The organism is Pyrococcus woesei (genome assembly GCF_050496105.1).
GTDB classification, from domain to species: Archaea; Methanobacteriota_B; Thermococci; order Thermococcales; family Thermococcaceae; genus Pyrococcus; species Pyrococcus furiosus.
This window is the reverse complement of sequence record NZ_CP179867.1, coordinates 722,790-778,762: the sequence shown is the minus strand read 5'-3', so window position 1 is coordinate 778,762 and position 55,973 is coordinate 722,790. Positions and strand designations below refer to the sequence as shown.

General features: G+C 40.6%; 58 protein-coding genes, 1 tRNA gene, 4 pseudogenes and 1 CRISPR repeat array (1 of these 64 only partly in view). Of the genes and pseudogenes, 33 read left to right on the top strand and 30 right to left on the bottom strand.

The window, feature by feature from the left end; translation table 11 throughout:
- Nucleotides 1-101: 101 nt before the first annotated feature.
- Nucleotides 102-563, top strand: coding sequence for a hypothetical protein (locus tag ACMFNG_RS04340; protein ID WP_011011386.1), 462 nt, complete (start codon nt 102-104; stop codon nt 561-563).
- A 4-nt stretch (nt 564-567) separates the two neighbouring features.
- On the opposite strand, the gene alaS is transcribed toward ACMFNG_RS04340, so the two are convergent.
- The 3 genes from alaS to ACMFNG_RS04325 all read right to left on the bottom strand — a co-directional run bounded on the left by alaS (nt 568) and on the right by ACMFNG_RS04325 (nt 4,845).
- Nucleotides 568-3,312 carry an alanine--tRNA ligase gene (gene alaS / locus ACMFNG_RS04335; RefSeq protein WP_014835098.1) on the bottom strand — a complete coding sequence of 915 codons (2,745 nt, stop codon included), beginning with the start codon at nt 3,310-3,312 and terminating at the stop codon, nt 568-570.
- 45 nt (nt 3,313-3,357) lie between these two features.
- Nucleotides 3,358-3,624 carry a hypothetical protein gene (locus ACMFNG_RS04330; protein ID WP_011011384.1) on the bottom strand — a complete coding sequence of 89 codons (267 nt, stop codon included), beginning with the start codon at nt 3,622-3,624 and terminating at the stop codon, nt 3,358-3,360.
- Between the two features lie 93 nt (nt 3,625-3,717).
- Nucleotides 3,718-4,845, bottom strand: coding sequence for a cation:proton antiporter (locus tag ACMFNG_RS04325; RefSeq protein WP_014835097.1), 1,128 nt, complete (start codon nt 4,843-4,845; stop codon nt 3,718-3,720).
- A 92-nt stretch (nt 4,846-4,937) separates the two neighbouring features.
- On the opposite strand from ACMFNG_RS04325, the gene rimI reads away from it, so the two are divergent.
- A complete protein-coding gene (gene rimI, locus ACMFNG_RS04320; RefSeq protein WP_011011382.1) occupies nt 4,938-5,450 on the top strand; it encodes a ribosomal protein S18-alanine N-acetyltransferase in 513 nt (170 codons plus the stop codon).
- Nucleotides 5,447-5,959 carry a tRNA-intron lyase gene (gene endA, locus ACMFNG_RS04315; RefSeq protein WP_011011381.1) on the top strand — a complete coding sequence of 171 codons (513 nt, stop codon included), beginning with the start codon at nt 5,447-5,449 and terminating at the stop codon, nt 5,957-5,959. Before rimI ends, endA begins: the two co-directional genes overlap by 4 nt.
- A 713-nt stretch (nt 5,960-6,672) precedes the next feature.
- Here the strand turns inward: endA and ACMFNG_RS04310 are convergent.
- A complete protein-coding gene (locus ACMFNG_RS04310; RefSeq protein ID WP_011011380.1) occupies nt 6,673-7,860 on the bottom strand; it encodes a glycine C-acetyltransferase in 1,188 nt (395 codons plus the stop codon).
- Between the two features lie 103 nt (nt 7,861-7,963).
- On the opposite strand from ACMFNG_RS04310, the gene hisS reads away from it, so the two are divergent.
- Complete coding sequence (gene hisS, locus ACMFNG_RS04305; protein WP_011011379.1) at nt 7,964-9,262, top strand: histidine--tRNA ligase; 1,299 nt, start codon at nt 7,964-7,966, stop codon at nt 9,260-9,262.
- 69 nt (nt 9,263-9,331) lie between these two features.
- Here the strand turns inward: hisS and ACMFNG_RS04300 are convergent, their stop codons facing one another.
- Nucleotides 9,332-9,850 (bottom strand): GbsR/MarR family transcriptional regulator, encoded by a 519-nt coding sequence (locus tag ACMFNG_RS04300; RefSeq protein WP_011011378.1) that lies wholly within the window; start codon nt 9,848-9,850, stop codon nt 9,332-9,334.
- Nucleotides 9,851-9,923: 73 nt separating this feature from the next.
- Here ACMFNG_RS04300 and ACMFNG_RS04295 point away from each other — a divergent pair, with 73 nt between their 5' ends.
- A complete protein-coding gene (locus tag ACMFNG_RS04295) occupies nt 9,924-12,170 on the top strand; it encodes a hydrophobe/amphiphile efflux-3 (HAE3) family transporter (RefSeq protein ID WP_011011377.1) in 2,247 nt (748 codons plus the stop codon).
- Nucleotides 12,157-14,928: a COG1361 S-layer family protein gene (locus ACMFNG_RS04290; RefSeq protein ID WP_011011376.1), complete on the top strand. Its 2,772-nt coding sequence runs from the start codon at nt 12,157-12,159 to the stop codon at nt 14,926-14,928. The genes ACMFNG_RS04295 and ACMFNG_RS04290 overlap by 14 nt, the downstream gene beginning before the upstream one ends.
- On the opposite strand, the gene ACMFNG_RS04285 is transcribed toward ACMFNG_RS04290, so the two are convergent.
- Together ACMFNG_RS04285 and ACMFNG_RS04280 are read right to left on the bottom strand one after the other, a co-directional pair.
- Nucleotides 14,920-16,050 carry a DUF373 family protein gene (locus tag ACMFNG_RS04285; RefSeq protein ID WP_011011375.1) on the bottom strand — a complete coding sequence of 377 codons (1,131 nt, stop codon included), beginning with the start codon at nt 16,048-16,050 and terminating at the stop codon, nt 14,920-14,922. The two genes, ACMFNG_RS04290 and ACMFNG_RS04285, sit on opposite strands and share 9 nt — an antisense overlap.
- Complete coding sequence (locus ACMFNG_RS04280) at nt 16,047-16,349, bottom strand: MTH1187 family thiamine-binding protein (RefSeq protein WP_011011374.1); 303 nt, start codon at nt 16,347-16,349, stop codon at nt 16,047-16,049. Before ACMFNG_RS04280 ends, ACMFNG_RS04285 begins: the two co-directional genes overlap by 4 nt.
- Before the next feature lie 71 nt (nt 16,350-16,420).
- On the opposite strand from ACMFNG_RS04280, the gene ACMFNG_RS04275 reads away from it, so the two are divergent.
- The 7 genes from ACMFNG_RS04275 (at nt 16,421) to ACMFNG_RS04245 (ending at nt 19,639) form a co-directional block, all read left to right on the top strand.
- On the top strand, nt 16,421-17,266 hold the full coding sequence (locus ACMFNG_RS04275) for a deoxyribonuclease IV (protein ID WP_011011373.1): 846 nt from the start codon (nt 16,421-16,423) through the stop codon (nt 17,264-17,266).
- Between the two features lie 69 nt (nt 17,267-17,335).
- A complete protein-coding gene (locus ACMFNG_RS04270) occupies nt 17,336-17,872 on the top strand; it encodes an inorganic diphosphatase (protein ID WP_011011372.1) in 537 nt (178 codons plus the stop codon).
- Nucleotides 17,873-17,910: 38 nt separating this feature from the next.
- A complete protein-coding gene (locus ACMFNG_RS04265) occupies nt 17,911-18,480 on the top strand; it encodes a DNA-directed RNA polymerase (protein WP_011011371.1) in 570 nt (189 codons plus the stop codon).
- Nucleotides 18,477-18,662: a transcription elongation factor subunit Spt4 gene (gene spt4, locus ACMFNG_RS04260; protein ID WP_011011370.1), complete on the top strand. Its 186-nt coding sequence runs from the start codon at nt 18,477-18,479 to the stop codon at nt 18,660-18,662. Before ACMFNG_RS04265 ends, spt4 begins: the two co-directional genes overlap by 4 nt.
- Nucleotides 18,662-19,195, top strand: a complete 534-nt coding sequence (locus ACMFNG_RS04255) for a GTP-dependent dephospho-CoA kinase (protein ID WP_011011369.1) — start codon at nt 18,662-18,664, stop codon at nt 19,193-19,195. Before spt4 ends, ACMFNG_RS04255 begins: the two co-directional genes overlap by 1 nt.
- The gene (locus ACMFNG_RS04250) at nt 19,185-19,484 is read left to right on the top strand and encodes a 30S ribosomal protein S24e (protein WP_011011368.1); all 300 of its coding nucleotides are present in this window, start codon (nt 19,185-19,187) and stop codon (nt 19,482-19,484) included. The genes ACMFNG_RS04255 and ACMFNG_RS04250 overlap by 11 nt, the downstream gene beginning before the upstream one ends.
- Nucleotides 19,485-19,486: 2 nt before the next feature.
- Complete coding sequence (locus ACMFNG_RS04245) at nt 19,487-19,639, top strand: 30S ribosomal protein S27ae (protein WP_011011367.1); 153 nt, start codon at nt 19,487-19,489, stop codon at nt 19,637-19,639.
- Between the two features lie 283 nt (nt 19,640-19,922).
- Nucleotides 19,923-21,508: direct repeats of the CRISPR family, unit length 30 nt; unit sequence CTTTCAATTCTTTTGTAGTCTTATTGGAAC.
- A 474-nt stretch (nt 21,509-21,982) separates the two neighbouring features.
- On the opposite strand, the gene ACMFNG_RS04240 is transcribed toward ACMFNG_RS04245, so the two are convergent.
- From ACMFNG_RS04240 to ACMFNG_RS04225, 4 genes are all read right to left on the bottom strand, one after another.
- Nucleotides 21,983-23,179: a class I SAM-dependent rRNA methyltransferase gene (locus tag ACMFNG_RS04240; protein ID WP_011011366.1), complete on the bottom strand. Its 1,197-nt coding sequence runs from the start codon at nt 23,177-23,179 to the stop codon at nt 21,983-21,985.
- 355 nt (nt 23,180-23,534) lie between these two features.
- Nucleotides 23,535-23,987, bottom strand: coding sequence for an Lrp/AsnC family transcriptional regulator (locus ACMFNG_RS04235; RefSeq protein WP_014835095.1), 453 nt, complete (start codon nt 23,985-23,987; stop codon nt 23,535-23,537).
- 31 nt (nt 23,988-24,018) lie between these two features.
- Nucleotides 24,019-24,576: an XTP/dITP diphosphatase gene (locus ACMFNG_RS04230; RefSeq protein ID WP_011011364.1), complete on the bottom strand. Its 558-nt coding sequence runs from the start codon at nt 24,574-24,576 to the stop codon at nt 24,019-24,021.
- An 11-nt stretch (nt 24,577-24,587) separates the two neighbouring features.
- Nucleotides 24,588-25,076, bottom strand: coding sequence for an adenosine-specific kinase (locus tag ACMFNG_RS04225; protein ID WP_011011363.1), 489 nt, complete (start codon nt 25,074-25,076; stop codon nt 24,588-24,590).
- 153 nt (nt 25,077-25,229) lie between these two features.
- On the opposite strand from ACMFNG_RS04225, the gene ACMFNG_RS04220 reads away from it, so the two are divergent.
- Nucleotides 25,230-26,159 (top strand): Lrp/AsnC family transcriptional regulator, encoded by a 930-nt coding sequence (locus tag ACMFNG_RS04220; RefSeq protein WP_014835094.1) that lies wholly within the window; start codon nt 25,230-25,232, stop codon nt 26,157-26,159.
- On the opposite strand, the gene ACMFNG_RS04215 is transcribed toward ACMFNG_RS04220, so the two are convergent.
- Nucleotides 26,152-26,463: a DUF5748 family protein gene (locus ACMFNG_RS04215; protein WP_011011361.1), complete on the bottom strand. Its 312-nt coding sequence runs from the start codon at nt 26,461-26,463 to the stop codon at nt 26,152-26,154. The genes ACMFNG_RS04220 and ACMFNG_RS04215 overlap by 8 nt on opposite strands.
- Before the next feature lie 408 nt (nt 26,464-26,871).
- Nucleotides 26,872-27,078, bottom strand: a complete 207-nt coding sequence (locus ACMFNG_RS04210) for a hypothetical protein (RefSeq protein ID WP_014835092.1) — start codon at nt 27,076-27,078, stop codon at nt 26,872-26,874.
- Nucleotides 27,079-27,311: 233 nt separating this feature from the next.
- Between ACMFNG_RS04210 and ACMFNG_RS04205 the strand changes: the two genes are divergently transcribed.
- The 3 genes and pseudogenes from ACMFNG_RS04205 to ACMFNG_RS04195 all read left to right on the top strand — a co-directional run bounded on the left by ACMFNG_RS04205 (nt 27,312) and on the right by ACMFNG_RS04195 (nt 30,436).
- Entirely contained in the window at nt 27,312-28,505 is a 1,194-nt protein-coding gene (locus ACMFNG_RS04205) for an ATP-binding protein (protein WP_014835091.1), read from the top strand.
- A gap of 63 nt (nt 28,506-28,568) precedes the next feature.
- Nucleotides 28,569-29,148, top strand: a pseudogene (locus tag ACMFNG_RS04200) (DDE-type integrase/transposase/recombinase); the annotation flags it as partial.
- 130 nt (nt 29,149-29,278) lie between these two features.
- A complete protein-coding gene (locus tag ACMFNG_RS04195; protein ID WP_011011356.1) occupies nt 29,279-30,436 on the top strand; it encodes a tryptophan--tRNA ligase in 1,158 nt (385 codons plus the stop codon).
- Nucleotides 30,437-30,504: 68 nt separating this feature from the next.
- On the opposite strand, the gene ACMFNG_RS04190 is transcribed toward ACMFNG_RS04195, so the two are convergent.
- Both ACMFNG_RS04190 and ACMFNG_RS04185 read right to left on the bottom strand, forming a co-directional pair.
- Nucleotides 30,505-31,347, bottom strand: a complete 843-nt coding sequence (locus tag ACMFNG_RS04190; protein ID WP_011011355.1) for an SDH family Clp fold serine proteinase — start codon at nt 31,345-31,347, stop codon at nt 30,505-30,507.
- Between the two features lie 49 nt (nt 31,348-31,396).
- Nucleotides 31,397-31,926: pseudogene (locus ACMFNG_RS04185) on the bottom strand (IS6 family transposase).
- A gap of 159 nt (nt 31,927-32,085) precedes the next feature.
- Between ACMFNG_RS04185 and ACMFNG_RS04180 the strand changes: the two are divergent.
- The 6 genes from ACMFNG_RS04180 to ACMFNG_RS04155 are packed head-to-tail and all read left to right on the top strand — an operon-like array spanning nt 32,086 to nt 36,680.
- Nucleotides 32,086-32,346, top strand: coding sequence for a UPF0147 family protein (locus ACMFNG_RS04180; protein WP_014835090.1), 261 nt, complete (start codon nt 32,086-32,088; stop codon nt 32,344-32,346).
- Nucleotides 32,347-32,397: 51 nt separating this feature from the next.
- Nucleotides 32,398-32,751 carry an ASCH domain-containing protein gene (locus tag ACMFNG_RS04175; protein WP_014835089.1) on the top strand — a complete coding sequence of 118 codons (354 nt, stop codon included), beginning with the start codon at nt 32,398-32,400 and terminating at the stop codon, nt 32,749-32,751.
- Nucleotides 32,748-33,443: a DUF1614 domain-containing protein gene (locus ACMFNG_RS04170; RefSeq protein WP_011011352.1), complete on the top strand. Its 696-nt coding sequence runs from the start codon at nt 32,748-32,750 to the stop codon at nt 33,441-33,443. Before ACMFNG_RS04175 ends, ACMFNG_RS04170 begins: the two co-directional genes overlap by 4 nt.
- Before the next feature lie 12 nt (nt 33,444-33,455).
- Nucleotides 33,456-34,295 carry a ribose-phosphate diphosphokinase gene (locus ACMFNG_RS04165; protein ID WP_011011351.1) on the top strand — a complete coding sequence of 280 codons (840 nt, stop codon included), beginning with the start codon at nt 33,456-33,458 and terminating at the stop codon, nt 34,293-34,295.
- A 52-nt stretch (nt 34,296-34,347) separates the two neighbouring features.
- Nucleotides 34,348-35,610, top strand: a complete 1,263-nt coding sequence (glmU, locus tag ACMFNG_RS04160) for a bifunctional sugar-1-phosphate nucleotidylyltransferase/acetyltransferase (protein ID WP_011011350.1) — start codon at nt 34,348-34,350, stop codon at nt 35,608-35,610.
- Nucleotides 35,607-36,680, top strand: a complete 1,074-nt coding sequence (locus ACMFNG_RS04155) for a DUF835 domain-containing protein (protein WP_430515218.1) — start codon at nt 35,607-35,609, stop codon at nt 36,678-36,680. Before glmU ends, ACMFNG_RS04155 begins: the two co-directional genes overlap by 4 nt.
- Here the strand turns inward: ACMFNG_RS04155 and ACMFNG_RS04150 are convergent.
- Genes ACMFNG_RS04150 through ACMFNG_RS04135 form a run of 4 tightly spaced genes read right to left on the bottom strand, consistent with a single transcriptional unit; the run spans nt 36,666 to nt 39,578 of the window.
- Nucleotides 36,666-38,063: an acetate--CoA ligase family protein gene (locus ACMFNG_RS04150; RefSeq protein ID WP_011011348.1), complete on the bottom strand. Its 1,398-nt coding sequence runs from the start codon at nt 38,061-38,063 to the stop codon at nt 36,666-36,668. The genes ACMFNG_RS04155 and ACMFNG_RS04150 overlap by 15 nt on opposite strands.
- 59 nt (nt 38,064-38,122) lie before the next feature.
- Nucleotides 38,123-38,686, bottom strand: coding sequence for a winged helix-turn-helix domain-containing protein (locus ACMFNG_RS04145; RefSeq protein WP_011011347.1), 564 nt, complete (start codon nt 38,684-38,686; stop codon nt 38,123-38,125).
- Nucleotides 38,686-38,991, bottom strand: coding sequence for a DUF211 domain-containing protein (locus ACMFNG_RS04140; protein WP_011011346.1), 306 nt, complete (start codon nt 38,989-38,991; stop codon nt 38,686-38,688). Before ACMFNG_RS04140 ends, ACMFNG_RS04145 begins: the two co-directional genes overlap by 1 nt.
- A gap of 8 nt (nt 38,992-38,999) precedes the next feature.
- On the bottom strand, nt 39,000-39,578 hold the full coding sequence (locus ACMFNG_RS04135) for a winged helix-turn-helix domain-containing protein (RefSeq protein ID WP_288072356.1): 579 nt from the start codon (nt 39,576-39,578) through the stop codon (nt 39,000-39,002).
- Between the two features lie 69 nt (nt 39,579-39,647).
- Here ACMFNG_RS04135 and ACMFNG_RS04130 point away from each other — a divergent pair, with 69 nt between their 5' ends.
- A complete protein-coding gene (locus ACMFNG_RS04130; RefSeq protein ID WP_223208993.1) occupies nt 39,648-41,288 on the top strand; it encodes an ArnT family glycosyltransferase in 1,641 nt (546 codons plus the stop codon).
- A gap of 454 nt (nt 41,289-41,742) precedes the next feature.
- On the opposite strand, the gene ACMFNG_RS04125 is transcribed toward ACMFNG_RS04130, so the two are convergent.
- Together ACMFNG_RS04125 and ACMFNG_RS04120 are read right to left on the bottom strand one after the other, a co-directional pair.
- Nucleotides 41,743-41,819, bottom strand: a tRNA-Arg gene (locus tag ACMFNG_RS04125).
- A gap of 28 nt (nt 41,820-41,847) precedes the next feature.
- Entirely contained in the window at nt 41,848-42,330 is a 483-nt protein-coding gene (locus ACMFNG_RS04120; RefSeq protein WP_014835087.1) for a GNAT family N-acetyltransferase, read from the bottom strand.
- A 49-nt stretch (nt 42,331-42,379) separates the two neighbouring features.
- On the opposite strand from ACMFNG_RS04120, the gene ACMFNG_RS04115 reads away from it, so the two are divergent.
- Nucleotides 42,380-42,994, top strand: coding sequence for an HD domain-containing protein (locus tag ACMFNG_RS04115; RefSeq protein ID WP_011011338.1), 615 nt, complete (start codon nt 42,380-42,382; stop codon nt 42,992-42,994).
- On the opposite strand, the gene ACMFNG_RS04110 is transcribed toward ACMFNG_RS04115, so the two are convergent.
- The 5 genes from ACMFNG_RS04110 to hxlAB all read right to left on the bottom strand — a co-directional run bounded on the left by ACMFNG_RS04110 (nt 42,987) and on the right by hxlAB (nt 46,591).
- Entirely contained in the window at nt 42,987-43,775 is a 789-nt protein-coding gene (locus tag ACMFNG_RS04110; protein WP_011011337.1) for a glutamate cyclase domain-containing protein, read from the bottom strand. The genes ACMFNG_RS04115 and ACMFNG_RS04110 overlap by 8 nt on opposite strands.
- On the bottom strand, nt 43,772-43,954 hold the full coding sequence (locus ACMFNG_RS04105; RefSeq protein ID WP_011011336.1) for a hypothetical protein: 183 nt from the start codon (nt 43,952-43,954) through the stop codon (nt 43,772-43,774). Before ACMFNG_RS04105 ends, ACMFNG_RS04110 begins: the two co-directional genes overlap by 4 nt.
- Nucleotides 43,938-44,597 (bottom strand): TIGR02253 family HAD-type hydrolase, encoded by a 660-nt coding sequence (locus ACMFNG_RS04100; RefSeq protein WP_011011335.1) that lies wholly within the window; start codon nt 44,595-44,597, stop codon nt 43,938-43,940. The genes ACMFNG_RS04105 and ACMFNG_RS04100 overlap by 17 nt, the downstream gene beginning before the upstream one ends.
- Complete coding sequence (locus ACMFNG_RS04095; protein WP_011011334.1) at nt 44,591-45,280, bottom strand: hypothetical protein; 690 nt, start codon at nt 45,278-45,280, stop codon at nt 44,591-44,593. The genes ACMFNG_RS04100 and ACMFNG_RS04095 overlap by 7 nt, the downstream gene beginning before the upstream one ends.
- Before the next feature lie 90 nt (nt 45,281-45,370).
- Nucleotides 45,371-46,591, bottom strand: a complete 1,221-nt coding sequence (hxlAB, locus tag ACMFNG_RS04090; RefSeq protein WP_014835086.1) for a bifunctional 3-hexulose-6-phosphate synthase/6-phospho-3-hexuloisomerase — start codon at nt 46,589-46,591, stop codon at nt 45,371-45,373.
- A 77-nt stretch (nt 46,592-46,668) separates the two neighbouring features.
- On the opposite strand from hxlAB, the gene ACMFNG_RS04085 reads away from it, so the two are divergent.
- The gene (locus ACMFNG_RS04085; protein WP_011011332.1) at nt 46,669-47,124 is read left to right on the top strand and encodes a 6-pyruvoyl trahydropterin synthase family protein; all 456 of its coding nucleotides are present in this window, start codon (nt 46,669-46,671) and stop codon (nt 47,122-47,124) included.
- Here ACMFNG_RS04085 and ACMFNG_RS04080 read toward each other — a convergent pair.
- Complete coding sequence (locus ACMFNG_RS04080) at nt 47,099-47,290, bottom strand: 30S ribosomal protein S27e (protein WP_011011331.1); 192 nt, start codon at nt 47,288-47,290, stop codon at nt 47,099-47,101. The two genes, ACMFNG_RS04085 and ACMFNG_RS04080, sit on opposite strands and share 26 nt — an antisense overlap.
- 4 nt (nt 47,291-47,294) lie before the next feature.
- On the bottom strand, nt 47,295-47,579 hold the full coding sequence (locus ACMFNG_RS04075; RefSeq protein WP_011011330.1) for a 50S ribosomal protein L44e: 285 nt from the start codon (nt 47,577-47,579) through the stop codon (nt 47,295-47,297).
- Between the two features lie 125 nt (nt 47,580-47,704).
- On the opposite strand from ACMFNG_RS04075, the gene ACMFNG_RS04070 reads away from it, so the two are divergent.
- From ACMFNG_RS04070 to ACMFNG_RS04060, 3 genes are read left to right on the top strand one after another with little or no spacing between them, the layout of a single operon-like run.
- Entirely contained in the window at nt 47,705-48,277 is a 573-nt protein-coding gene (locus ACMFNG_RS04070; protein ID WP_011011329.1) for a Maf family nucleotide pyrophosphatase, read from the top strand.
- Between the two features lie 34 nt (nt 48,278-48,311).
- Entirely contained in the window at nt 48,312-49,604 is a 1,293-nt protein-coding gene (gene eno, locus ACMFNG_RS04065) for a phosphopyruvate hydratase (protein ID WP_011011328.1), read from the top strand.
- Between the two features lie 37 nt (nt 49,605-49,641).
- A complete protein-coding gene (locus ACMFNG_RS04060; protein ID WP_011011327.1) occupies nt 49,642-50,382 on the top strand; it encodes a n-type ATP pyrophosphatase in 741 nt (246 codons plus the stop codon).
- Here ACMFNG_RS04060 and ACMFNG_RS04055 read toward each other — a convergent pair.
- Nucleotides 50,379-51,191, bottom strand: coding sequence for an MBL fold metallo-hydrolase (locus tag ACMFNG_RS04055; protein WP_011011326.1), 813 nt, complete (start codon nt 51,189-51,191; stop codon nt 50,379-50,381). The genes ACMFNG_RS04060 and ACMFNG_RS04055 overlap by 4 nt on opposite strands.
- A gap of 100 nt (nt 51,192-51,291) precedes the next feature.
- Between ACMFNG_RS04055 and ACMFNG_RS04050 the strand changes: the two genes are divergently transcribed.
- On the top strand, nt 51,292-53,619 hold the full coding sequence (locus ACMFNG_RS04050) for a DNA polymerase (protein ID WP_011011325.1): 2,328 nt from the start codon (nt 51,292-51,294) through the stop codon (nt 53,617-53,619).
- On the opposite strand, the gene ACMFNG_RS04045 is transcribed toward ACMFNG_RS04050, so the two are convergent.
- A complete protein-coding gene (locus tag ACMFNG_RS04045) occupies nt 53,606-54,220 on the bottom strand; it encodes an METTL5 family protein (protein ID WP_011011324.1) in 615 nt (204 codons plus the stop codon). The genes ACMFNG_RS04050 and ACMFNG_RS04045 overlap by 14 nt on opposite strands.
- A gap of 143 nt (nt 54,221-54,363) precedes the next feature.
- Here ACMFNG_RS04045 and ACMFNG_RS04040 point away from each other — a divergent pair.
- From ACMFNG_RS04040 to ACMFNG_RS04030, 3 genes and pseudogenes are all read left to right on the top strand, one after another.
- Nucleotides 54,364-55,185: pseudogene (locus ACMFNG_RS04040) on the top strand (radical SAM protein); the annotation flags it as partial.
- A gap of 73 nt (nt 55,186-55,258) precedes the next feature.
- On the top strand, nt 55,259-55,960 hold the full coding sequence (locus tag ACMFNG_RS04035) for an IS6-like element ISPfu1 family transposase (RefSeq protein ID WP_011011522.1): 702 nt from the start codon (nt 55,259-55,261) through the stop codon (nt 55,958-55,960).
- Nucleotides 55,954-55,973, top strand: a pseudogene (locus tag ACMFNG_RS04030) (radical SAM protein) (its annotated part continues 784 nt past the right edge of the window); the annotation flags it as partial. The gene ACMFNG_RS04035 and the pseudogene ACMFNG_RS04030, both read left to right, overlap by 7 nt.

The following is a 55,973-nucleotide window of genomic DNA, read 5'->3' as shown; positions in this document are numbered from 1 at the left end:
CATTAATCACTAAGAGTGATACTTCCTTATATATTTAATGGCTCAAAAATAACTAAGGCTTTTTATATAGGAAAATCCAAATCTCATTACAGGGTGTTAGCATGGACAAGAAAATAACAGCTGTAGCAATAATTTTTATAGTCCTTCTAGTGCTTGCCATGAGAACGGCAAAAATGCCTCCTGCAACCATTAATGAAAAAGAATCAAGTGAGATATTCTATAAGGAAAACAGGACAGTTACAATAGTTGAAAAAGACGGTTGGGGGTTATTTACGCTAAAAGTGGAAAAAATTGTCTCAGATTTCAACTTCGAAATAGAATTTCCAGAGGGCACAAATTATCTCATAAAGGTAAATGGAAAGGATTACAAGGGTACTTCAAAATTTGAAACAAAGTTATCAGAGGATGCTGAAATTATAGTTCAGTTCCAACTGCCCCAGGAAGTAGTGGAGAAAATATACAGAGAGAAAAGCACCGAGTATTATATAAAAATAAAGATGAACAAGCTCCCATTCTGGAGATCAGAATATGAAATATTTCTGATTCCAAAAGAAGGAGAGTAGAAAGCTATAGAGAGCCCTTAACTTTTTCTATTGCCTCTTTTGCTTTTTCTATGTCTCTTATCTTACCTTGAGCTAGTTCTTTTCTTCCTCCGCCTCCTCCACCAGCTACTGAAGTTATTAGCTTTGCAAACTCCCCTGCAGTATATGGGAGTTTATCTCCAACGGCCACAACAAAGTGACCCTCCTTATTCACAAGGACAACAACCCTGTTCTCTTTCCTCAGCTTATTTGCTGCCTCACGCAGATCATCCATAGAACCTTCAACAATTTCCCCAATGAACTCAATTTCCCCTACTTTCTCCACTTTACTTTCGAGCTCGTAAACTAAAAGCTTTGCCAGCTCCTTTCTTAGCTTTTCTACTTCTTTTCTAGCCTCTTTCCATTCATTGAAGAATCTTTCTGCAGTTTCAGGCAACTTTTCTGGAGGAACTCTCAATATTTGGCTTGTTCTCTTTATTATTTCTCTTTCTTTCTGCCACTCTCTTACAGCAGCCTCTCCACATGCGAAGATTATCCTCTCAACTCCATCCTGGATTCTCTCAGTTCTCAGTATCTTTATTGGGCCTATAAGTCCAGTTGATGGAAGGTGAGTCCCACCACAAGCTTGAACATCCCAGTCTTCAATGTTGAGAATTCTAATTATTCTTCCTGGGACAACTCCACCTTGATAAAGACGGAATCCGTATTTTTGCTCCGCTTCAGTTCTTGGCAACCATTCCCATCTAACTCTTCTGTTCTCCATTACAACCCTATTGGCTAGTCTTTCTATCTCTTTAATCTCTTCATCACTTATACGCTTGTAGTGGGTTATGTCAAGCCTAGCCCAGTCCGTGCTCAACTGGCTACCTGCTTGCCACACGTGCTTTCCTAGAACCCTAACCAAAGCTCCCATAAGAACGTGGGTTCCAGTGTGGTGTCTCATGTGCTGAATTCTTCTCTCCCAGTCAATCCTTCCATGAACTATAGTACCTTCCTTAAACAGTTCTGGCCTCTCAACTTTGTGAAGGATGACTTTTCCAACCTTTTGAACGTTAGTTACCTTGACTTCCTCTCCATCAACAACTAAAATACCAGTATCATATGGCTGTCCACCGCCTTCGGGATAGAATGCGGTTTGATCTAAAACCACCCAGTCCTCTATTACCTTGAGAACCTTTGCATCAAACTCCTTCATGAAGGGATCTTCATAGTAGAGTGTCCTTGTGTCGGGCAAGTCCTTAACAAGCTCAAAGTCCACAACTTCCTCTTCCTTCTCTTCAACTTGCTTTTCTGCCTCTTTGGCAACTAAGCTGTAGAAGTTATCTGGAATGTGGACTTTAACTCCTTCCTTCTCGGCAATTTCCTTAACGATCTCTGGCGTTAGGCCATGGCTTTCATAGAAGGTTATTAGTTTCTCCAAAGGTATCTCGTTGGCCCCCTTCTTTTTTAACTTTGCAATTTCCCTCTTAACTAAATCGCTACCTCTCCTAAGGGTTTCAGCATACTTCTTCTCCTCTAACTCTATCATTTCAAGAATTATGTCCTCCATTTCCTTGAACTCTGGGAAGGTTGGAGAAAGCTCTTTTATGTGCATTGCAACAATTTCTGCAAGGGGAACTTCAAGACCAAGCTCGCGAAGGTGTCTTATACTCTTCCTAATGAGCAACCTCGCAAGATATCCAGCTTTTACATTGGAGGGAACTACACCATCTGCAAGCATGAAGGTTAATGCCTTTGTGTGATCCGCTATTGCATAAATGAGCTCATAAGGCCTAATTAGTCTTTCAAGCTCCTCAACGCTAATTCCAACCCTCTTTGCCACTTGCTCTCTGAGATATCTCAAATCACCCATGTCCTCTATGTCAAACATTCCAGCCAAGCGTGAGTTTTCCATGAGAATTCTTTCGTCTATTTTCTCAACTCCAGCCATTCTCTTTAAGGGTTCAATTACATAGCCGAGAACGGCATCGTAGGCTGTAGGTGTGCCTTGACTCATCCACACGAGTCTTTCCAATCCATAGCCAGTGTCAACGACCTTTGTCTCCATTGGAACGTATTTTTCGCCCTTAATTATCACCACTTGAGAAGGATCAGCATTTGCTGGAGCCTTCTTATACTGCATGAAAACTAAGGTTGCAACTTCAAGCCCCTTGTAGAGAACTTCAAATGCAGGCCCGGCATTACCTCCTCCTGCCCAAGGATTCTCCTTGAATGTTATGTCCTCTGGTTTCATCTTAAGCTCCTTTGTGAAGAACTCAAAGGCCAACTCTACGGTTTCATCAATCCAGTAAATGTGCTTTCCTGGGTAGTTAAAGGCATGATGAGCCATCATCTCGAATATCGTGAAGTGTCTTCCCGTTATTCCCACGTTATCTATATCGGTAAACCTTATTGAAGGCTGACTTATTGTGAGTGGATTTGCTGGGGGATCAGCTTCACCACTTATCACCCAGGGCTGGAAATCCATTATCGATGCTCCTACCAAAAGCACATCATCCCTCCACCTGGGTAGCACTGGATAGCGCTTTACCCTTCCGTGGGGGTATACCTCATGCTTCTCAAAGAAGCTAAGAAACTTCTCACGCATCTCGTCCAAAGTGTACTTCTTTGGAATTCCTGGCTTCCCGATGAATTGATATTCATCACATGGAGGATCGCCACAAGTCTCTCTATCTGGATCTAATGTCCAAAATGGCTTTCCACAGACCTTACAAGTTTTCCTAATCCATCCTTCTTCTTCAAACATTCTTGTCTTCATGACAAATTCCATTTCTCATCCCTAGAAATCAAAAGGCCAGAAAGTTTAAATGTTTTCTCAATCTTCCTCGAATTCATCTTCATTTATTATTATGAAGGGTATCTTCATTTTCCTCAAGAGGTCTATTAACTGATTGTACCTTTTCTCCAACTTCTCAAGCTTGTACCTAAGGTTTCTATTTTCTATGGCTAAACTAGTTACCTCCTCGCTTTTTATTCTAAGCTGGGCCTTCAGCTCAAATATCTGTTCTTCCAACTCCACTATTGACCTTTCAAGCCTTTCAATCTCCTCGAGGTATTTCTTACAAATTCTCTTCCTTATCACAGCATCAGCCCCGCGAACAGGTCATCATTAAATCAGTGGGCTCCAGATTCATCATTCAACTTTACTATTTTCCCATTTGGAATATATATTTTTTCATGTCTTCATATAGACAACTTTCAAGAGTGGAGGAGTTATTAAAGTGGTTACAAAAACCATCACAACTATCACCGTCAAGCTAGCCAGATCCATAACTCCAGCAGAAATTGCAATGCTCAACATTGCCAGCTCAACACCCATCCTGGGTATCATCCCAACTCCAATTTTAAGAGAGGATCTCCAGTTGAATCCACTTAGTTTAGCTCCAATGCCACACCCCACTATCTTGCTAACTATGGCCATTAAAGTGTAGAGAATGGCAAAACTGCTAACGTGGAGGAGATGATGAGCCTTCATCTTCATCCCAACTTCCACGAAGAAAACAGGTATGAAGAGAGAATAACCCAAAATGTTGACATGATCTAGTATCACCTTTTTCTGGGACGTCTGGCCTATGGCCAAACCCACTAGATAAGCTCCCAAGATTGAAGCCAAGTTTAAGTGCTCCGCAAGATAGGAAAATAAAACCAGAAAAACAATTGCAAAAGCAGTCTCAACCTCTGGAAGATCAATAATCCTCAATCGCCTAAAGAAGGTTTCGGCAAGCCTGGGGCCAAAGTAAAGGAAGAAGAAAATGAGGGCAGATACGGACACTAGAACTTCCATCACCTTAAGGTACTCGATTGAGACTCTTCTAGCTATTGATATTGCAAATGTAAGAACTATTATTCCCAGGATATCATCCACAACAGCAGCCGCTAAGATTGTTGTTCCCTCTATGGTGTTGAGCTTTCTCATCTCCATGAGAACCTTTACCGTTATGCTCACGCTTGTGGGAGTCATCAATGCCCCGTAGATTATTGCCCTCTCAAAAGATGTAAATGGGAGGGCAACGAGAAAGCCAAAGAGAAATGCCACAACAACTCCAAAAACTGCTACAATAACACTCCTCTTTCCTACTTTTTTGAATTCTTCAAGTTCACTCTCCAATCCAGCAATAAAAAGAAGGAGAAGAACACCCAGGTTAGCAAATTCCGAGATTACTGGGTTTGTTTCAATAAATAAGCCAAGTAAAAGACCTCCAAATATTTGACCTAAAACTGCAGGCTGGCCTAACCTTTCAAAGATGTAACCCATTATTTTAGCTACCGCAAGCATGAGTGAAAGCAATAATAGTACTTCCAAGCACACTCGCCTAGGTTAAGTTCTATCTTTCCAGGTTTAAGCTTTTACCTCAGATTTAAAAACACAAACGTAAAATAAAGTTCATGGAAGAGATGGAAACTGAAGAGATAGAAGCACCAAAGAAGAAAGTTCCTTTAGCTATGGTAACAATTAGACCAGCAAAGCTATTTGACATTCCATACATTATGAGAATAGAGCAGATGTCGTTTAAAGAGGCTTACCCCCGCGGTCTATTTTTAACGTTTTTAGAAGCTAACCCCGATACTTTTTTGGTTGCCGAGTATAATGGAAAAATTGTGGGGTATGTAATGGGTTACCTAAGGCCAGACATGGAAGGGCACATCATGAGCATCGCAGTTCACCCAGATTATAGGGGAAATGGAATAGGGAAAGCCCTAATGATTGCTGTTATAAAAAAGTTGTTCGAGAAGGGAGCAAGGTGGATCGGGTTGGAGGTCAGGGTAAGCAACTACAGAGCCATAAATCTCTACAAAAAGCTTGGGTTTAAGATTGTTAAGAGAATAATAAGTTATTACTCGGATGGAGAGGATGCTTACTATATGATTCTAAGGCCAGAAGACTTTGAAAGGGTGATTCTTTCATGAAAACAGTTATAGAGTTCTACCTTAGTGGGGACAGAGTGTATAGTGAGAGGGAGAAGGCGATAAACCAGCTTCACATAAATAGGGGATACGGGGAACTAAAGGGAAAAAGATTGTTCCTCTCCCTAATAGAGGCCGCATATTTATTGGAAAAGGGGTGGATAAAGGTTTTAGATGGAGAAAGAGAACTCTCCTTTTATGACGTAGTCTCCCTGGGAAAAAAGAAAGATGAGGATTTTGATGTAAAGTATTTGGTTTATAAGGATCTTCGAGATCGAGGCTACATAGTAAAATCCGCCCTAAAATTTGGTTCTCATTATAGGGTTTACAGAAAAGGGGCAGAGCACTCTGATTGGCTCGTTTGGGTTGTGAGAGAAAGCCAAAAGCTTTCTCCAAACGATATTACAGCTAGAGCAAGGGTAGCTCATGGTGTGAGAAAAACAATGGTTCTAGCCGTTGTCGATGAAGATGGAGATGTGGTCTATTACAAAGTGGAGTGGACTAAGTTCTAGCTTGCTCTTCTACGTATTTCTAATCCCAATACGACTACGTTCTACTTAAACCTTCTAAAGCAACTTCACCAGTTCAAGTTCTAATGCCCTTTTCACACGATTACGTTCTACTGAAACAGAAGTTAAGGTATTTGAGAACAAGAAGTCCGACGATGTTTAGGGAGTTGCTGTATGCTTTCCACACGATTACGTTCTACTGAAACTTTGGCTTTTTTTCTTTAGATTCTCTAGTGGAGTAATTTCTGACCTCCTATTTAAGACTTTCTCTGAAAACCCGTAACACTGCACTCCATTTATAAACCCAACACAAAAATAGAAAAGGAATGAAAAAAGGTTAACACGTCAGAATAAACCCCAAAACCCTAGAAGACAAAATCCCAACAATCGAAAACACTCTCACCAAATTTAAATTCTCAAATCTAATTAAAAACAAAAACAAACACAAAATAGGAGAGTCTAACCATTCAAACCCCAAGCAAAACTTTTTATTAACCGATTAAAGCCCCCACAAACCCCTCACACAAAATGCATACAAACGACAAAAAATTACCACTAAAAGGGTAAACAAAAAAACAAAAAACCACACAAAAAACACAAAAACACTTCAACAACCCATAACCCCTCAAAACTAAAAAACAAAGACGAACGAGCCGTTAAAACAAAAAAGAAGGGGAAATAAGTCAACTTTTATCAGAGCGTGTTACCTACTAAACTCACTTCAGGAAGCCAGTCTTCCTTCCAAGATCCTCGAATGCATCAATCACTAACTTGAGGTCTTCCTTAGTGTGGGCTGCTGAGGGCTCAAGCCTTATTCTAGCTGTTCCCAGGGGGACTGTTGGATAAACTATTGCCTGGGCAAAGATGTTGTACTCCTCGAATAATCTCCTTGAGAATTCCTGGGCAAGTTTCTCATCGTATAACATTACTGGGGTAATTGGGTGCTTTGTGTTTCCTAAATCATAGCCAAGGTCCCTAAGTCCCTTCTGGAGGAAGTGGGTGTTGTCCCACAACTTCTTAACCAAATCGTCACTCTTCTGGAGTATCTCAACTGCAGCTATTGCTGCAGCGACGTCGGGTGGATTTGGAGCACTTGAGAATAGGAATGGCCTAGCCCTCTGCTTGAGGTATTCAATTGCCTCCTCTGGACCAGCTACATAACCTCCTATAACACCAAAGGCCTTACTTAGTGTACCCATCTCAAAGTCAACTTTATCGTGTAGGTTGAAGTGGTCTACAATTCCCCTTCCGTGGCTTCCCAGGACACCCTCACCGTGGGCATCGTCAACGTAAACTATTGCATCGTACTGCTCAGCGAGCTCGACTATCTCTGGAAGCGGAGCTAGGTCACCGTCCATTGAGAATACTCCATCTGTAACAATGATTTTCTTCTTCTTGTCCTTGTTCTCCTCTAACTTCTTCTTAAGGTCCTCCATATCCAAGTGTTTGTAAATAACCTTAGGAGCTCCACTCAGTCTCATTCCATCTATAATACTTGCGTGGTTTAGCTCTTCACTTAAGAATACACCGTCCTCACCCTTTCTTAGGAGGGCACTTATAGCTCCAAGGTTAGCGTTGTAACCGCTCTGGAAGAGTATTGCTGCCTCTCTCTTCTTGAACTTAGCCAATTTTTCTTCAAGCTCCACGTGGAGATCCATAGTTCCAGCTATGGTTCTAACGGCACCAGCACCAACTCCATAGTCGAGTATGGCTCTTATGGCAGCCTCTTTAATCTTGGGGTGTGCAGCTAAGCCTAGGTAGTTGTTAGAACACATGTTCAGAACTTTCTTTCCATTCACAATAACCCAGGGGCCCTGGGCACTTTGAAGAACTCTAATTGTCACGTAAAGCCCCTTCTTCTTAAGTTCCTCAAGTTCTTCCCTAATCCAATCAAGCTTTCCCATAGAAACCACCATGTAAATACAAAATTTTACAAGTATAAAACTTTTTGGCCAAACCGAAAAGCATTTATTAAAGCTTTCGAGCGTAAAGGAATGGGAGAGAACAATGATTGAAAGAGTAAAGGGAACAAGAGACTTTTTGCCAGAGGAGATGGTCAAAAGAAGATGGGTTTTTGAGAGAATACGAGAAAGATTTGAAACTTATGGCTTTAAAGAGGTTTTAACTCCAACCATGGAATATACAAAGCTCTTTGAGCTTAGAAGTGGAGAAGAAGTTGTTAAACAGCTCTACGCGTTCAAAGACAAGGGAGGAAGAGATGTCTCACTAAGGCCCGACATGACGTCAAGCGTTGCCAGGCTATATGTTAATATGTTCCAGACCGCCCCAAAGCCAATAAAGTGGTATTACATAGCAAATATGTTTAGGTATGAAGAGCCCCAAAGTGGGAGGTATAGGGAATTCTGGCAGGCTGGGGTTGAGCTAATAGGAAGCGATAAGGTCGAGGCTGATGCTGAGGTAATTGCACTCTTCGTGGAGAGTTATTTGGCAACTGGACTAAGAGAGTTCACAGTAAACATAGGGGATAGGATTTTGCTCGATGAATTCGCGAAAATGCTTGGTGTTAAGGACGATATTGGGCTCATGAGGATAATAGACAAGAAAGACAAACTTCCTCAAGAGGACTTCATTAATGCCTTAAAGGAATTTGGATTAGATAAGAATGGAATAGAGAAAGTTTTAGAGTTAATCAACATAAAGGGGAAACCAGATGAAGTTCTTCCACTAGCTGAAGAATTATTTACAAGTGAAGTTGCAAAGAACGAGATCAATAGGCTGTACGCACTCATAGATCTTCTAGAGGCTTACGAAGTTAAAGACTGGATAAGGATAGATTTAGGAATAGCGCGCGGATTCGACTACTACACTAGTATAGTTTTCGAGGCCATAGCTCCAAACGATCTTGGAATTGGCTCAATTGGTGGAGGAGGAAGATACGACAACCTCATTGAAGTGTTTGGAGGAAAACCAACGCCAGCAACGGGCTTTGCAATAGGAATTGAAAGGTTAATCCCAATATTGGAAGCAAAAGGCCTCATTCCTGAAGTCCAAATTGCTCCTGACGTATATGTTGTCCCAATTGGAGAAAGGATGAAAAAAGTTGCCATAAGAATAGCAACGAGCTTAAGAAAATCAGGAATTAAAACGGAGATTGAGCTGATGGGAAGGAAGCTCAAAAAGGCAATGGACTATGCAAACAAAGTAGGGGTGAAGAAGACAATCATTGTTGGAGAAAAAGACTTGGAAAGGGGAGTCGTTACTGTTAGGGATATGGAGAGTGGAGAGCAGAACGAAGTGAAAATTGATGACATAGTTGAATTCATGAAAAATGCTTTAAAGACATGAGATGAGCTTATTTTGAATGATGAGCGCCATCCGATACTGAGGGCATGATGACCGGATTCCTGGCTGATCTCATTTTCTCTTTTTTAAGCACTCCTCCAGAGTCTCCAAGAGCTCTTCTTCAGAGTCAAACTTCATTATCAGTGAGAGGAGCTTTTCACTAATTTCGTTCCTCCTAAGGGCCATGTTTATTTTTTGTCTAAGTTTCTCAGCTTCTTCACTTTCCTCTCCTTCCAACTCTTTTAGGGCTTCCAGAAGCTTCTCCCTAGTTTCTCTTATATTATCCATAATGTTATCATAGAATGCCGAACTTCTCCACTCACTGAACGTTTTAGTTGCAACAAAATACACCTTCCTATCTCCCGGTTTCTTAATTCTCCTAACGAGACCAACGCTCTCCAAAACTTTCATTGCTGAGCTCACGTGGGAGAGAGAATATCCCGTCAATTCAGAGATATCTCCCAGGCTAAGGGGGTCTTCTGAGAAAAATAAGGCCCCATAAATATAACCAATTAGCTCACTCTGTCCAAGCCTTCTAGCGGTGTTTGCATATAGCTCCAAGATTATCTTCTTAGCCTCCTCAATACCCATGCTCTCACCGCAATGTTTTTAAGATTCCTAAAATATAAAACTTTCGGAAAATTCCGAAAGTTCGGTGAGAAACATGTTGAGGAAAATAGCTGAAATAATAGTTGTCTACAGGCATGCTCTTGCAGTAATAGCGATGTTCCTCTTAGTGCTATCTGGTTATGGATTAACTCAGCTAAGGTTTGAAAGTGATTTATCTAAGCAACTTCCCGAGGATTTAGAGGCAGTTAAAGATTATTTCGCCCTTCAAAACGAGTTTAATGCAGGAAGTTCAGCCCTAATATATGTCAAGATTGAGAGTACGAAATCTGTTGTAGATGTTAGGGATCCCAGGGTTATAGAGGCCATATACAATTTAGAGCAAAGATTAAAGGAGAGGGAATACGTTACCAGCACATTCAGCATAGCCGACCTCTGTGTTCAGATTTTAGGAAGACTGCCCAGGAGTATCGAGGAAGTGAACTTCGTTCTCAACTTCTTACCTCCAGAAGCAAAGAACGGTTTGATTAGTGGTGACTATTCTTCAACTCTCGTCATAGTTGAAATCAACAGAGAAAGAAACCAAGAGACGTTAATTAGAGTTTACAACGAGATAACTTCAGATATAGAGAAAAGCAACTTTCCTGATGGCGTAAAAGTTATTCTAACTGGCGACCTGGGAATAACTTACAGAATACTTCAAATGCTCCAGAGTGACATGAACAAAACAATGGCCGTCGCCGGAGCAATTGTTGTATTCCTCCTCCTCTATTTTTATAAATCTCCAGTGAGAATGCTAATCCCACTAATTCCGCTGATATTTGGTGTTGTCATGACCTTAGGGTTCATGGGACTTTTAGGGATTCCCCTTGACATGGCAACGAGTACCGTCGGGGCAATGATAATAGGAATGGGAATAGATTATGGAGTTCACATCACCAATAGGTACTATGAAGAGAGAAGCAGGGGGAGACCTCCAGAAGAGGCTGCTGAGGAAGCAATTACTGAAACTGGAAAGGCCCTCCTGGGAGCTGCTTTAACAACCATTGCTGGATTTTTGGCCTTATCAATCTCAATTCTTCCGTCACTAAAGAGGTTGAGCATAACTCTAACCATGGGGCTTGGGTTGGCAGCAATAAATGCAGTTATAATAACCCCCGCCCTTGCAATCTTAGAGGAGGAAATTAGGAGCTTATTGTTCAAAAAAGAAACGAGGATAAGTATTTCAGGTAGTGAAAGTAAGTTAGCAGGTTTATTTAGAAGGTGGGGATGGAGAATAAAGAAATTCCCAATAGGAGCTTTGATATTAGCCTTAATCATTTCAATTATCTCGCTCTATGGATTAAGCCAAGTTACAACGGAAGTTAGATTGGAAAAGATGATTCCCAGGGGGATTCCTGAGATTGAAGCTTTGACTGACATAAGGTCAGAGTTTGGAGGCCAAGATGAAATTTATATCCTCGTTAGGGCCGATGACGTTAGAGATCCAGAAATCGTTAGGGCTATTTTAAGGTTTGAAAGGGCAGTCGAAGCTGATTCATACTATAACAATGTATTTGAGAGCGAGAGCATAGCTGATGAAGTTATAGAAAAATATGGGTTCATACCCAATAGTAAGGATCTCATAAAAGAGGCCCTCAAGGACTCCAGCTTAGTCTCTCCCGACTACAGCATGACGATAATAAAGTTTAAAGGAAACTTCATGGGCGTTACCCAGGAAGATTTCGATAGAATAATGAGATACTTTGAAGAAGAAATCGAAATGAGCTATTTTCCTGCAGGAACAAAAGTCAGCTTAGCTGGAGAGGCTTATCTAAACTACGTCTTAAACAATTTAGTGAACAGCGAGCTCAGCAGAATTTCCACAATCGGAACGGTAATAGTTGTCCTTGTCGTATTCATTTTGTTTAGAAAACCTTCAGTCTCAATAGCTATGATAATGCCCATGTTCCTGGGGGCTCTATGGACCATTGGATATATGGGACTCACTGGGATCCCGTTTACTCAAACTTTGGCTGGAGTTGTTTCGATGATAGTTGGGTTGGGAGTTGACTATGGGATGCACATTACCCACAGGTTCATGGAAGAATTTAGAGAAGGAAACAAGACTCCAATAATTACTACAATGGAGAGCGTAGGACCCTCAATCCTTGTGGGAGCGCTCACCACAGCTGGAGGATTTTTAGCATTGCTTTCCGCTGATCTCACTGCAATTCACGACTTTGGAAAGGTTTTGGCCGTGGGGATTTTCGCTTCAATGTTCTCCGCTTATCTAGTGACCCCCGCGATACTCCAGTTGGAGTTTGGAAAAAAGATAGGAGGTGGGGAAAGTGAAAAAGACTAGCCTTATGCTGATCGCTTTAATTGGCCTCTCATTATTGTCTCCAGTAATTGCCCAGGAAGACATAGCACGAAGAAACTACACAGCAACTGGAGGAGATCTTTTATATGAGGGCTATATGAACGTTGGGGATTACCTCCTAATAGGTCCATTAATGATAATTTTCAAAGAGACAGTATACGATATCAATGAGAACAAATGGAAGGCTGTGTTTCTAGCATTTGATGAGGACATGAACCCAGTGGGGCCAAATCTAACTGTAATATATATTCCAGATGAAGAAAAAGTATCACAATTACTCTCAAATGTAACATTCTTAAGGGCCATGGCCGAAACTCTCGGCTATAATCCCGACGACCCTACAGAATTTGCCCAATTCCTCCAATGGCTCTCTACGGCTGATGAAATTGAAATTTGGGAAGCTATAGTGAAGACCATAGAAGAGCACCCTGAATTAGGAATAGAAGTAGAGGACGTATCAAAACCATATACAATCCCAAATGCCGAGCCGATAGGAGTTAATGAAACTGCAAAAATTGAATACAATGGAAAAACTCTGTATATTACAGTTGTTCAGGTATATCCAAATGGAGCAAAAGTCAGCATCAGCGGGCCAGTTGAGTGGAGGGTTTCCCTGGTTCAAGGATTACTGCTCTCGAAAATTGAGTATCCAGGAAAGTTAAAGCCTGGAGAAATATTCGAGATAAAAGTAAAGCTGAAGAACATAGGTGCCAGAAAAGTTAGGTTCGTCACTGCAATACTCTCACCAACTCCCATCATGCCCACACTTCCCTCTAGCCAAACCCAAAATGATATCTCCACAGCACTTCCCCAATTGGCCTCTCAGACCGGAGTACTGCAAGGAGCTCTCTACCCACTAGAAACAATGTACAAGTACATAGATCTCATAGAGCCCGGAGAAGAAGTTGAGCTGAGCTTCAAGTACAAAGTCAATGAAAATGCAAGGCCAGGAGATTACCCAATTTACTTGTCCGTAATATACTTTGTCTACACTTCAGGCCAGTTGCTTGAACAAAGAACTCTCTACGATTCTGCAGTCGTCACAATAAGGAAAGATTATGAGGCCCACTTAACTCTTAAAGACGTTTCAGTCCCTAAGATCGTTCACCCTGGGGAAGATTTCAACCTAACATTAACGTTTGAAAATTCTGGTGGGGATACGGCAAAAGAAATCGTAGGAAAGATTTTAGTTAGCGCAGAACCAAGTGATATTTCAATGCTTACAGGAGCAAATATCTTAACTTCACCATTCAACCCAGTAACTCCCGATTCATTCTACAAAAACTTCCTTGAGCCAGGCGCTAGCTTTACTAAAACCTTCACCTTACACGTAAATGAAGATGCGAGTACAGGGACTTATCCCATTAAAATCAAAATTGAATACTATTCTGGAAATGAGGATTCCAAAATATCTCAAGAGTTCACGCTAGCAATTACTGTAGTTAGAAAGAGGGAAGCCTTCATAGAGATAGAAAACGCGACTACAATTCCTGAAAAAGTTGAACCTGGGTCAACATTTACACTAGTTTTAGCGCTAAAGAACAAGGGAGAGGGATATGCAAAAGGATTGGAGGTTAAAATAGAACCAATAGAAACTCAAATCCAAAGGGAAATTACCAAAGTAGACTTGTCTCAGCTTTCCTCTTTCCCAATACCTCAGGGTGAGCTACTCTCGGAGAATTTGCAAAAGGCAATAAACCAATTGATAGAGAATTTAGGAACCGAAGAATCTCAAGTATTCCTTCCGATAGGAGAGGACAACGTCAAATACAACGGAATAGTACTGCCAAATCAAACTGTTGTAGTGACATTTAGGTTAAAAGCCAACAGCAGACTTGAGAGTAATATTTATCCCGTAAAGCTTCGTCTAAGGTATGTAACTTCTCCAGATGATAAGCTAATAGAGGATGATAGAGTTGTTGGAGTAGAGGTTACTGGAATGGAGAGAATAATAATTTCGAAAGTTCTAACATCTCCAAGCAGGGTGCTCCCTGGGTATGCAGATGTAGTGGTGAGCTTCAGCGTAGAGAATGTGGGAAGCGGAGAGGCAAGATATGTAATATTAACACCAGAGCCAAGGTATCCCTTCTCCTTAAGCGAAACAAGCGATAAGATAATCAATGCAGGAACATTAAGACAAGGAGATTCATACCAAGCTTCTTTCAAGGTAGATGTCGACAAGAACGCGAAGCCTGGAGAATATAAAATACCAATTCTGGTTACCTATAAAGACCCAACTGGGACTTATAGGAACATAACCCTCTACGTCCCCATAATAATAGAGGAGAAACCGAACATCATCATTGAAAACGTTACGTTTAACCCAGAACCAGTGCAAGGAAGAGATGTTAACGTTTACGTTACGCTAAAGAACATTGGAGGAGAAAAAGCTGAAAACGTTATAATCGAAGGTGTTGTTAAGTCATCACAGCCGTTCTCAATTATAAAGAGGACTGACTACGTCGGAAATCTACATCCAAATCAAACTGGCCAGGGAGTGATAACACTCTCAATAAGCAGAAATGCAATTCCAAAAGATTACATAATCCAAATAAGGATTAGAGCAGTTGGCGATAGAGAAAAAGGAGACGACAACGTTTATACTTTTGAATACTCAATAAGCATCCCAGTAAAAGAGAACACTGAAACGCAAAGTAGGCTAAGGTTATTAGCCACAATTTCTGGAATCCTTGCCATAACAATTGCCGTGTTTATCTACTTAAAGAGAAGGTCAAAGTGACGGAACCCTTATAGCCCAATTTTTTATTCTTTCTTTCAATTTTAACCCAATTAGGATACTAATAACTAGGTCAACCCCCACAAGGAGCACTTTTGTAGCAATTTCTGTAGTTGAAATTTTAATGAAGGGGTTCGCATATCTTGTCACAACGTCAATAACAATCCAAAATCCTGGGAGCATTAGCAGGGCTGTAACGTAATACCAAAGGTGGAAGTTTCTCCTTAGATAACCTTGAATTATCTTCCCAAGAGCTATTATTCCAAGACCAAGTATAAAATAGAAGTTGAGGGCATTTATGTATATTAGCAGAGCTATTAGCTCGTTCGAGGGGATGCCCCCAATCATGCTCTCAGCAATGCTTTCAATAGTTAAATATACCTTTATCGCACCCACTCCAATAACAATCAGTCCAGTTAGACCTGCTATGAATGTAATGAACCCTCTACTAATCATCTTAGCAATTGACTGGATTGGTCTGAGTTTAAACCCTTTAACAAAGAAATATCCTCCCACAAGCAACATTATGAAGCCAGTAACGACCGAGGAAACAATCTGAGTGCTTGCTGGATAGCGGAGTGAAATAAGCTTTGCAAGTCCAAACAATAAAACTATCATTCCTGGGATCCCCACAAAAACTTTGGAAGCTTCTGGATCGCTTAGGAGTTCCTTTAGATATCTCACAATTATGTACCACGTCGTCTCTATCCCAGGGCTCTGCTTAACAACGACCCTTCTGCTACTTATTATTGGAACCTTCGAGGAGATAATTGGAAATATTTGCTCATCCTCGGCCCCATCCGTTACGGGAATAACACCGTCTGCCGGAAACACTTTAAGGACTTCCTCAAGTTGTCTTGACAATTCAAGGTCACTCTTCACGCCGACAGAAGGGTGTCCAGTTATTAAAGCCACTTCAACATCTTCAAACTCTCCACTTCTCTTCAACTCATCATAGAGTTTTATTGCGGCAAAAAGAGTATTTGCATCACTATCCTCTGGATCAGCTAAACTTAGCTTTACAGCAGCATCTAGACACTTCTCTCTACCTATAACTGGTCCATTAACTCCGGCCTTTACTCCAAAGTCATTGTCTCTATCAATAGCCAGGATTAATACCTTCATTTCTTCACCTTCTCAATCACAGATTTTACCTTATCCTCCATTTTCCTCTCTTTATCCCTTCTATCATCAATCTTTATGTGGGTAACAACCCTCTTAACTCCCAATTTAAACATTAATTCATGAGCCTCCCCCACAATCTTCAACCCTTCCTCCACACTCCCGACCTCAATAATTGTCCCCATGGGGGTTAACTGATATTTAACACCTTTCTCCTCTAAAAGCTTTATAGCTTCTGCTATGTACTTACTCACACTTACTTCCCCCAAAGGAATAAGAGAAAACTCGATGATTACAGCCATAGTCTTTCACCGAGATATATAATGTGGAAACCTTAAAAGGATTTATCCAAACACATGATGGGGAATTATGTATGTTCAAAATTGATAGGCTAAGATTTGGAACTGCTGGAATACCTCTTTCTACTCCAAAACCTTCTACAATAGCTGGAATTGAAAGGGTTAGAGAGCTTGGACTAGATGCCATGGAGCTTGAATTTGTGAGAGGAGTAAATATAAGGCCCGAACTGGCAAAGAAAATAAAATACGTAGCAAAAAAGAACGACGTTGTTTTAACAGCGCATGCCCCATACTACATAAACTTAAACGCCAAAGAGAAGGAAAAAGTGGAAAGTAGCAAAAGGAGAATTATTCAGAGTGCAGAAAGGCTATATGAGGCAGGAGGATGGAGCGTAGTTTTTCATGCTGGCTATTACTTGAAAGAACATCCAGAAAAGGTTTATCAGAAAATTGAAAGCACACTAAAGGATATAGAGAGAGAATTAAAGGACAGGGGAATAGAAGTCTGGCTGAGACCTGAGTTGACGGGAAAGCCGACCCAATTTGGAGATCTGAAAGAATTAATTAAATTAAGTCAAAACCTAGAGCTTGTTCTTCCCGCAATAGACTTTGCCCATGCCCATGCGAGGAATAAGGGAAAGTGTAACTCTGAAGAAGAGTGGAGAGAGATGCTAGCTTTAATTGAAAACGAGCTTGGGAGAGAGGCATTAGATAACATGCATATTCACATAAGTGGAATTGAATACACAGAAAAGGGAGAAAAGAGGCATCTCAATCTAGAGGAGAGCGATCTTAAATGGGAAGATCTACTCAAAGTTCTCAAAGAATTTAAAGTTAAGGGCGTTGTAATAAGTGAGAGCCCCAATATAGAAGGGGATGCTCTGCTTATGAAGAAAAAATGGGAGGAGCTAAAAATTTAAAAGTGGTGTGTCTTCAAACTACTCGAAGAGGATTTCTTGAGTGAACAATTTAGAGGGAGGGGAAGAAAAATGAACCCATTTCATGACCTTGAACCCGGGCCAGACGTCCCAGAAGTCGTCTATGCTATAATAGAGATCCCTAAGGGAAGTAGGAACAAATACGAGCTAGATAAGAAGACCGGATTGCTTAAATTGGACAGGGTACTTTACAGCCCATTCTTCTATCCAGTAGACTATGGAATAATACCCAGAACATGGTACGAGGACGATGATCCCTTTGACATAATGGTCATAATGAGAGAGCCAGTATACCCGCTAACAATAATTGAGGCTAGGCCCATTGGATTGTTTAAGATGATCGACAGCGGAGACAAGGACTACAAGGTCCTTGCAGTTCCAGTAGAAGACCCATACTTCAAGGACTGGAAAGATATTGACGACGTTCCTAAGGCATTCTTAGATGAGATTGCACACTTCTTCAAGAGATACAAGGAACTCCAAGGAAAAGAGATAATAGTAGAGGGATGGGAAGGAGCAGAAGCTGCAAAGAGAGAAATCCTAAGAGCCATAGAAATGTACAAAGAGAAGTTTGGAAAGAAGGAGTGATTCTTCTTCTCTCTTAAAATTTGTTTGGAGGAAGAAACATGTACAAGATAGTCACCGTAAAGGACGTCGTGAGGATACCCCCAACAATGTTTACCATGGACCCCAAGGAAGCTGCAAAAATAATCCTAAGGGAGACTTACGAAGGAACATACGACAAAGATGAAGGGGTAATCCTATCAATTCTTGAGGTCAAGGATATCAAAGACGGTATCATAATCCCAGGAGATGGAGCAACGTACCACGAGGTAGTTTTTGATGTTCTAGTTTGGGAGCCCAAGATTCACGAAGTAGTTGAGGGTTATGTAGCTGATGTTATGCCATTCGGGGCATTCATAAGGATTGGCCCAATTGACGGATTAGTCCACATAAGCCAATTAATGGACGATTATGTAGTATATGACGAGAGAAATAAGCAATTTGTTGGCAAAGAAAAGAAATACCTACTTAAAATTGGCGATTTGGTGAGAGCTAGGATAATAAACATTAGTGCGAAGAGCAAAGTCATAAGAGAGAACAGAATAGGACTTACAATGAGGCAGCCTGGCCTTGGAAAATTCGAGTGGATAGAGAAGGAAAAGAAGAAAGAAAAGGAGGAGGGTAAGAAGTGAGTGAAAAAGCCTGCAGACACTGTCACTACATTACTTCAGAAGATAGATGCCCAGTTTGTGGAAGTAGAGATTTGAGTGAGGAATGGTTCGATCTAGTTATAATAGTTGACGTTGAGAACAGTGAAATTGCTAAGAAAATTGGAGCAAAAGTCCCAGGAAAATATGCCATAAGGGTGCGCTGATGTCTGTAATGTTTAAATTACCCCTAAACTTGCGGCAAGAATTAAAGAAACCTCTTGGTGAGCTTATAAAAGGAGAAATTCCAATCCCATATCTTAAGTTAAAAGAAATTGTAAATTCAAACACTCTTATTACCGTGGGAGATGTAGTTACCGAGAACAGCCTGAAGGTAGGATTAAGACCCCGCTTGGCTATTTATGACCATAAAACCGAGAGAAGAGAATATAAGCCCGAGATTGGAGATAAAGGAGTCCTCCTAACAGTTAAAAATCCCCCTGGAACTATTACTCTTCACCTACTAAAAACGATAAAAAAGGCGTATTCCCTCATTAGAAGAGGCACAAATGTTCACATTGTTGTTAATGGTGAGGAGGATCTAGCAGCAATTCCCGCAGTGTTATACGCACCACTTGGAAGTTTTGTTGTATATGGGCAACCCAGGGAAGGCATAGTGCTTATAAAGGTAACTTCTGAATGCAAACGCAGGTGTGCAGAAATTATGAGAAATATGGAGGTGGTTAGGAATGGAGATTAGAATTAAAGAGATCAAGGAAAACAAACTTATCGGGAGAAAGGAGATATACTTCGAAATTTATCACCCAGGAGAGCCCACCCCAAGTAGAAAGGACGTAAAAGGAAAGCTAGTGGCAATGCTTGACTTAAACCCCGAAACAACAGTTATTCAGTACATAAGGAGTTACTTCGGAAGCTACATAAGCAAGGGATATGCGAAGGCATACGACAGCAAGGAGAGAATGCTCTACATAGAGCCCGAGTACATTTTAATTAGAGATGGATTAATAGAGAAGAAGGAGGGTGAGTGAGAATGGGACAGAAGTGGAAGCTCTACGAGATTAAGGATGGGAAAGTTATAAGAAAGAACAAGTTCTGCCCGCGCTGTGGCCCAGGAGTATTCATGGCAGATCACGGGGATAGGTGGGCCTGTGGGAAGTGTGGATATACAGAGTGGAAGAAGTGAAGGTTACGCTTTTTGAGCTTTTTTCAAACCTTATTCTTAGAAAATTAGAAATGTAGAGGGAAGATATAGAGATATACTCAAGGCTTATAGGAAATTCTTGCTAACGGAGGAAGAACTTGTCATTCCTGACATATAGATAGGTATTCATGCCCTTTTCCCACCCCTATTCAGGAGTTTCTGTCTTTTTGTCCCTACACACCACCACCGCAGATTATTTACAATTCTATTTTTAGTCTTATTGGAACTTCACCGTCAGTCCCATATACGAGCAAAACATGAGTGTCTTTCAATTCTTTTGTAGTCTTATTGGAACTTTTACCAATGGTGCAAGCAGAACGGTAAAAACCCAGCTTTCAATTCTTTTGTAGTCTTATTGGAACCCCAACTACAGCTCACGCTAATAGCGTCGCTAATTGCTTTCAATTCTTTTGTAGTCTTATTGGAACCGGCGTAAACTATGTGGTAATAGTTCTCAGCTGCTACTTTCAATTCTTTTGTAGTCTTATTGGAACCCCGAGCTCCCGGCTCGGGGTGCTCATCTCGGAAACCCTTTCAATTCTTTTGTAGTCTTATTGGAACTCAGAAACGGTGAGCTCGTTGTCAGAAAACCGAACCCAACTTTCAATTCTTTTGTAGTCTTATTGGAACATACAAATGCGAGCACTATCGTTGTGAAGCAAGTTGTCTTTCAATTCTTTTGTAGTCTTATTGGAACCCAACCATCAGCATAGAAATAAAAGACGAACACATTAGAGTCTTTCAATTCTTTTGTAGTCTTATTGGAACCTCTAAGTAGCTTTATCTGGCCAGAGCTGAATACATAGCTTTCAATTCTTTTGTAGTCTTATTGGAACTTTATGTTGATGGTGTATCTTATGGAACGTTAAATAGCTTTCAATTCTTTTGTAGTCTTATTGGAACTGCAAAGACTGCATACGAAGAAGGGTGGACAATAGACGCTTTCAATTCTTTTGTAGTCTTATTGGAACTGATGGTGTAGCTCAGGCCGTCAAAGAGCTGGTTCCCTCTTTCAATTCTTTTGTAGTCTTATTGGAACCTGGGGAAGACTGCTGAGAGGGTAATCAGCGAAGATGCCTACTTTCAATTCTTTTGTAGTCTTATTGGAACGTTGCACAAGGACGATAAGAGGGTCGTCGTGGTGTTCCTTTCAATTCTTTTGTAGTCTTATTGGAACAGAATATCTTTACTCCCGAAACGGTTCTTCCTGCACCCCTTTCAATTCTTTTGTAGTCTTATTGGAACACTCCATTGCAAGATCTACTGTGCTAACTTCTTTCCTCTTTCAATTCTTTTGTAGTCTTATTGGAACCTGTCTGAACTTCTTGATTGCATTGAACACAGGGCAGAACTTTCAATTCTTTTGTAGTCTTATTGGAACTTTATGACGGGGAGAAAGCCGAGGTTGTACATCGTCTTTCAATTCTTTTGTAGTCTTATTGGAACAGTGGCGATAGAGACATACAGAGTGAGGGATTATTTCAACTTTCAATTCTTTTGTAGTCTTATTGGAACAGTCTCATCGTTGTAATAAACAGCCACCACCTTATGACTTTCAATTCTTTTGTAGTCTTATTGGAACACATCCAAAGAAAATGTCGAGATCTTCAAAATAAGAGCTTTCAATTCTTTTGTAGTCTTATTGGAACGTTGACACGGGCGTGGACTGCAATCACACAATGTTGCCTTTCAATTCTTTTGTAGTCTTATTGGAACTACTTCTTCACTATCTCTTCATTAAAAACGTCTCTTCTTTCAATTCTTTTGTAGTCTTATTGGAACTCAGGCAGAGCTTGACGCGAAGATGGCCGAGGAGCTCGCCTTTCAATTCTTTTGTAGTCTTATTGGAACAGGGGGCTTTTTTGCCCCAATACTCCTACAGAGTAACTATATCACTCGAATTTATAAGCCTTACGGGACATCAACCTTACCCAAGAACCCCTTATTTATAAACAAACCAACTCCCCCTGGGACTTTAAATCAAGAAAACTCCCACGAGCACCCTGGGAATAAAACACTGCTTTCACACCCTATCCCAGGAGAAGACTTAACTATTCTAACCAAGCTAGTTCGCAATCTTTTGAAAGAATCCAACAGAAACTATCAAACTCTTTCCAAAAATCTCCTCTTAAAATATTATTTGATAGTTTTCGAAAAACTTTCGTCATAATTTGGCAACAAAACTGTAACATACTGAAAATACTAACTTTGAGTTACTAAATTAAACCCTAATCGCTCAAAAACCTTTATTTCAAAAATAAAGCTCAAAGAAGACTAAAAATTCAAAAATAAGCCCAACCACCGTGTACCGAAAAATCTTCGTTTCTAATGCTTCATATCTTCCACATAAAGGAACAGACACTTCAAATACTCGGTATCCTTGGATGCCATTAGAATTGGATGGTCGGGAGCTTGCGTTCTATAGGGCTCCAACATCTTCAAGAACTTCCCAGCTTTCGCTCCCGCCGCTATTATCATGTCTTTGAACATCTGAAGATCAACATGTTGGGAACAAGAACAGGTAACCAGTATTCCCCCATCCTTCACTAAATTCAACCCCGCAAAATTAACGTTGAAGTAAGCTCTCATTCCCGCTTGCAAATCCTTTTCATGCTGGACAAAAGCTGGAGGGTCAAGTATAACTATGTCGAACTTTTCTCCTTTCTTTTGGAGCTTTTCCATCTCTTCAAAAGCACTACCCACTATGAACTTTATTCTATCCTCAACCCCATTGAGCTTCGCATTTTCCTTTGCCGTTTCTATGGCCCTGGGAGATTTATCTATGGCAATAACCTCCTCAGCTCCAGCAATTGCCGCATGTATGGCAAATCCACCGGTATAGGTGAACACGTCCAAAACTCTATCTCCTGGCTCAACCCACTTTTCCAATGCCAATCTATTTTCTCTCTGATCCAAGAAAAATCCTGTCTTTTGCCCTCTCATATCAACTATGAACTTTGCTCTACCTTCCTGTATTATTGTCCTGTATTTTTCCTTTCCCAGGAGAACTCTTTCAATCTCTGGGAGTCCCTCTCTTCTCCTACTTCTTCCAGTGTTCTTCTCGAACACGGTCTCTATCTCAGGTTCAACTTCCATAATTGCCTCAGCAACTTCAAGTTTAAATCTCTCCATCCCTGCACTTGAGATTTGAAGGGAGGCTATGTCATTAAACCTATCCACTATCAATCCAGGCAGATAATCGGATTCCCCATAAACCATTCTGTAGACGTTTGTATACTTCAGAACCTTTTTTCTGTACTCGTTTGCTTTCCTTATTCTCTCCTTGAAGAGTTCTTTGTTTATCTCTACATCCTTGTCTCTCGTGACTATTCTAACCATGATGTTGGAGTTTGGATTTGCAAATCCCTTTCCAAGGAATTTTCCTCCCCTTGTGTACACTTCAACGATGTCTCCAGGCTTTATCTCTCCCTCTGTTCTCACTACTCCCTTCTTGAAGACTATCATTGCCCCCTTTCCAATTGCTCTCGCGGCTTGAGCATCAACAATAACTCTCGCTACCATTTTCTCTCCCCACAACAATAAGAAAAGTATAGTTTAAAAAGGCTCACCTAACCTCGCTTCATCATCTCAATCAGTAAGGAGAACGTCGATCATCGCCATTGTGTTCACCAAAATACTTAAATACTTATTTACTTAAATAGTTTTTGGTAGTGATGCCAGCCTAATGAAGTCGGTGAACGAGGTGAGGTGGAGGGCTGGTTGAACCCTGCGAGTGTTCGGGCGACCCGTTCCGCCGTAGCGAACCGAGAGAGAAAAGAGAAATGGGTGGGACGGTCTAAGTCCGGGCACTCACAGTAAATCGGGGAATGAATTCTCACGTGAACTCATAAAAGTTCACATGAGGAAGACCCCAACTTTAAATCTCTTCTTTAATGGTAACAAAAGACACCATTGTTACAGTTTGCCCCACACCCTTAATCTCCCTTAACTTCTCTATCACAATTTTACCAACTTCTTCTGCATTTGCGGCCCTAACTTTGAGGAGAATGTCCCATTCCCCCGCAACTATGTGAACTTCATAAACGCCCGGTATTTTAGCTATTTGTTCGGCAACCTCCTTTTGGGTTAGGCCAGAATCAGGGTCATATCTAATCAATACAAAGGCCGTTGTTCCAAGGTTTAGCTTCTTGTAGTTTGGTTTTATCGTGAACTTCTCAATTATACCCTCCTCTAGGAGCCTCTTTATCCTATAGTGGACGGTTGTCCTGGGAATTCCAAGCTTTTTGCTTAGGGCTGCTATGTTTTCTCTCGCATTTTTCTTGAGCTCTTCGAGCAACATTTTATCAGTCCTGTCTAAGAGCTCTGCCATTTTAACCACCAAGATTATGTTTGACACATATTCATTTTTTAAGGTTTTCTTTCATCCATCTATAGAATTCCTTTAAAGCCTTTCCCCTATGAGATACAGAATTTTTTTCTTCTGTTGACATTTCGGCAAATGTTTTATCAAATCCATCGGGAACGAAAATTGGGTCATATCCAAATCCATGCAAGCCCCTCTTTTCGTTAGATATTCTACCTCGAACTTCCCCCACAAAAAGGTGTATTTCTCCATCATAGAATCCAATCACACTCTTAAAGTAGGCTTTTCGATTTTCAATTCCTTCCATAAGCTTCAATATCCCATCCAGTCCTATTGTCTTGTAAACATAGGCAGAATAGACACCGGGAAAACCATTTAGTGCTTCTATGAACAGGCCTGAGTCCTCAATTATGAAGGGCTTGTCCACTTTATCTTTCAACCAGTTTAGCCCAAAAACTACCACGTCCTCCAACGTATCGGCCTGAATCTCTGGATATTCAAGAGGCTTTTTTATAACATTAATTCCCAGGGGTTCCAAGAATTTCTTTGCCTCCCTAACTTTTCCATCATTTGAAGTAATAAAAAATAGTTCCATAGAAAAATCCCTCAATCAATCTTATAACCTATCTTTTCTACTAGCTCTCTCCTCTCTTTCTTCTGTTCCTCAGTTTCAATCTTAGTGGCAGCCTTTCCATCAACAACCCCAATAACTGCTCTTCCCAACTCAGTTTCGGCAACTATAACTTGGAATGGATTTTCACTAGCCCCATAAACCATTGCCACAGCGGGATGGTTCTTAATGGTATTTAGAACGTTTATTGGGTATGCATTCTTCATTAAGATGACGAACACATGACCAGCTCCAATCTTGAGAGCATTCTTAGCAGCGAGCTTTTCTAACTCTGGGTCATTGCCAGTATACCTAGTCAATTGAGGCTTAGCTTCATTCATTGCGATTCCGAACTTTATCCCAGGAACTGTTGTCAGGAGAGCTCTAGCTAAATCGTCAACTGTGAATATAGAAAAGTTTCCTTGGCCTATTATCACTTCTACACCTTCAGGTTTCTCAATATCAACAACCTCTATCCTCACCATCTCTCCTCCCCCTAATTAAAGTTCTCTTAGGTAAATAAAAACTTTACTTGTCTCTTTTTTGGATCAGGAGCATAGCCTTTAGGTAAACAAAAACTTTACTAAATTCACCGAAATTCCTTTTAAGATTTGAGTAATTCTATTTACTGGTCGGAAATGAGCGAGGTTAATTGGGATGATATCCTTTGGTTGGTTGAAGTATTAGAAAAACACCCAAGGGATAGCCTGAGAAGCATAGCTAAAAAGGAAGGAATAAACTACTACAAACTCAAAAGAATCTACGACAAATACTATGGAAAATATGTGGTTGTGAGTGCACTCTACAATATAACAAGAATAGGCCTTAAGAGTTACATAGCATTTTTGTCCATTCCAAAGTCAGAAATAATACCAACTGCAGAACTGCTATCAGAAAACCCCTTTATTGTATATATAACCCCCATCTTTGGATTTAAGAATGGAATCGAGGTTATATTACAGATCCCCTACGATCAGGAAAAATACCTACCTGAGTTCTTCTCCCGCTATTCAAATGACTTCGAACTTTACGAAGTCTGGGATCCAAGAAGCGACCCTATGAAAAGAAAATTTGGCTACTGGGAGTATCCATATGAATACGCAGTTTTGATGGATATTCTAAAGACGGACGCAAGAACTCCCATGAAAGAGTTAGAAGCAAAGCTAGGGAAGAAAAGGCCAACGATAAACTTTATGATACACAAACTAATCGAAGATAAAGTTATAGACGGATTTTCAACCTTCATAGAAAATGTTGAAGAAGTGCATGACAGATGCTTTATAGGAATATCAACTAAAGTATCCCCAGAGGAAGTTATAAAGAGATTTCCAGAGATAGAGATTACAATCGGAATACTTAATCCAAAGGGAATTTTGATTGAATGGTTCTTCTCTTCCCAAGAAGACATTGGTAGAAAAGTCCTGGAATTCAGCGAGTACGTTGACAAGCTCGCGATAGGATACCTTGACTTGCTATATGAATTGAACAACAAATTACTGTCTTCAAGGTTTTCAAGAATGATAAGAAAAGATGGAAAAGGGTATAGATCAATCTTGGAATTCATTTAGTGCCTCTTTTCTTTAATATTTTCTGGAACTCAGAATAATCTGTAACAACTCTAACATTATCCAACGTTTCGAAGTACACCTTTTTGATTTTGACTTTCTTTACATTTGTATACTTCATTTCAGGAGGATCATATTCCCCAGGCTCCACAATTTCATCCTCTATAACATAAGTCTTAAGTTCAGGTTCACCAACATACTTCCAAACTTCATAGAATACCTCAGGTTTCAAATGTATTTCATTCTCTAATTCAATATAATCTTCCCCAATATCTTCAAGAAACTCCTTTATGACTTCAGAGTTCATGGGTGCCACCAATAATATAATACCTCATTGTGGATTATATACCTATCGCAAACCCGATACTATCATTATTTATTTTGTCTTGGGTAGAACCCAAAAGGCAAGAGCTTGGCCGGGAGTATTTCAAGTCGAGTGTGGGGTTATTGTTTGCTCTACTGCTTGGAAATACTTTGATGCATCTTGACCCCACAGGGAGGCCACAAACAGTTCGGGGGATATTCTCATTGGCCCCAGTCGCATATTTTGCCCTGGGAATATCTGCGGTTATTAGCTACCACCTCCTCAAGTGCTTCAAGCAGGAAAAGATGCTCAAAAAGCCCGGAGAGTCAAAGTAATCGACTACCTTCCTCACAAACTTCTTAATCTCAGGCGAGATTTTCGGCCGTTCTTTTGACGAAGCTGAGAATTCTCTCACGAACCTCTCTTCCCCGAGCAATACTCAAAGGGAGAACCTTCGAGATATGCCTCTGAATAGCGTGGAGCTATATAGTTCCTGTCGAGCTTCATAGTCCAGTGGAACAGTTCTCCAGGGACATCAAAGCCCTCATCTTGCAGGTTTCTCAACATGCGAGTATGGTTGATCAATGGAACTGGACTTGGCCTACTTGGCCACGCCATGATTACCGATTATCACCCAGCGATGAGTTGGCTGATGCCCCTTGGAGCCCCTCATAATATTCTTTTACCTTCGATACAGGGATTACACAAAGCAACTCCTCGCAATCCAGCTCAAAAAGAGTAACAAGGCCGAAATCTCGATCAAGCTCTGACCCCCCCATTTTTAAATCCTGAGAACTCACACTTCTCAATCTTTATAAATGGTTGAGAACTATAACTTCTCAGGTGTGCCTATGAGACTGGACGATCTCACCTACATGAACCCCTGGTGGGAGGGAAGAGAGGACTACCACGTGAGACGCTGGAAAGAGCAGAGGTTACACTGGAAGCCGGGGTGGCTGGAAAAGCTTTCGCTCAAGCCCTTCTCCCTCAACTTTGTCCTCGGCCCGAGGCAAGTTGGGAAAACCACAGGGATAAAGCTCCTAATTCAAGAACTCCTGAAGGATAACCCCCCAGAGTCAATCCTCTACATCAACGTCAAGGTTTTGCCAGGCCACCGCGAGCTCTTAAACCTCCTACGCGAGTTCCAGGAGCTTAAGGAGAAGGAAGGGGTTAAAACGGGTTATATCTTTCTCGACGAGGTTACCTCCCTTGAGGGCTGGTGGCGCGGTGTTAAACCACTCATAGACGCCGGTCTCCTGAAGAACGACGTGGTCACGGTTACGGGCTCAAGCTCCCTGGGGGTCAGGAGAGACATCGAGCTCTTCCCGGGCAGGAGAGGGAGTGGAAAGACCATAGAGGTCATGCCACTCTCATTTCCTGAGTACGTGGAGGTAATGGGGCTTAAAAAGCCGGAACTTTACAGGGAAAAAGTCCTGAAGCTCTTCGAGGACTACCTGACTACCGGCGGATTCCCGACTTCAATAAACGGCCTTCCGATGGAAGATCTCCTCGGGGCCTACATTGGAGAGATTGTCCGCTTTGGGAAGAGCCTTGAGATAGCGAAGGAGACGCTCTCTGCCCTGATAAGGAGCGCCCCCTCGGCGACAAGCTTTAGGGCTCTGGCTGGAATTACCTCAGGTTACTCCTACAAGGTGGTTCAGGACTACATTGAGCTCTTCACCGAGCTTTACGTCCTCGGGATAGCCTACCTTAAGCAGGGAAACCAGGTACTCTACAAACGTGAGAAGAAGTTCTTCTTTCGTGATCCTCTTCTGGCTAGGCTCTTCGCCCTGTGGAGCGGGACTGAACTAAAGGAGGATGCACTATATGAATGGGTAGTTCAGGAGCACCTATACCGCCGTTTCGGCGAAGTGTACTACTACCGGAACTCCTACGAGATAGATGCAATAGCAGGGGACCTCAAGGTGGAGGTGAAGGCCGGCAAGACCCACAGGAGGTATCCAAAAAACGTAAGGGTGCTGGAAAAGGAGGATGTGCCCTTCTTTCTGCTTGAACTTACTCACGAGAGCACTTCTCGATTTTAAATCCCTGGGAGAAGGAACTTCCTTAGAAGGCCGGTGGCGCGTGGATAGTGTTAGGATAGAAGGCTGGAATCACTCTTTACTGGCCTTAAACCCTTGCGCCGGAATAAAATTCCGATGGAGAAGAAGATCAGGGTATGGGATTATACTTGAAAGGCCCCAGTTACAAGCAAGTCGCCAGGATTCTCGGGATGAGTCACTACCGGATGAAAATGCTGGCGATGAAGAAACGGGAAGTTGATGATACTGTGACTAAGATTAATGGGGAGAGAAGATACCTCTGGGCGGCTATTGATGTTGAGAGCAGGGAGATTCTTGCGATATAAATCACTCCTGTGAGGAACCGGTGGATTGCCAGGGATTTCATTGGTAATGTGTTAAATACCTGCCTGGTTGATGGTGGCCCGTGGTATAAGTCAGCGTTTAAAGCCCATGGGCTGTATCTTCACGTTACATTTGAACCGAGTTGAGCGCTGGTTCATGACGTTAAAGGAGCAGACAAAACGTTTCTAGAATAAGGATTGAAGGAGAGTTTACAGGGTTGTTTTTTCTGTTCGCCTTCTAGTATAACTGTGTTAGGTTTCATTCCCGGTTTGGTTGTCCACCTACTGACCCGACTGAATGGCTTCAGGAGGTGATGCCCCAGTCCCAACCAAAAATTTTAAATTTGAAAAAGAGCTTTAAAGATACATGCTCGGTGGTGGTTTTTGGCTCGAATAACCCTCCAAGCTTAGATTTCTATTCTGGGTCAAACTATCTTGTAGAGGTGATATTCTATGGAAGAAGAATTTAAAGTCACACCCTGGGAAGTAGAAGGCATTATAGATTATAACAAACTGATAGAGCAGTTTGGGACGTCTCCCCTAACAGATGACCTACTAGAAAGAACTGCAAGATTAACTAAAAGTGAGCTACCAATATTCTTCAGGAGAAAGTTTTTCTTCTCCCACAGAGACTATGATAAGGTGTTAGATGACTACGAGCAGGGAAAAGGATTCTTCTTATACACCGGAAGAGGACCCAGTGGGCCTATGCATATTGGCCACATAATTCCGTTTTTTGCGACAAAATGGCTTCAGGAGAAGTTTGATGTAAATCTCTACATCCAAATTACCGACGACGAAAAGTTTCTATTTAAGGAGAACTTAACATTTGAGGATACAAAGTACTGGGCCTATCAAAATATCCTTGACATAATAGCTGTTGGTTTTGATCCAGACAAAACATTTATCTTCCAAAACAGCGAGTTTACAAAGATATACGAGATGGCCATTCCAATAGCAAAGAAGATTAACTTTTCGATGGCAAAAGCCGTGTTTGGATTTACAGAGCAGAGCAAAATTGGAATGATATTTTTCCCCGCAATTCAAGCAGCTCCTACGTTTTTTGAAAAGAAAAGATGCCTAATTCCAGCGGCAATAGATCAAGACCCATATTGGAGATTACAGAGGGATTTTGCCGAAAGCTTGGGGTATTATAAGACTGCAGCCCTGCACTCAAAATTTTTCCCACCACTTACAGGTTTAGAAGGAAAGATGAGCGCGAGCAAACCAGAGACGGCTATATATCTCACAGACAACCCTGAAGAGGCTGGAAAGAAAATTTGGAAATTTGCCCTAACAGGAGGTCAACCAACCTTAAAGGAGCAGAGAGAAAAGGGCGGAAATCCAGAGAAGTGTGTTGTGTTCAAATGGCTTGAAATATTCTTTGAACCAGACGATAAAAAGCTCATGGAAAGATATTATGCCTGTAAGAATGGAGAGTTGCTTTGCGGAGAATGTAAGAGATATCTAATCCAGAGAGTTCAAGAATTCCTCAAAGAACATCAAGAAAAGAGGAAAAAAGCAGAAAAATTAGTGGAAAAGTTCAAATATACTGGAAAACTGGCTCAAGAACAGTGGAATAAGGCCATACCAGATCCTTTAAAGAAGTGAATTCTTGTTTTCTTCACTTTTTTCATAACTAAGTAAAAGAAACACTAAAAACTGGAGTTTTTTATTGATCATTTCTTCCCTTCTTGCTTTACTGGGTATGGCATGAATTCTACTGTTCCTCTCTGCCTAACGGGCTGTTTGTAGAGTTCCATTAAGGCGTAAACCTCCTCAGGAACATTTGTATCTACCTCAAGACCAAGCTCTCTGGCATGTTCAACCGTTATTGGGTAGTCATGCGTCCACCTTCCTTCTGTTAAGATCTGGGCCAGCTCTCTTGCTTTTTCCTCACCGTACTTATCCTTTAGAAGATCATACAAGAAATCCTGCACCTGTTTTATGGCCTTCTTTGCAACGTCCGCAAGTATTAGCGTCTGATCATCGACTTTCTCCGCTCCCTTCTGTTCAACAGCTTTTATTATACTAGGGGCGGGATACTGACCCAGCTGAGGATCAACTGGTCCCAAAACTGCATGAGGATCCATTATAATCTTGTCCGCTGCAAGAGCTATCAAAGTCCCACCGCTCATCGCGTAGTGGGGAACTATCACCCTTGTTTCAGCCGGGTGATCCTTCAAAGCTTTGGCTATTTGTGTTGCTGCCAATACCAACCCACCAGGAGTGTGGATTATCAAGTCGATTGGCTTATCTTTTGGAGCCATTCTTATTGCCCTGAGTACCTCTTCACTGTCTTCAATGCTTATGAACTTGTAAACTGGAATCCCAAAGAATCCAATGCTTTCTTGCCTATGGATCATTGTAATTACAGTGGAATTTCTCTTCCTTGCCATTTTTTCCAGTAATTTTGCCCTAGCAATTTGCAGCTGTCTGTATTGGAGCTGTGGCCCCATGAGCAAATAGAAAAACAATATCCACCATATCAATGATCCCACAAATCCACTCAGGGGATCCATACAATCACCTTATATGACTTTTCAAGCCAAGAATAAATTACAAACTTATTTAACACTTTTGGAGGAATAAAACATACTGTCGGGATAACTGGGGCAAACCTCTCAAAGCCACTCAGTTACATCATCAGGCAGACAACCGAATCAGGAGTGAATTTTGGTAAAATTATACCAGAAGGTAAACGGAAACACCAGTCACTAACCCTGAAATTATTCCAGGAGAGCTTTGTTCTCTCCTTAAAAGTACTAAATTAGCGTTCAACTTGGACCCAGAGGTTACATGTAGCCAAGGGAGTTGAACACTGACTCATGCCAAGGCCCTCTATCCACCAGGAAAATTAGCTCTCCCTCACAGGATTTCAAAATTTGTTCTCTGTTTTTTGAGTGCGAGGATTTTCGGTTGGTAAACTGCTTTCGCGTTCCAGACTGTTGTGTGGCTGATTTCGAGGATTATTCTACCCCTCTGTAATTAGCCCATGCAGATAAAAGGTCATTGCCCTGCATCTTCTTTTTCAGACTTTTGTTCCAGCGAAAAGGCTTTGAGAGTGAGAGTAAGCAGTAAACAATAGTTTCAGTTCTTATGTTTCTCTTTTTCTGAAAATTATCAGAAACTTAAACCTAACATCTCACTCTTTATCCTGACAGTATCTTTTTTTCAACGGAAAAATTTTTAGCATGATCTAAGTTAATTCTACACAGGGATTTAGTTACCTATTGTAAATGATTGTGGAGGTGGTAGTAATGACAAACATTGAGGAAAGAATTAATCAAATAATCCAGGTTCTTAGAGAACAAGTTGTTCAAGACACAGCTGTTCCAAGAAATATTAGGAGAGCTGCCGAGCAAGCAATTGAGGCTTTACAAAACAAGGAGAAAGAACCAGCGGTTAGGGCCGCTGATGCAATTGCAATACTTGAGGAAATTAGTGAAGACCCCAATATGCCTCTTCACACAAGAACTATCATTTGGGAAGTTTTGGGAGCATTAGAACAAATTAAGTGAATGGAGTTGAACTTATATAGATCTTTTTTCTTTTTTTATTTCGGGAGTCGTATGAAGGGGTTAATAGTTCGACAACCTTATGCTAAGTGGATCGTGGAGGGTAAAAAAAGCTGGGAAATAAGAAAAATGCCAACTAAAATAAGGGGAAAAATTGTGATTATTTCTGAGAAAAAAGCTCTTGGCACTGTAGAGATTGTTGATGTCCTAGGCCCTTTTACTCCAGAAGAGCTCAGCAAACACGAAAATAAGCATCTTGCAAGTTATGAGTTTTTAAAGAGATACTCAAACGGAAAAAAACTTTACGCTTGGGTACTGGCAAATCCTCAGAAGTTTGAAAATCCAATAGACGTTGAGATACCAAATGGAGCGCAAATCTGGGTAAATCTGAGGGGGTTCACACTTTGAAAAAATTTCTTATCCCTCCAATCTCCCCAATCATTCTTCTTGTTCTTGCCCTCTTAATGCCTATAATATTTTTAATGTTTGCAGAAAGTGTGAGGATTGCATTTCTTAAGCTTGGAATTCCAGCCTCAGTTGCCTACCTTTTATTCATCTCCTCCCTTTTCGGTAGCTTTATCAACATTCCAATTGCCGAAATAAAATCATACGTTCCAACAATCAAGGTCTCAGAAGTAACTTTTTTTGGCATTAGGTATGTGGTTCCTTATTTGGATATCTCGGAAGATATAACAGTTGTAGCTGTAAACCTTGGAGGATGCTTAATTCCCCTAAGCGTTTCCTTGTACATTCTTTTGACAATAATGAAGACAGTAGGAATTCAAGGAGTACTAAGAGCTATCATTGCGGTAGTTGTGGCTTCTCTTGTAATTAACTCCGTCTCAAGACCAGTTAAAGGGCTTGGAATAGCTGTGCCAACTTTTGTTCCCCCCTTGGTTGCGATTTTATTAGCCCTAATATTGGACACAAACAAACCTGCAATTGCATATATATCAGGAACCTTAGGAACGCTGATAGGAGCTGATCTTATGAACTGGAGAAAGCTAAAAAATATAGGCGCACAGATGGTTAGTATTGGAGGTGCAGGAACTTTTGATGGAATATATCTTTCCGGTTTATTTGCCGTGCTCTTAGTGTAGGGGGTAGGAAAGATGTTGGTGATAGGGAGTGGAGCAAAACATCTAGAGGGGGAAATAAAAGAAAAAGCCCCAATTACCAACGTTGAAATTAAAAAATTTCCAGACGGAGAAAAGTACGTAAGAATACTAGAAAAGGGAGATAAAGCCATAGTTGTTCAGTCCACATACAAACCCCAAGATGAATTCTTGATTGAAGCCTTACTCTTAGGAGATGCACTAAGGGAGAATGGATACAGGAAGCTAAAGATAGTTATTCCATACATGGCATATTCACGACAGGATCGAGTGACAAAAGAGGGAGAGCCTATAAGCATTAGGGCAGTACTAAAAATGCTTGGTCTTTACTATGATGAGCTCTATGTCATGGACATTCACAATCCAAAAACTCTAGAATTCTTCCCCGGGAGAGCAGAGAATATTTTACCTTCAAAAGAAATTGCCGAGTATTTTAGTGATAAACTTGGAGAAGGAATAATTTTAGCTCCAGATAAGGGGGCATTAGAAAGAGCAAAGGCAATTGCAGAGATTCTTGGCTTAGAATATAGCCACTTTGAGAAGAAAAGAATATCACCAACAGAGGTCCAGATGACTCCTGTGAATATTGATGTAAAAGGGAAGAACGTCCTAATAGTTGACGACATAATAAGCACAGGAGGAACTATGATAAAAGCTACTGAGATACTTAGAAAGTTGGGAGCAGAAAAAGTATTCGTAGCAGCAACTCATGGAGTTTTTGCAGAGGGAGCTATTGAAAGGTTAAGTAAGGCGGTTGATGAGCTGGCAGTTACGAATACAATTCCAACACCAGTGTCAAAGATAAGCATAGTTCCTGAGATCTTGAACCTTCTATAGTAGCGAAACTTATTTCTATCTTTTATTTAAATATCAATAATGGGGAGTTAGTATGAAAGCTATAATACTTGCCGCTGGAAAAGGTGAAAGGCTTAGGCCACTCACTGATGATAGGCCAAAGGTTGTTCTAAAGATCGCCAACAAACCAATAATTAGCTATGTTCTTGAAAACCTTGACCCATTTGTAGATGAATTTATCATAGTTGTTAAGTACATGAAGGAGAAAGTTATTGATTTACTCGGTGATGAATTTCGCGGAAAGCCAATAACTTATGTGGAGCAGGGAGAAGAAGAGGGAACAGCTGCAGCAGTGTATTCCGTAAAAGAGTTTATAGAGTCTAATGAAGAGTTTTTCGTTGTCAATGGCGATTTATATTTTGAACCCGATGCAGTAAAGGGCCTTCTTCATGTTTTCAAAAAAGAGAAAGGAGATGCAGGCATCGTTGTGAAAGAATTTGAGAACCTCAGCCAATATGGAATGGTAGAGGTAGAGAACGGTAAGGTGAAAGGGATAATAGAAAAGCCAGGCAATGTCAAAGGATATGCAAACCTAGGAATATACATTTTCAAGTCAGATGTCTTTGATTACATAGAGAACACCGAAATAAGTGAGAGGGGAGAATATGAGATTACAGACACGATAAACCTCATGATAAAAGATGGCAAAAGTGTGGTTTACTACAACTATGAAGGATTCTGGAGCGATATTGGAAGGCCATGGGACTTACTTGAAGTGAATGAATACATTCTAAAAACTAAGCTAAAACACGAGATAAGAGGAGTTGTCGAAGAGGGAGCAACAATAATCCCACCTGTGGAAATTGGAGAGGGAACAATAGTAAGGGCAGGAAGCTACATAATCGGGCCCGTTAAGATCGGAAAAAACTGTAGAATCGGGCCGAACTGCTACATAAGACCATATACAAGCATAGGAGACAACTGCCACATAGGAAATGCCGTTGAAGTTAAAAATTCCATAATAATGGATAATTCAAATGCCCCTCACTTAAACTATGTTGGGGATTCAATAATCGGGGAAAACACAAATCTTGGGGCTGGAACAATAACAGCTAACTTGAGACACGACAAGGGGACTATCAAGGTTGAAGTTAAAGGAAAGTTAGAGGATTCAGGGAGGAGAAAGCTCGGTGCAATAATTGGGCACAACGTAAAAGTAGGGATAAACGTCACAATTTATCCAGGAAGAAAAATTGGTAGTAACTCTTTCATAGGCCCAGGAGTTATAGTTGATAAGAACATCCCACAAAACGTTCTTGTTACAGTTAAGCAGGAGAAAAAGGTGATTGAGAAATGATTATTCCAATTTTAAATTTTGTTTCACGATTGATATTGGCCGGAACTTCCCTCTATAAAACATTGAAAGTTAAAGATAAGGGCTGGGGACTAATTACGCTAGGCTTCACACTTTCAGCTCTAGACATTGAAGAGTACATATTAGAACCCCTGGGAATAAAAGTAGCCCCAGAACTTTCACCAATTTCCCAGAGTGTTTCAATGTTTTACGTAGGATTTTTCTTCCTAGCAGGCGGGCTATTAATTAAGTTAAAGGATATCACCCTAAAGCATGAAGCTATTCTCAGTACGATTGTTCTACTTTCCTACATATGGATATTTATGATTGCAACTAAAATAATCACGGGAGACAGTGCCCTAATATTTCCATCAATTGTCTTCAGCCTCTCTACGATTTATTTAGGCCTAATCTTTCTAAACTATATAGTAAATCCGAAATCATTGGAAATCTTACTCCCCCTGGGACTTATTGGGTTAGGCGCCCTAAATCTAACATATCCATTCACCAGAAACATAGAGTGGTTTGCAAGCTTTGCATTTCTTACTGCAAGCATTCTTAGAGTACTATCGGCTATTGGTATAGTGAAGCTTGTCTTCTTTGCCTCACCATCGCCTTCCCGAAGAGAGTCCCCTACACAATTGAAACCAGGAGCATGTTGGAGTGACAATCCTAAGAAAGTACTGGAAATGTTATCTCCCATGAACATAATAGCGATAACAAGGAGTATACCAGAAAATACTCCAAACTCATGGTTTATCTACTGGCTTACCAAGGTGGAAGAAGGAGAAGTTAGAGAAAATATATATGCTATTTCACCAACAAAGCTCGAAATTTTACCAGATTTAGTCAAAAAAGCCTTAAAACTAGGGTATGATGGGGTCTATATTGACGGGATAGAAGCTCTCGTAATTGAAAATGGGTTTAAGTCTGTAGCTAAGTTTCTACTACATATCAAGGACATCGTCCTAGCAGAGAATAAGTTTATTATTTTAACTCTTGATCCACGAGCACTAAAGGAAGAGGAAATCAAGATAATAGAAAAAGAATTCAAGAAATTAGAGCTCAGCTAAATACTTTCCATACTTAATCAGGGCATAAACTGCATCTACCCCATCCTCAACTGTTTCAAAGACTGGAATCCCCTTTTCCTCTATTTTTCTCGCCATTCTTTCTGGATACTCACCACCTGGGGCCACAAAGACTATTGGCTTTCCGTACTCCTTAACTCTCTCCATAACGTCCACTATTCCTTCGTCCAAAGCTGGACTCTGGAAGAGCGCTATCACAACAACTATGTCAACATTTGGATCCTCTAGAACATATCTAATCGCAGTCTCATATCTACTTGAGGGTGCATCCCCAATTACATCAACTGGATTCTTATAGCTCATGTGCTCAGGCAATAGTCCCTCTTCAATGGCCTTTCTGAACTTTTCTTTAGTTTCCTCCGTGAATTCTGCCAACTTTAGACCTGCCTCTAGAAGACCATCGCTCATCATTACTCCAGCCCCACCACCATTAGTCACTATTGCAACTCTATCTCCCTTGGCTGGACTTTGCATCGCTAAGGCTTTCGCATAGTTAAAGAGCTGTCTCATGCTTTTAGCTGCAAGAACACCAGTTTGCTCGAATGCTGCTTGATATATTTTGTAACTTCCAGCGAGTGAGCCTGTGTGAGAAGCAGCAGCCTTGGCTCCAGCCTCAGTCCTTCCAGCCTTAAGAATAATTACGGGCTTGACTTTTGTAGTCTCTTTAGCCGCATTGAAAAACTTTCTTCCATCCTTTACTCCCTCTATATAGGCTGTTATTACCTTGGTTTTTGGATCATCCTTTAGATATAGCATAAAGTCACTCTCGTCTAAATCTGCCATGTTTCCCAGGCTAATGAACTTGCTCATTCCGACTTCATGCCTTGCAGCCCAGTCAAGTATGGCTGCCCCAAAAGCACCACTTTGGCTCATAAACGCTATTGGGCCAAATTTTGGCCTTGCCTGTCTTTCTGGAGGATTAAAATTACAATCAAACCCATTCTCCAAGTTAGTAACCCCAAGACAATTGGGACCAACTACACGTATTCCCCACTTTCTAGCCCTCTTTACCAGCTCTTCCTCAAGATCTGCCCTTCCTGCCTCCTTAAATCCAGCTGAAATAACAATGGCACCTTTGACTCCTTTTTCTCCACACTCATCAATTACATCAGGAACGAACTTTGCTGGAACAGCTATTACAGCTACATCGACTTCATCTGGAATTTCCTTTATACTTCTGTAAACCTTGAACTTCTTTCCATTTATCTCAATTTCTCCTTCCTTCACGTTCACTGGGTAGACTTTTCCATTGAAATTTGCTGCGAGAGACTTCATTATTGCATTTCCCACTTTCCCAGGTGTTGCAGAAGCTCCTATTACTGCAACGCTCTTTGGATAAAATAGAAAGTCTAGGTTAACTGTCATTGTTTCATCACCCTAAAATTTCCCAGAATCTTTACATATATAAAGGTTTCCAAGTTGGATTAAATATCCAACAGCTCTCTAAGAAGCTTCGCCTTCTCTACGTGTTTTGGAGAGTATAGGAAAACTATGAAGTTTAAAAGATGGATGAAGGTAACTTCATCTATATTTAAAGAAGATAGCTTGCTGATAATTTCCTCTGACTCCGAATCTATGGAGGTAAAAACTTCCTCTAAGATTTCCACAAACTTATTCCTGTCTTTAATTTTAATTCCACTCTCTTCAAGCGCTTTCGCCAGTTTTTCTGAACTCTGCATGAAATATGCTTTTTTAAACCGCTCCATCTCCTCCCCCAATCCAGATCCAATCCTTACCAAAAATATCAAGGCTGTCCTTCCATAAACTGTTTCATTTCCAATTTTTTCTACTTCCTCTACAAGACCTGCTTCCTCTAAAGCCTTTATGTGCCTATAAATGGTCGATTTATCCTTCCCAATAACCCTAGAGATTTCAGAGACTGTCATCGGATGGTACCTTAGAAGCTCAAGTATCTTAACTCTAGTTGGATCAGAGAGAGCCTTAATCTGCTTGGGATCAGAAATTATCATTACATCCTTTCTACACATTAGTACTCCTCCAACTTATCTTGAGGAGTTTCCCCCTCTTCAATTATCCTTTTACCAGCGGCGACCATGTCAATACTGTGCACAACTCCTCCAAATTCTTCTATCGTTCTAACTATCTCTTCATAATTCAAATTGTCTCCTACTATTGTGACTTTAACGTTCTCAGTCTCCTTGTCAATCTCAACCAAAGTTATGTTAACTCCATCAACACCCTCTAACTCACTCAGCCCCAGTGCTAACTCAGTAACTAGGGGCTGGTGAGGTTTTAAAACGTCCAACACTAGCAACCTTATTCCTTTGCCCATTTCTCCTCTCACCTTTTCAAAATTTGACCAAGCTTTTTAACTAGTTCGATGTACTCCTCATCCTGAGCAAGCCTTGCCATTGCAAGCCATTCGATTGCATGGATAATATCCTCGTTTGAAAATTCTTTTAAAGAATCTTCGACATTCTCTATTTCCTTAGAGATTTCAACCTTTACCTCATGCTCCTTTTCAAGAATTCTGTCCATGACATTCAAGAGCTCTTCTTCATCAAACTTATAGCCGAGCTTTTTGAATATATCGAGCTTTGTTTTTAATCTTGAACGGGCTAAGTACCTTAGCTCCTCATCTCCCATGTATAGGTTTATGTAAAACACGTCTGCAGTCCTTCCATAGTACTTCTCCACTAAATTACCTTTCATTTCTGTTCTCTTCACTTCAACTAATCCAGCTTCCTTGAGCTTTTCAATATGGTGGTAAATAGTCTGTGGCGTTTTTCCCAGGATTTCGCTGAGCTGTGAAATCGTCATTTCCCTGTTCCTCAACAGCTGGAGAATTTTTCTCCTAGTATCTTCTAGCATTACTTTTATAACCTCAGGATCAGTTATTACCTTGACCCTTTTAGTCATTCCATTACACCCTCCATATTTTAACGTTCTGATTAAAGTTTACAAAGAAAGTTAAAACTTTTTCTATGAATGCCTCAAATAGGGACAAGAATGAAGGAGGGGACTGAAAAAATTATCAGTATCTACCTTATCCTCATTGCAATGCTTATTACACTTCCATATTTCCTAACAAGGAAAACCCTTCCTGGGTACATTATAGGAGGAGACACACTTGTTCATGCAGCAATTGCTAGGGGGATATACCTCGGTAGGAATCCCTTTCTAGATCAGACATACAATGTGTATCCAAGCTGGTACCCATTTCTATACCACTTAATAGTTGCAGTCACTTCCAAAGTCTTTCAAATTTCAATAGAAGGGGCTATGCTATTGCTGCAAGCAACGCTTGCAATACTTGGATGTATCGTCTTCTTTTATGTTGCGAAAAATCTCTGGGGAAGCACTGCTGGTATAATGGCAATGGCATTTTCATTAATGTTTTTGCCCTTTCACCGTTATCCAAACCCAAAAGAACTAATACCTATCTTTGGAGCTCTTTTTATATTGTACTTCGTAAAAGAGAGGTGGGTACTTTCTGGCATTATCTTAGGACTTGGGCTCTGGTCTCACTACGCTTCAATGTTTCCACTTTTTGTTCTACCTTTAACAGTTTACATTTTTACAAGAAGAAAGGAAGTTATAACTCCTCTCTTAATATCAACCATAGTTTTCCTCCCATTTGCAATTAACATAATTTCCCATGCGGATCACATTATTCCAAAAGTTGAGGATATATACGCCTTCTGGAAAACAGACACCCTAGAAAAGAAACTTCTAAGCTTACTTCCCCCTATTTACTTGGTCCCATTTCTGCTGCTTTCCCTATATAAATTCTATAAGCGCAGGGATTATGAAGGCACAGTATTGTTTTTATCTGTAGTGACGATATGGGGCTTGAGATTGCTTCCCGAATCATTAAAACCATTTGGAATACAAATATGGTCCACAAGGTTTACCGTTCCTCTCCCTACAATATATCTCCTCTTAAGTGCCTACGGAATTTCAGAAATTAAAATTACCTCAAAAGACATAAAGACAATTTTCCTTGGAATACTCTTATTCCTAATTCCAATAGCCTCAGCACTAAATTTTTGGGAAGCCATTAAAAGAGATCCATTTATATGGGTTTCTGAATTTGAACTCAAGGAATACTTCCCAGAAGAACACTTTATCGAAGTTTCAGAGTGGATAAAAGCAAATACGGAGAGAGATAATCTTATTGCGACCAGTGAAGAAGCTGGAATGATGATTAATGCCTTAACAGGACGACCAATCATGGCAACTCTTTACGGTCATGGTAACACATTTTTAGACAATGAAATTCGGCGCAAAGACTTAGAACTACTGTTTACTGCAGATTGCAAAGAAAAAGCAAAAATAATCTCCAAATACAAAATTAAATACATTGTTCTTGATACTTTTGTATACAAGCGATGGGAAGTAAAAGACATGTCCTGCATTGCTGAGCCAGTATATAAAGTTGAAAATGTGACTATTTTGAGAGTAAACTTAAATATTACATACACCAATAAAGGGGAAATCAGGATGAATAAAAAGTTATTTTGGCTCCTATTGATTGCCTTTGTCGTAAATTTTTCAGTTATTTATGGAAGGAAAAATCCCTGTTGGAGGAAATGGAGGAGATACGATAATTCACATGGCCATGATTAGAGGAATTTACCTTGGCAGGAATCCATTCCTAGATCAGCATTACAATGTCCCTCCAAACTGGTACCCTTTTTTTGTATCACGCGTTAATAGCCCTTTTGGCAAGAATAACTCACCTCTCAATTTGGAACCTAATGATCTGAACCTCTCTCGTCTTCGCACTGCTAATGGTTTTTGCATGGTATAAGCTCGGGGAAGAACTAGATGAGAAATATGGGGGACTTCTGCTAGGTTCAGTGTCCTTCTTATTATTAAAATCTCAACTGTTCCCAAATCCCAAGGAGCTCATTCCAATTCAAGAGAAAGGAAATCATCGAAAAATACAACTTGAAGTATTTAATTTTAGATCCCTACACTAAAAAGAGCTTCAACGCCACAGTCGAAGATTTTGAAAATGATTTTATAATAGTGTTCCAATGGGAAGAATTCTATATCTTGAAAATAGAGCAAAAGTAGTTGGCGGGCCCGCCGGGATTCGAACCCGGGACCTCCGGCTTAGAAGGCCGGCGCCCTATCCTGCTAGGCTACGGGCCCGCATCCGAAAATGGGTTATTAGATGGATTTATAAATTTTGTCTTCGTCTCACCATCCTAACCCATATCCCCTTCTTACCAACTGGTACAAACCCAAACTTTTCATAGAGTTTCATCGCCCCAAAATTCTTCTCCCCTACCCAAAGCTCAATTGTGTCACTACACTTCTCCAAGAAGTCGAGACATGTCATCAAAAGCTTCTTTCCAATCCCTTTTCCCTGCCACTCTTTAGCAATTACAAACTCATGGATTGCCCCCACAATCTTACCCTCAAATCTGCTATACCAATCACAGTCACACACTATGAAGCCCACTATTTTATCACCAACCTTTGCAACAAAAAAACCATCTTGAGCCCTTCTCCAGCACCACTGAATGTATTCTCTAGCGTAATCTTCGCCCTCTCCTCCATATTCTTCTAGTCCCTTATATCCGCTCATATAAACGTCAATTAGTTCCCTCAATGTTTTCTCGTCAAGATTTTTAAGCTTCTCAATTTTAACCTCAACCATCAGAGAAATCTCCTGACTCATATTTAAAATAATATCGGAGGGAATCAATGTGAACAAAAGGTGCGAAGAAGTGTTAAGAAGGTATTTTGCTGAAGTTCCCTTTATCATAGAAAAGGCCTGTGAACTTGCAGAATCAATGCTAGGAGAAGGTAGCCACGGACTATCACATACGATAAGAGTTCTAGATTTAGCCCTCCAAATTGGAAGAGTGGAGGGAGCAAATCTAGAAGTTTTAGCCCTGGCAGCTATCCTTCATGATATAGCTAGGCCGCTGGAGGACAAGGGGAGGATAAAAGATCATGCTCAGGAGGGAGCAAGAATTGTTCGTAGTTTTCTCTCAAAGCTTAGGTATCCACACGTTGATGAAGTTGCCCATGCAATTGAAGCTCATCGGTTTTCAACTAATATAGAGCCAAGGACTCTCGAGGCAAAGATTCTGAGCGATGCTGACAAAATAGACGCCCTAGGAGCCATTGGGATTGCCCGTGTATTTATGTATGCTGGAGAAAAAGGGAGATCTATAGAAGATTCAATAAAACACTTCGAAGAGAAAATACTAAGGCTTAAGGATTTAATGTACACTGAGACTGGGAAAAGGATTGCCCAGGAAAGGCACAAAATTGTAGAAGAGTTTGTAAATATACTAAAGAAAGAACTCATTTAATTTTAATCTCAATAAGGGCATTCAAAAGCTCCATGAATTTTTTATGAAAGGATAGTGGAATGCCATCCACACTTAACTCTCGCCTTTTTGTTATCCCATCAATAAGGCCCTCATTTACGAGTGCCTTAACAACCTCCTCCTCGTCAAATTCTCTTAGGAGGTTTCTTCCTTCCATAATCGAAAGAGCTGCAACCAAACCATAAGCCCCCCAGTTCGACACTCCTGCCACTATTAGCTCTGTAGTCTTTACTACAGAATAATATTTCCCAGATAATTCCAAGTTCCCCATCCCAATCTCATTTCCACCATCGCCGATTCCGATTGTCGGTATTCCCAACTTATTACCTTCAATGAAGAGGGAATCGTAAGGTCTAACATTAACTTCTAAACCAGAAAAGGAGTAGTATTTGCCCTCTTTATTCCTCCCAGGGGTCTCAATGCTTATTAAAAGAGAATAGTTTAGGTCTTTAGGAAATTCTGTTATTATATTTTTGTAAAAAGATTTTAGGGCATCTTTCACAATGTCCTCTGTTAGAATTATTGCCTTGCCCCCTACTTCCTCTATGGCAAGAGCCAAAGCTAGAGCCCCTGGAGGACCATCAGTTTCAGGAATCATTAAAGGAGGGATAGGAAAAGCGGAAACTATCAATACTTTCTCCTTATTTTTCTCAATCAAACTTAATGCATTGTCAAAATAGTTAGGATTGTTATGCTTGAGCTTCAAATAGAAATTGGAAACTCCTCTATTTCCAACATCGGTGGCAATGAGGTGCTCTATCATTTATCTTCAACCTCATATACCACTATTTTTACTTTCTTACCTTTAATGGCCTCTTTTAATTCCCACCACAGCCTTGTAGGGTTTTCTTCCCTATGAATTAACACATCATCTCTAGCTGTCTTCACAACTTTCTCCTTATAGTTGACAAATATGCCCTCCTTTTCAAATATCTTTTTCATTTTCAGCCACCTCCACAACTCTAATTAGTTCCTTCATTTCATAGATTTCAAAGTCGGGTAAATTAAAACCTTTCTCCCTTCCCCTATTTATCCAAACGGTCTTAAATCCGAGGGCCTTGGCCCCCAGTATGTCATTTTCCAAACTATCCCCAACCATCAAGCTTTCAGTAGGCTTTGCTCTAACTCTTTCCAATCCTGCAAGAAAAATTTTAGGGCTTGGCTTCACTGCCTTAACATCATCCCTCGTTATTATGACATCAAAGAACTTATCTATATCCGTAACCTTGAGCTTGAGAAGCTGGTAGTGAGGGCCACTTGTAATTATTCCCAGCTTGTATTTACCGGAAAGTTCTTTAAGAACTTCCCTCACTCCTGGGTAAAGTTCTATTTTCTCTGGATACTTTCTAATGAAGTCCTCATAACGAAGAGGTAGATTAAAGTAAGAGAAGAAGAAATTCCAATCATACCATTCATAAGTCCCCTTCCTTTTTTCAATCTCTCCTAAAAATATTTCTCTTGCCTCTTTCTTAGACACGCCCAGCTTTTTTGCTAGCATTTCATAAACTTGAGGCAACATTAACTTTACAAGGGGCCATTCCGTCAGCAATGTTCCATCAATATCAAAGAATATTACCCTCACCATTTTCTCACCAGTAGCGCAAGTACTTCAATATTTTTAGCCCGATTGTCCGACATTATCCCCCAAATTATATCCTTCTCTTTTAATACTTCCTGAAACTTCTTAAGAATTGAAATTACATCCTCCAAGGGCATATCATTTCCAGCTAGAATAGTTATAAGGCCTCTCTCCCAAATGCCCCAGTGCCAATCAAAATTTATACTATTTAAACTCCTCAAAATCCCCACATTTCCCCCTCTTATAATGTTAAGAAAGTCGGCATAATCCACGTTAACAAGCATTTGATTATCGAGATAGTAATAGAGCCTAGATATCATGCCTCCTATTGTAGACGCAGCCTTGTTATAGGCCTCCCACAGAGGTTTTTTCTCATCGAGAAAATCCCAGAGAGAGTCGTAAAAGACTGTCTCAAACTCATTAGACCATTCCGGCTTTTCTTCAAAAACTAATTCTTTCCCAGGTGTTAGAAGATAAGCAATTTTAAGAGCTTTCGAAGGAAGTATATCAAGTAAAATTTCCAGAATCTCAAGATCTACTTTTCGATTTTCTAAAATTGTCCAGATGTGAGAATCACTATCTAAAGTAGAGAACATGTCCTTTAACTTCTTTATAAATAAAGAGCGAGCAACAACATAACTAGTTGGGTTTATATAGAAACGTTTCCCCTGTTCATCACCTATAGACATAACTATCTTATTAGGGGCTCCCCCAATACCAATGTATATTCTTTTTATAGTCCCACCTCCAGTAAAATGGGGAAAATTGGGAATAGGAAACTACTCGAGAGTAGCGTGCTTCCTTTTCATATCTTTCTCCGTCTTTTGGAATGTGGCCATTAGCAAGGCTATTACGCCATCGAGAAATACCATGGTAGAGTCCTCAAATAGAGTTCCCATTGGAGCAGTCCACTTGTATTGGGTGAGCATTTGACGAGCTATGTAATCTGTTGGAACATCAGTCTTAGTTCTTCCTGGGATCTCAACTACGACATCGGCCAATTTTCCAAGTGTTGAGTCCCTATAAGATGTTATTGCCACTACCTTTCCTCCTTGCTGCTTAGCAATCTCAGCGGCATCTACGATAGTCTTAGTTTCACCTGAACCACTAATAGCAATCAACAGGTCTCCTTCTTCAAATGCAGGCGTTATTGTTTCTCCAACTACATAGACGTTGAAGTCGAGGTGCATCAGTCTCATTGCAAAGGCTTTGCCTACAAGGCCACTTCTTCCAGCTCCATAGATAAAGATCTTATTTGCACCTATCATTGCATCAACTAATCCCCTAACCTCTTCCAATTTTAGCTTATCTGCAACTTCGTTTATGTGTTCAGTTATATCTTTCATGGCCTTTTTTATTGTCCTCATGTATTCATCCCAGAATAGATCTATAATTTTCCTAGTAACCTCTTCTGGATCCTTAGCCTTTGTAATTGCACTTCCAACTACTATTATTGTGGCCCCTAGCTCTATTACCTTCGGAATTGTCTCGAGATTTAACCCACCAGCCACGGCCACTGGAATCTTAACAGCTTTGACCACTTTTTCTAAATCCTCAAGTGGGCTCTTTCCCTGGGCCTGCTCATCTATTCCCGTGTGAACGAGAATATAATGAACCCCCATCTCTTCGAGTTCCTTTGCTCTCTTTACTTTGTCTTTCACTCCGATTAAGTCTACCATTACTTTTATACCATATTTTCTTGCAACAGCTAAGGCGTCTTTTATTGTTTTATCATCTGCAACTCCAAGAATTGAAACTACATCAGCACCATGCCTCGCCGCCATCTCAACTTCTAGGGCTCCAGTATCCATGGTCTTTAGATCTGCTACAATTTTCCTGTCTGGGAATCTCCTTTTCATTAGTTCTACCGCACGCATTCCTTCTTTCTTAATTAAGGGAGTCCCGACTTCTAACCAGTGAGCGCCACCACGTGCAGCTTTCTCTGCTATAGAAATAGCCTGCTCAATGTCTGTTAAATCAAGTGCAACTTGGAGTATCATAACACACACCCGTTTTTGTTTTAGAGGGTGCTCTTTTAAAGTTTTTATATTTGTAGTATTATCAGAGGGGGATAAATATGAAAATAAAGAGAAAAATTTACTGGACCAAAGAATTTGATAGTAGCCATCTACTGGACTTGCCATATGAAAGCAAGTGCAAGAGAATTCATGGGCATACCTACAGGATTGAAATTGAGATTTATGGGGATATTAACGAGCAAGGGATGATCTTTGATTTCAATCATTTAAGCGATCTTATAAAAGAGTTAGATCACAAGATTATAGTTAGCAAAAATTGGATAGAGGAAAGAGAAGAATTTATAGTCGTTAAGAAAAACCAAAAAACACTTGAGATTCCCAGGAGTGAAGTAGTTGTGATAGATAAACCAAATGTTACTGCAGAATATCTAGCAGAATGGTTTGTAGAGAAAATATTAGAGAAAGCAGACAAAAACATTTATGAAATAAAGGTTAGGGTTTGGGAAGACCCGAGAAGTTATGCGGAGGTCACTCTAGAACTTCAAGGATCTTAGCTTTTACAATTCCCTTTCCACCTGTTGGCTCAACAAGAGTTGCTCCGCAAATTAGGCATCTTACTTTAGTTGCTGGATGGCTAAATACTATCTGCTCATTTCCACAGTCAATGCACTTCACTCTTAGAAATCTTGATCTTGGCATTGGAATTATTGGCTTAGCCATTCGCTCATCCCTCCACTAGCTCAAACTTCTTTACTCTAAATCCTCTTCCTCTAGTGTGAGCTTTTCCACACTCAGTGCATCTGAATCTCAAGTCTAGCTTTTTAACTGGCTTTTCTCTGCCCTCTGGCTTGGGCCTTGGGAATCCTCCATAACCCTTAAGTATCCTCCTGAACCTTCTCTGACCTGCACTAAGCTCACTCCTCGGCCTCTTTTTTACTCTTTCTACCTTGTGGATTGTGTGTTTCTTACAAAACGGGCAATAAGTCCTTATTTGCTTTGGATACTTCATTTTCATCCCTCCTACAGGGCCCGGTGGGCTCCTATCCGGACACCCCCGAGCCATGCTTGATGATCGGTTTTGCATTGGTTTGTGGAGATCGAATATTTAAAAATCTTTAGTTGGACTTTTCCACCATGAAGAAAATAATCCTCGCTTCATCAAGCCCCAGAAGAAGGGAGATTTTAAGCAGGTTCTTTGACATAATAGTCCACCCCAGCAATGTTAATGAGGATAAAATAAAAGAAAAAGACCCCACAGAAACCGCGATTAAGATAGCTAAAGCGAAAGCATTTGATTTAGCAGTGAAGTTTCCTACCGATACAATCATAGCTGCAGATACAATAGTAACACTTAACGGAAAAATCCTAGGAAAGCCCAAAGATTCTGAAGAAGCAAGAAAAATGCTAAAACAATTAAGTGGAAAAACTCACGAAGTCGTGACTGGATATTGTATAATATCTGGTGATAAAATTATTGAAGGAGCAGAAATCACCAAGGTCAAATTTAGAGAACTTTCAGATGATCTTATTGAGTGGTACATATCAACCCAAGAATGGAGAGATAAAGCAGGAGGGTATGGTATTCAAGGATTCGGTGCAATCTTGGTTGAACATATTGAGGGAGATTATTACAACGTAGTGGGACTTCCAATAATCGTAATTATTAAACTTATTGAGCTTGGTCATAAACTCAAGAGAATATTTTAAATAACGTCTCCCTTATCATCTCTGGTGATTAACAATGGAGAACCCTTATGAAATTGTTGGTGTAGTGGCAAGAGAAATACTAGACAGCAGGGGAAATCCAACAGTAGAAGTTGACGTTTATACACATGTTGGTATGGGCAGAGCCGCTGTCCCAAGTGGAGCTTCTACAGGAACTCATGAGGCCCTAGAGCTTAGGGATGGCGGAAAGAGGTATCATGGAAAAGGAGTTAGAAGGGCAGTGGAAAACGTCAACAAAATAATTGCTCCTGAGCTTATAGGAATGGACGTTAGATGGCAGAGAGAAATAGATGCTCTTCTCTTAGAGCTTGATGGAACAGAAAACAAGAGCAACGTGGGTGCAAATGCCATTTTGGCAGTCTCTCTTGCCGTTGCAAAGGCCGCTGCGAACTCCCTTGAACTACCACTCTATCAATACTTGGGAGGAGTAAACGCTTACGTTCTCCCAGTCCCACTTAGCAACGTTATAAACGGAGGAGTTCACGCAGGAAATGACTTAGACTTCCAAGAATTTATGATAATGCCAATTGGGGCAGATTCCTTCAGAGAGGCAATTAGATGGGTATCAGAGACCTACCACGTCCTTAAGAAAGTCATTATGGAGAAGTACGGAAAGAATGCCGTAAACGTTGGAGATGAGGGAGGATTTGCACCTCCAATGAAGGAAGTTACCGAACCCCTAGATGTGCTTATTAAGGCAATAGAAGAAGCTGGATATAAACCCGGAGACGAGATTGCATTGGCCTTAGACGTTGCATCAAGCGAACTCTTCAACGAGGAGACTGGAAAATACGTAGTTGGTGGGAAAGAATACGACAGAGGAGAGCTTCTCGAACTTTACAAAGACCTAACATCGACATATCCAATTGTCTCAATTGAAGACCCATTCCACGAAGAAGACTGGGAAGGATTCGTGATGATAACTAAAGAACTTGGGCACAAGGTTCAAATTGTTGGTGATGACCTCTTCGTCACAAATCCAAAGAGACTAAGAAAAGGAATTGAACTTGGAGCTGCAAACGCACTCCTGCTCAAAGTGAACCAGATAGGGACGTTGAGTGAGGCCATGGATGCCGCATTTACAGCATTCAGAGCAGGATATGGGGTAATAGTCTCCCACAGGTCCGGAGAAACGGAAGATGCTACCATTGCCGACTTAGCAGTAGCATTAAATGCTGGTCAAATAAAAACGGGGGCCCCAGCCAGAAGCGACAGAAATGCCAAGTACAACCAGCTAATTAGAATTGAGGAAGAGCTTGAAGGTGTTGCAGTCTACGCTGGGAAGAGGTTTAGGAAGGTCTTCTTCTGAGCATTAACCTTTTTAATTTTCTCACTATTTCTTAACCATGCTCAAAAAAGCTGAAAAGTTTGAGAAGATCTTTAGGCTTGAAAGTAGCTTAAGAGCTTTAGAGAGGGTAAGAGACTTTCTTTCCCAGGAGAGCTATGAAAGGTTGAGAGAACTTGTTCTAATAAGATTAAAGGGAATAAAAATTGAGGAGAAAGAATTAAACTCGAAAGTTGCAGTAGCATTTTCTGGAGGGAGTGACAGCTCAGCAACTTATAAAATCCTAGCTTGGGCAGGTTTCAAGGTATACCCAATTACAGCAAAGTTACCCCAAATGAGAGATGAAGTCCTAAAAAGATTAGAAAGTGGAGGAGCTATTTTTGTTGAAATTCCAGAATATATGGAAGTGATGGAAGATTTAATAAGAAAGAGAACTGCAATTTGTGGAAGATGTCACTCAATGGTCATGAGAGCAGTAGAAGAAAGAGCAAGAGAGTTGGGAGCCGAAATTGTGGCAAGTGGGGACATGCTAACGGTGGGAAGTGGGTCAATATACGAGAAAGATGGAATCGTCATCCTTAATTTACCTGCCTTTTTGGCTCTTGACAAGAAAGAACTCTTAGAGATACTTGGATGGAAGAAATATGAGCTAAAATATGGTTGTCCCCTCTGGAAGGAAGCTGCCAAGAGAGCTCCAGTCTTGAAGAAGTTTGGTCTCCAAAGAGTTCTAAGAGAGCTTAGGGGAGGGGCACTGCCAAAAGAATTTGCGAAGGAATTAATAATAGATATTTTAAGGGCCTAAACAAACCTCGCAGGCCTTAAGGTCTTAACGCTAATTTCTTTTCCAATACTTACCTTAAATCCTTCCTTCGCTACATATGTTTTAACTCCTGTTAAGTTTTGAATAAACTGAGCCTCTTTGTAAGGCCCTGCAAAGTGCATCTTCATTCCAGCATGGGTCATGATGAAAACTTCCGGCTTCTGCTTCATTGATTTAAGTAGATAAACTGCATCTTCAGAGGATAAGTGGAAAGGAATTCTCATGTCCCTTGGCCTTGTGACCGCTGCTATTATAACTCTTGCTCCATCATGCCACTTTACCAACTCCTCAAAGTACTCAGTATCTGGGATGTAGGAGATGTCACCATAAGAAGTCTTTAACCTAAAGCCTATCGTAGTTGGATCACTGTGAAGTGAAGGAGTTATTATCATTTCATCCTCCCCAATTTTGAACCTATCCCCAGGATTTGGAGCATGAACTTCCTCTAAAGCATCTAAGTGATACTTGCTTAGGGCAGGGGTGTGGTTTTCATCACCATGAACAACGCTCTTTGACCCAATTAAAGTTCCCCTCTTCTTTGTAACTCCATATGTCATACCCTCAACAAGAACTTCTGCATCATTGCAGTGATCCGTATGCCTATGGGAGATAAAGAGAACATCAACTTTCCGTGGATCTATCTTGTATCTCCACATTCTAACCAATGCCCCTGGTCCTGGGTCCACATATATGTTCTTACTCGCCTTTATGAAGAATCCCCCAGTCGCTCTAACCTGGGTTATAGTGACAAATCTTCCTCCACCACCGCCCAAGAAGGTTATTTCTATCAACTCTACACCTCCCCTATTTTCTCTCTTATGAGATTTTTAAGTATAGTTATAGAGAAGGTTTTATACTCCAAACTGAGTTAGTAGATATGTGGGGAGCATAATGATTTTAGATGTGGATTACATAACTGAAGAAGGAAAACCTGTTATTAGGCTATTCAAAAAAGAGAACGGAAAATTTAAGATAGAGCATGATAGAACTTTTAGACCATACATTTACGCTCTTCTCAGGGATGATTCAAAGATTGAAGAAGTTAAGAAAATAACGGGGGAAAGGCATGGAAAGATTGTGAGAATTGTTGATGTAGAGAAGGTTGAGAAAAAGTTTCTCGGCAAGCCTATTACCGTGTGGAAACTTTATTTGGAACATCCCCAAGATGTTCCCACTATTAGAGAAAAAGTTAGAGAACATCCAGCAGTTGTGGACATCTTCGAATACGATATTCCATTTGCAAAGAGATACCTCATCGACAAAGGCCTAATACCAATGGAGGGGGAAGAAGAGCTAAAGATTCTTGCCTTCGATATAGAAACCCTCTATCACGAAGGAGAAGAGTTTGGAAAAGGCCCAATTATAATGATTAGTTATGCAGATGAAAATGAAGCAAAGGTGATTACTTGGAAAAACATAGATCTTCCATACGTTGAGGTTGTATCAAGCGAGAGAGAGATGATAAAGAGATTTCTCAGGATTATCAGGGAGAAGGATCCTGACATTATAGTTACTTATAATGGAGACTCATTCGACTTCCCATATTTAGCGAAAAGGGCAGAAAAACTTGGGATTAAATTAACCATTGGAAGAGATGGAAGCGAGCCCAAGATGCAGAGAATAGGCGATATGACGGCTGTAGAAGTCAAGGGAAGAATACATTTCGACTTGTATCATGTAATAACAAGGACAATAAATCTCCCAACATACACACTAGAGGCTGTATATGAAGCAATTTTTGGAAAGCCAAAGGAGAAGGTATACGCCGACGAGATAGCAAAAGCCTGGGAAAGTGGAGAGAACCTTGAGAGAGTTGCCAAATACTCGATGGAAGATGCAAAGGCAACTTATGAACTCGGGAAAGAATTCCTTCCAATGGAAATTCAGCTTTCAAGATTAGTTGGACAACCTTTATGGGATGTTTCAAGGTCAAGCACAGGGAACCTTGTAGAGTGGTTCTTACTTAGGAAAGCCTACGAAAGAAACGAAGTAGCTCCAAACAAGCCAAGTGAAGAGGAGTATCAAAGAAGGCTCAGGGAGAGCTACACAGGTGGATTCGTTAAAGAGCCAGAAAAGGGGTTGTGGGAAAACATAGTATACCTAGATTTTAGAGCCCTATATCCCTCGATTATAATTACCCACAATGTTTCTCCCGATACTCTAAATCTTGAGGGATGCAAGAACTATGATATCGCTCCTCAAGTAGGCCACAAGTTCTGCAAGGACATCCCTGGTTTTATACCAAGTCTCTTGGGACATTTGTTAGAGGAAAGACAAAAGATTAAGACAAAAATGAAGGAAACTCAAGATCCTATAGAAAAAATACTCCTTGACTATAGACAAAAAGCGATAAAACTCTTAGCAAATTCTTTCTACGGATATTATGGCTATGCAAAAGCAAGATGGTACTGTAAGGAGTGTGCTGAGAGCGTTACTGCCTGGGGAAGAAAGTACATCGAGTTAGTATGGAAGGAGCTCGAAGAAAAGTTTGGATTTAAAGTCCTCTACATTGACACTGATGGTCTCTATGCAACTATCCCAGGAGGAGAAAGTGAGGAAATAAAGAAAAAGGCTCTAGAATTTGTAAAATACATAAATTCAAAGCTCCCTGGACTGCTAGAGCTTGAATATGAAGGGTTTTATAAGAGGGGATTCTTCGTTACGAAGAAGAGGTATGCAGTAATAGATGAAGAAGGAAAAGTCATTACTCGTGGTTTAGAGATAGTTAGGAGAGATTGGAGTGAAATTGCAAAAGAAACTCAAGCTAGAGTTTTGGAGACAATACTAAAACACGGAGATGTTGAAGAAGCTGTGAGAATAGTAAAAGAAGTAATACAAAAGCTTGCCAATTATGAAATTCCACCAGAGAAGCTCGCAATATATGAGCAGATAACAAGACCATTACATGAGTATAAGGCGATAGGTCCTCACGTAGCTGTTGCAAAGAAACTAGCTGCTAAAGGAGTTAAAATAAAGCCAGGAATGGTAATTGGATACATAGTACTTAGAGGCGATGGTCCAATTAGCAATAGGGCAATTCTAGCTGAGGAATACGATCCCAAAAAGCACAAGTATGACGCAGAATATTACATTGAGAACCAGGTTCTTCCAGCGGTACTTAGGATATTGGAGGGATTTGGATACAGAAAGGAAGACCTCAGATACCAAAAGACAAGACAAGTCGGCCTAACTTCCTGGCTTAACATTAAAAAATCCTAGAAAAGCGATAGATATCAACTTTTATTCTTTCTAACCTTTTTCTATGAAAGAAGAACTGAGCAGGAATTACCAGTTCTTCCGTTATTTTATGGGTAATTAAAAACCCATGCTCTTGGGAGAATCTTCGAATAAAATCCCTAACTTCAGGCTTTGCTAAGTGAATAGAATAAACAACATCACTCACTTCAAACGCCTTCGTTAGAAATGGTCTATCTGCATGCTTTCTCTGGCTGCCAAAGGGAGGATTCATAACAACAGTATCAACATTCTCAGAGAATTGAGAAACATCTGAAACTTTGACTTCTACAACATTTCTAACTTTGAACTCTTCAAGATTTTCTAAAAGAATTTTAACGGCCTCCTCGTCAATTTCGACAGCGTAGATCTTTTTTGCTCCAAGCAGAGCCGCACCAATGGATAACACCCCTGTTCCCGCACCCAAGTCCGCTACAATTTTTTCCTTGATATCTCCTAATGTATAAGCAAGCCAAAGGAGAGTAGATGCTACCTTTCCGGGAGTTTTGTATTGCTCTAGCCAAGGTTTGGGATTTTTGAATCCTTTAACTCTGGAAAGTATAATTTCAAGCTCCTTCTTCTTCATGACAGATGAAAAATTGTTTTGTCTCTTTTTAACTTTTACAGAAATAACTGTCTCAAATTATGACAACTCTTGACATTTTTACTTCATTACCAGCGTAATGTTTTTAAGTATGAAATTTTTCTTTCATAGAGGAGGTGATAACGATAGCAAAGATTGTGCTAACAACTGATGAAACGTTAACGAGCACATACAGAAACGTTCCTCTCCTCGATTTCCTTGGTTGTGCTCCATATGATAAGCTTCCAAAGTGGGTGTTCAGACTTTTAGACACTCAAATACCTGACGACAATGGTGTGCTCACTCAAGCCCCATATGGGTTGAGAAAAGTAGAAGCGGCACTACTCAGATGCTTCCCCAGGAATGAGGTTGTTGTAGCTCATCCCAGAAAGATTGAGATGTTCTTGGACAAAGACACAGAAATAGTGGGACTTTATGAAATGGATCCTCTAGGCCTAGGACCCGTTAGCATGATGTTCACTAATGGGGGACAGTGGAGGAACTATACATCAGTTAAGTTCAGGGAGCTAATCGGTAAGATAAACGAAATTAGAGAGAAGAAAAAGTTAGACTTCAAAATCGTTGTTGGTGGACCTGGAGCATGGCAATTAGAAATGAGGAGGGAAGAGAGAGAAAAGCTAAAGATAGATCATGTAGTAATTGGGGAAGTTGAGCATGTTATATGTGATTTAGTTAATAAGATTATGGAAGGAGAAGCAGAAGACACTATTTTCGTTAAGGGTTGGCCAAAAGTAGAGGAAATTCCAACTATAGTTGCTCCTTCGTACAAAGGGCTGGTAGAAGTTATGAGAGGATGCGGTAGAGGCTGCAGGTTCTGTGAGCCAAACTTAAGAGTGGCAAGATTCATTCCTATTGAAAACATAGAAAAAGAAATTCAAATTAACATAAACGCTGGAATTGATCATGCCTGGCTCCACAGTGAGGACATCTTTCTCTACAAAGTTGAGGGATACTGTTAGGATAAGCTGTGGGGTGTCAGGTTTAAGTTACTGGCAGTACTTTAGAAAAAGAAGGGGGAACATGAAGTCTGAAACCATTATTTACTGGGTGGTTTCAGCCTTAAAACCCTTTCGTCGCAACAAAATCCCACCAGAAAAGAAAATCAGGGGAGTAGAATTATACCTGCGAGGCCTCAGTTACCGGCAAACCGCCAGAATACTCAAAATCAGTCACGTAACAGTCTGGGAGGCAGTCCAAAAACTCGCAGAAGCAGTTTACAAGCCAAAAATCCTCGCAGTCAAAAAACAGCGAAACTTCATCGCAGTTGACGAAACAGTAATAAAAATCAACGGGAAGAAAAGATACCTCTGGGCTGCAATTGACGTTGAGAGCAAGGAAGTTTTAGCAGTCTGGATTACGACTGTTAGAAACTGGTGGGTTGCCAGGGATTTCATTCTGGTTGTTTTAAAGTCGTGTGAAGGGCAGCCTGTCTTTCTGGTTGACAGGGCGAGCTGGTATAAGTCTGCTTTTAAGAGTTTGAGGTTGGGTTATCTGCATGTGACTTTCGGGCCGAGGAACAGTGTTGAGCGCTGGTTTAGGACGTTGAAGGAGAGGACGAAGCGTTTCTGGAATAATTTCAGGGGTAAAGACTGGAGGAGGGTTCATAGGTTTGTTTTTCTGTTTGCCTTCTGGTATAATTTTGTCAGAATTCATTCTAGTTTTGGTGATCCGCCTGGTGATGTTACTGAATGGCTTCAGGAGGTGATGCCCCAGTTATCCTAACAGTATCAGTTGA

Coding starts and splice junctions, on each gene's coding strand:
- ACMFNG_RS04340 (WP_011011386.1), top strand. CDS start 102: ATGGACAAGAAAATAACAGCTGTAGCAATAATTTTTATAGTCCTTCTA.
- alaS (WP_014835098.1), bottom strand. CDS start 3,312: ATGGAATTTGTCATGAAGACAAGAATGTTTGAAGAAGAAGGATGGATT.
- rimI (WP_011011382.1), top strand. CDS start 4,938: ATGGAAACTGAAGAGATAGAAGCACCAAAGAAGAAAGTTCCTTTAGCT.
- endA (WP_011011381.1), top strand. CDS start 5,447: ATGAAAACAGTTATAGAGTTCTACCTTAGTGGGGACAGAGTGTATAGT.
- ACMFNG_RS04310 (WP_011011380.1), bottom strand. CDS start 7,860: ATGGGAAAGCTTGATTGGATTAGGGAAGAACTTGAGGAACTTAAGAAG.
- hisS (WP_011011379.1), top strand. CDS start 7,964: ATGATTGAAAGAGTAAAGGGAACAAGAGACTTTTTGCCAGAGGAGATG.
- ACMFNG_RS04300 (WP_011011378.1), bottom strand. CDS start 9,850: ATGGGTATTGAGGAGGCTAAGAAGATAATCTTGGAGCTATATGCAAAC.
- ACMFNG_RS04295 (WP_011011377.1), top strand. CDS start 9,924: ATGTTGAGGAAAATAGCTGAAATAATAGTTGTCTACAGGCATGCTCTT.
- ACMFNG_RS04285 (WP_011011375.1), bottom strand. CDS start 16,050: ATGAAGGTATTAATCCTGGCTATTGATAGAGACAATGACTTTGGAGTA.
- ACMFNG_RS04280 (WP_011011374.1), bottom strand. CDS start 16,349: ATGGCTGTAATCATCGAGTTTTCTCTTATTCCTTTGGGGGAAGTAAGT.
- ACMFNG_RS04275 (WP_011011373.1), top strand. CDS start 16,421: ATGTTCAAAATTGATAGGCTAAGATTTGGAACTGCTGGAATACCTCTT.
- ACMFNG_RS04270 (WP_011011372.1), top strand. CDS start 17,336: ATGAACCCATTTCATGACCTTGAACCCGGGCCAGACGTCCCAGAAGTC.
- ACMFNG_RS04265 (WP_011011371.1), top strand. CDS start 17,911: ATGTACAAGATAGTCACCGTAAAGGACGTCGTGAGGATACCCCCAACA.
- ACMFNG_RS04255 (WP_011011369.1), top strand. CDS start 18,662: ATGTCTGTAATGTTTAAATTACCCCTAAACTTGCGGCAAGAATTAAAG.
- ACMFNG_RS04250 (WP_011011368.1), top strand. CDS start 19,185: ATGGAGATTAGAATTAAAGAGATCAAGGAAAACAAACTTATCGGGAGA.
- ACMFNG_RS04245 (WP_011011367.1), top strand. CDS start 19,487: ATGGGACAGAAGTGGAAGCTCTACGAGATTAAGGATGGGAAAGTTATA.
- ACMFNG_RS04240 (WP_011011366.1), bottom strand. CDS start 23,179: ATGGTAGCGAGAGTTATTGTTGATGCTCAAGCCGCGAGAGCAATTGGA.
- ACMFNG_RS04235 (WP_014835095.1), bottom strand. CDS start 23,987: ATGGCAGAGCTCTTAGACAGGACTGATAAAATGTTGCTCGAAGAGCTC.
- ACMFNG_RS04230 (WP_011011364.1), bottom strand. CDS start 24,576: ATGGAACTATTTTTTATTACTTCAAATGATGGAAAAGTTAGGGAGGCA.
- ACMFNG_RS04225 (WP_011011363.1), bottom strand. CDS start 25,076: ATGGTGAGGATAGAGGTTGTTGATATTGAGAAACCTGAAGGTGTAGAA.
- ACMFNG_RS04220 (WP_014835094.1), top strand. CDS start 25,230: ATGAGCGAGGTTAATTGGGATGATATCCTTTGGTTGGTTGAAGTATTA.
- ACMFNG_RS04215 (WP_011011361.1), bottom strand. CDS start 26,463: ATGAACTCTGAAGTCATAAAGGAGTTTCTTGAAGATATTGGGGAAGAT.
- ACMFNG_RS04210 (WP_014835092.1), bottom strand. CDS start 27,078: ATGGCGTGGCCAAGTAGGCCAAGTCCAGTTCCATTGATCAACCATACT.
- ACMFNG_RS04205 (WP_014835091.1), top strand. CDS start 27,312: ATGAGACTGGACGATCTCACCTACATGAACCCCTGGTGGGAGGGAAGA.
- ACMFNG_RS04195 (WP_011011356.1), top strand. CDS start 29,279: ATGGAAGAAGAATTTAAAGTCACACCCTGGGAAGTAGAAGGCATTATA.
- ACMFNG_RS04190 (WP_011011355.1), bottom strand. CDS start 31,347: ATGGATCCCCTGAGTGGATTTGTGGGATCATTGATATGGTGGATATTG.
- ACMFNG_RS04180 (WP_014835090.1), top strand. CDS start 32,086: ATGACAAACATTGAGGAAAGAATTAATCAAATAATCCAGGTTCTTAGA.
- ACMFNG_RS04175 (WP_014835089.1), top strand. CDS start 32,398: ATGAAGGGGTTAATAGTTCGACAACCTTATGCTAAGTGGATCGTGGAG.
- ACMFNG_RS04165 (WP_011011351.1), top strand. CDS start 33,456: ATGTTGGTGATAGGGAGTGGAGCAAAACATCTAGAGGGGGAAATAAAA.
- glmU (WP_011011350.1), top strand. CDS start 34,348: ATGAAAGCTATAATACTTGCCGCTGGAAAAGGTGAAAGGCTTAGGCCA.
- ACMFNG_RS04155 (WP_430515218.1), top strand. CDS start 35,607: ATGATTATTCCAATTTTAAATTTTGTTTCACGATTGATATTGGCCGGA.
- ACMFNG_RS04150 (WP_011011348.1), bottom strand. CDS start 38,063: ATGACAGTTAACCTAGACTTTCTATTTTATCCAAAGAGCGTTGCAGTA.
- ACMFNG_RS04145 (WP_011011347.1), bottom strand. CDS start 38,686: ATGTGTAGAAAGGATGTAATGATAATTTCTGATCCCAAGCAGATTAAG.
- ACMFNG_RS04140 (WP_011011346.1), bottom strand. CDS start 38,991: ATGGGCAAAGGAATAAGGTTGCTAGTGTTGGACGTTTTAAAACCTCAC.
- ACMFNG_RS04135 (WP_288072356.1), bottom strand. CDS start 39,578: ATGACTAAAAGGGTCAAGGTAATAACTGATCCTGAGGTTATAAAAGTA.
- ACMFNG_RS04130 (WP_223208993.1), top strand. CDS start 39,648: ATGCCTCAAATAGGGACAAGAATGAAGGAGGGGACTGAAAAAATTATC.
- ACMFNG_RS04120 (WP_014835087.1), bottom strand. CDS start 42,330: ATGGTTGAGGTTAAAATTGAGAAGCTTAAAAATCTTGACGAGAAAACA.
- ACMFNG_RS04110 (WP_011011337.1), bottom strand. CDS start 43,775: ATGATAGAGCACCTCATTGCCACCGATGTTGGAAATAGAGGAGTTTCC.
- ACMFNG_RS04105 (WP_011011336.1), bottom strand. CDS start 43,954: ATGAAAAAGATATTTGAAAAGGAGGGCATATTTGTCAACTATAAGGAG.
- ACMFNG_RS04100 (WP_011011335.1), bottom strand. CDS start 44,597: ATGGTGAGGGTAATATTCTTTGATATTGATGGAACATTGCTGACGGAA.
- ACMFNG_RS04095 (WP_011011334.1), bottom strand. CDS start 45,280: ATGTCTATAGGTGATGAACAGGGGAAACGTTTCTATATAAACCCAACT.
- hxlAB (WP_014835086.1), bottom strand. CDS start 46,591: ATGATACTCCAAGTTGCACTTGATTTAACAGACATTGAGCAGGCTATT.
- ACMFNG_RS04085 (WP_011011332.1), top strand. CDS start 46,669: ATGAAAATAAAGAGAAAAATTTACTGGACCAAAGAATTTGATAGTAGC.
- ACMFNG_RS04080 (WP_011011331.1), bottom strand. CDS start 47,290: ATGGCTAAGCCAATAATTCCAATGCCAAGATCAAGATTTCTAAGAGTG.
- ACMFNG_RS04075 (WP_011011330.1), bottom strand. CDS start 47,579: ATGAAGTATCCAAAGCAAATAAGGACTTATTGCCCGTTTTGTAAGAAA.
- ACMFNG_RS04070 (WP_011011329.1), top strand. CDS start 47,705: ATGAAGAAAATAATCCTCGCTTCATCAAGCCCCAGAAGAAGGGAGATT.
- eno (WP_011011328.1), top strand. CDS start 48,312: ATGGAGAACCCTTATGAAATTGTTGGTGTAGTGGCAAGAGAAATACTA.
- ACMFNG_RS04060 (WP_011011327.1), top strand. CDS start 49,642: ATGCTCAAAAAAGCTGAAAAGTTTGAGAAGATCTTTAGGCTTGAAAGT.
- ACMFNG_RS04050 (WP_011011325.1), top strand. CDS start 51,292: ATGATTTTAGATGTGGATTACATAACTGAAGAAGGAAAACCTGTTATT.
- ACMFNG_RS04045 (WP_011011324.1), bottom strand. CDS start 54,220: ATGAAGAAGAAGGAGCTTGAAATTATACTTTCCAGAGTTAAAGGATTC.
- ACMFNG_RS04035 (WP_011011522.1), top strand. CDS start 55,259: ATGAAGTCTGAAACCATTATTTACTGGGTGGTTTCAGCCTTAAAACCC.